The organism is Alkalihalobacillus sp. CinArs1 (assembly GCF_947387515.1).
GTDB lineage: Bacteria > Bacillota > Bacilli > Bacillales > Guptibacillaceae > Guptibacillus.
In genome coordinates this window covers 576,227-632,268 of record NZ_CANDOB010000002.1, presented here as the reverse complement: position 1 = coordinate 632,268, position 56,042 = coordinate 576,227, and the positions used below count along the sequence as shown (strand labels likewise).

Below are 56,042 nucleotides of genomic sequence, written 5' to 3'. Positions count from 1 at the left end.
GTAGACAAGGAAATTTGCTGCGAGCACAAAAACGAGAAGCATCGATAAAACGTAATGTTTTGTATCAAGACGCCATGCCACCATGACTCCACCTCATTTTTCCATATTTAGCTATCTACTCTATGTTATTCTCCTCGAAAGTCCGACAATCCTCTAGCCTTTCTCTATCTAAATTCCTCTCTTCCTTCTATAGAAAGTTGTCTTTCTGTTAAGTTTCGAGATAATTCGACATGATAAGATAGAGATAAAAACTTGTAACGGAGGAATCGTAGAAGAATGGTCTATCCTTTACTCGCCGACTCAATTATCCAATATGCAAAAGCAATTGCTTTACCACTATCCGAAATCACTATTTTTTACAAACAAACGAACGTGTTCACAAAACAATTCGACACAAATGGCGGTGCGACTACCAAGATTGAGAATGACCGCTATACGATCGTGATCAAAGCAGAACAAGAATCCTCTGACCTCACCGATTTCGTCAAAAAGCAAAGCGAGCTCATGTCCACGACCGTAGGAGTTGAACAAAAAGGCAAGGATCTCCTCCTAAACCTTTCAAGAACGCTCGCGCTCTATCAACGGCTCGATGAAATCCTGAGAAGAATCATGGACATGGCGATGGAAGTTCTCCCACTATCCGATTCATGCAGTCTATACATATATGATGCTAAGGAAGATATCCTGATTCCACGGGTGACGCGCGGTTTTAAATGGAAGCATCTGCAGCATATTCGTTTTAAGCCGGGCGAATCGTTAACAGGGTTCACGTTTCAATCGAAGCGCCCGCAGATCTTCCATCACACTGATGAGGTTTATCAAGGGATGGAGTCGATGTCGAAGGAAAACTGGAAGCACTTCGAGGAGTCGACGCCGATCGAAGGCGGCGAAAGGATGAAAGCACAAAGCGCGATGTGTTGTCCTCTTATGATTCAAAACGACTGTATCGGTGTCGTGAGCATCAATTCGTTCCGCCAGACAGGGCATTTCACAGATGAAGACCTCGATCTCCTAAAAGCGATTTGTAACCAGGCAGCGTTCGCTGTTCATCGAGGGTACCTCTTCACTGAACTAGAAAACCAAGCGGATAAATTGATGAAGCTGAATCATGACATCCAGCTAAAAAACCAGACACTCGAACAGACGCAGCACAATCATAATGAATTGATGAAGATCGCGATCGACCAGCAGGGAATGGATCCGATCATCGCTTTCCTCAGCGAGCGGTTAAACGCCTCGGTATTTATGTACGATGAGTTCAGACAGCTCGTGTCATCGTATGAAAAAGACGGTGTTCCGTTCGAAGCTGCGATCCCACCATTTCTAGATACATTGACGCCTGACTTGTTGAAGCCGGTTCATCTAGATACCTACGACGTCGTCGTCATTCCGATTATCACAAGAAGGGAACCTAGAGGTTTCCTCGCAATCTCAAACAAGGAGCTTCCTCTCGACCATCTTGAAAAAATGCTTATCGAAGAAGCGCAGAACATCATTTCCATCGAGCTTTTAAAACAAGAAGCGGTTTACGAAACGAAACAGCGAATTCAGGGAGAGTTTCTAGAGGATATTCAAGGAAAAGTGGACATCAGCGTATTGATCGATCAGGCAAAGCTTCTCGGTTTAAGTGATCGAGAAAACTACCTGTTCTTCGGACTTCATATCGATCAACAGCAAAACGAATGGAGCGTCAAAGAAACGAAGAGTCTTCACCACATCGTTGAGAAGTTTATCGCACACTACTACAACAGCAACATCATCTTCAAACGAAACAACGGCCTCCGAGGCATCATTGGATTTCCACCTGATACAACTGAAGAGTCTGTACGAAGTCAGATGGATACGTTCATCGATCAGCTAGACCTGTATATCCGTAGACATTTCGAGAAAAGAACGTTTTCCTATGCGTTAGGAAGATTAACCTCCCTAGAAGAAATCAGGACGTCCTATAAAGATGTGTGGTACTGCATCGAGATTTTTAACCGGCATAAACGCCCCAATCAGCGGATGACGTATCGAGAAGTCGGCGTTGCGAAGATGATGATGAACAGTTCGGAAGAAGAGCTCTACCAATTTGTCATCGATCAAGTGAAGCCGTTGATGGATTACACAAAACAGAATAAGCGCGAGCTACTCGATACACTCGAACATTACTTATTCAATCATCAGCACCTAAAAGAAGTTGCGGATGCGTTACACCTTCATAGCAATACGCTCAACTATCGACTAAGACGAATCAGCGATATCCTATCGGTCGATATCCGAGATGCCGAGGTCATCTTCCACCTCCGTATGGCGTGGAACATTATAAATTTATTAGGAACAAAAGAAGAGTGGCTCTTCCGTTCTTAACACCTATTTGTTTAAACTTCAGTAAAATTATTATTTTTTTGTTAAAACACACAATAAAAAGAAGGCGCATGTCCGATACAATGGTTTTAAATATTCAAAAAACATTATAAAAATAAGGAGTGCGTGAGATGAAACGATTACTTGTTTTACTATTAACACTAACTGTTTTCCTCGGTGCATGTGGAAGCGGCAGCGATTCTGCTTCTAATTCAGGAGACGGAAGTTTTGAAGAAAGAACGTGGAAAGTTGGCTTTAACACAGTTGAAGGCTCTGTCCGCGATGTCGCTGCTAAGAAGTTTAAAGAAGTTGTAGAAGAAGAAACAGACGGCGCAGTCACAGTTGAAATCTACCCTAACGAAGAGCTCGGCAGCGCGCAAGAAATGATCGAATCGGTACAAGTCGGTGCACTAGACATGCAGATCGCTGGTGCCAACATGATGGCGAACACGATTCCTGAATACGCGACGCTATCGCTTCCTTTCTTAGTTAAAAACTTCGATGAAGCACATGCAGTACTTGAAAGTGAAACTGGCGATAAATTGAAAGAACTCGGTTCTGAGCAAGGATTGAAAGTATTGTCTGATGTTGAACTTGGCTTTGCTCAAATCACGAACAACGATCACCCGATCAATACTCCAGAAGATCTAGAAGGCTTAAAGATGCGTTCACCGAACGACGTAACGTTGATCGAAACATTCAAGACACTAGGAAGCTCTGTTTCAACGATGCCGTTTACTGAAGTTTACCTTGCACTATCCCAAGGAGTAGTCGATGGTCAGTTCAACCCGCTCGATGCGATTTATGAAACCAAGTTCCATGAAGTACAAGATCACCTTGCGATCCTGAACTTCACTTACTACTATTCATACTTCATCATGAACCAGGGCACGTTTGACGGCCTTGAGCCCGAGCTTCAAGAAATCGTACAAAAAGCATCGAATGCAGCACGTGATGCATCTTATGAGTTCACAGCAAGCAAAGATAAAGAAATGTTAGATAAAATGCAAGATTCTTTCGTGGAAATCACTGAACCTGACGTAGAACCATTCCAAAAAGCAGTAGAGCCTGTTTACGGAAAAATGGAAGAAAGAATGTCACCTGAAATCATGAACGAGGTTCAAACATTCCTAGAAGAATACCGCTCTGAACAATAACACATCATTCAGCGAGCAGGTCTTCTGCTCGCTGAATTTTCATTATAGGAGAAAGTTGGTGAACGAAATGCTAGAAAAAATCACATCGAGGTTTGTGAAGGTTACTGAAATCATCGCAAGTATCCTTATGGTTCTGCTTACCCTCGTCGTGTTTGCAGAAGTCCTATCAAGATATGTTTTCGACTATCCTATTTCATCTTCTACTGAGTTGACGCAAATCTTCTTCCCTTGGATGATCTTCCTCGGAACGATCGCCGTTACGAAGAATGAAGATCATTTGAAAATTACCGTTTTACAAGAGAAATTCGGCCGAGGCGTTCAGTGGGTGCTACAGATATTCGCAAAAGTCATCATGCTCCTGTTCTCGGTTTATATGGTTTATGCAAGTTACTTACTAGCAGATGCTGTTCGCATGCAGCCTCTACCGATGCTGCAGATTTCAAAGTCGTGGCTATACATCTCTGTAACCGTATCGTTTGCTTTAGTTGCAATCCTTTTAATTCTTCAAATCAGTTTACTTATTCGAAATAAAAGTACGTGGATGGAAGGAGGAGAAACCCAATGATCGCCATAATGATTATCAGCTTTTTCGTTATGCTCTTACTCGGAGTCCCAATTGCGTTCTCCATGGGTATGTCGGCCGTTCTTTTCTTTATCGTCGACGGTATTCCGATGGAACTAGCAGCTCAGCGTTTCTTTTCAAACACGCAATCATTCGCATTCCTAGCGATTCCATTCTTTATTTTTGCCGGAAACTTAATGATCCATGGTAATATCGCTCAACGAATCATCAAAGTCGCAGATTCGATGGTTCGCCAACTGCCAGGTGGTCTTGGCTGCGTATCCGTCATCACGAGTATGGGAATGGCAGGCGTTTCTGGTTCTTCTGTCGCAGACGCCGCTTCAACAGGTAGTGTGTTGATTCCTTCTATGAAAAAGAAAGGATACTCTTCTTCCTTCTCAGCTGCGATCAACGCATCGAGCTCTGTAGTTGGAATCATCATCCCACCGAGTAGCACGATGATCATCATCGCATGGCTAGCAAACCTTTCTGTTGCAGAAATGTTCCTAGCAGGTGTGATCCCAGGAATTTTAATCGGGTTAACGTATCTCATCACGACAGTCATCATTTCCGTTAAACGTGGTTATCCGCGTGAATCGATGCCTTCTTTTAAGGAGTTTTTCGTAAGTCTTTTCAAAGCTTTCTGGGCACTCGTCCTTCCTATCTTCTTGATCGGAGCCATCGTATTCGGAATCGCAACCGTTACAGAAGCAGCTGCCCTAGCGGCGATCTACGCGTTCCTTATCGGGAAATTCGTCTATCGCTCGCTATCGTTCAAAGGGGTTTATGAATCATTAAAAGAAACCGTTTACGGTACAACGGTCGTGATGCTCATGATCTGTACGTCGATGATCTTCACTTATGCGCTGATCTCAGAAGGCATTCCAAACTTGATTTCAAACTGGATTTTAGGTCTTGGCCTTTCTGATGGACTCGTGATCTTACTGTTGATCGTCATCATGCTTGGTGCTGGAATGGTGATGGAACTTGTTCCAAACTTGTTTATCTTTATTCCGGTATTTTTCCCGATCGCAACTGGTGTCGGAATGGACCCTACCCACTTCTCAATCGTGATGCTTTGTTCATTCGCATTGGGACTATTCACACCACCAGTAGGCTCTACCCTATTCATCTCGTGCCACATCGCTCGAGTTAAAATTGAAAATACAATTAAAGATATATTTCCATTCTTCATCACTGGAATCATCGCAATCCTACTGATCGCATACATTCCAAGTTTGACGCTATGGATTCCAAGTCTATTTGATTAAAGAAAGGACGTTGTTCATGTACGGAAAAATGATCGAACAACTAGAAACAGAATACCCACAAATGGTCGAATGGCGCCGTTACTTCCATGAAAATCCAGAGCTTTCGTTTCAAGAAGTCGAAACACCTAAGAAAATTGCAGGTTTTTTACGAGACATCGGGATCGAAGAAATCGAAGAAGGCGTAGGTGGACGAGGAATCGTCGCGAAGATTCACGGAGGTCTTCCCGGTAAAACGATCGCACTTCGAGCAGATTTCGATGCTCTCCCCATTCAGGATGCTAAAGACGTACCGTATAAATCAAAAGTGGATGGTGTTTCGCATGCCTGCGGACACGACGCTCATACCTCGACGCTGCTTCATACAGCAAAAGTTCTTCACGATAATCGCGAACACCTTAACGGAACGATCGTTCTGATCCATCAGTTCGCTGAAGAACAAACACCAGGCGGTGCAAAGCCTATGATCGAAGCAGGGTGCCTCGAAGGTGTCGATGAAGTGTACGGAACTCACTTATGGTCGATGTTCCCAGTAGGATCTGTTTTCACAAAAAGCGGTCCACTGATGGCATCGTCCGATCGATTCACGATTGAAATCGACGGAAAAGGCGGGCATGGTGCTCTTCCTCACGAAACGATTGATCCGATCGTCTGTGGATCAGCCGTTGTTCAAAATCTCCAGCAGGTTGTTAGTCGAAACGTTAATCCACTAGAGTCAGCGGTGCTTTCACTAGGCGCATTTGAGTCAGGTGGCCCCTTTAACGTCATCCCGTCTCACGCGAGTATTTTAGGAACGGTTCGTACGTTTTCACGAGACGTTCAGGTTTCCGTGAAAAAGCGGATGACTGAAATCGTCGAACATACAGGAAAAGCATACGGCGCTACGTGTTCTCTGAACTATGAAGAAGGCTATCCAGCCCTATTCAACCATGAGAAAGAAACGACGTATGTAAAGCGCGCTGCTGAAGACTTATTTGGAGCTGAACACTCACTGGAGATGGATCCTATGATGGGTGGAGAAGATTTCGCTTATTATTTGTTAGATAAACCAGGTGCGTTCTTCTTTACTGGAGCAGGTCATAAAGACGCTTATCCCCACCACCATCCGAACTTCGATATTGAAGAAACAGCGATGCTACAAGCGAGTAAGATGTTCATCAAATTGATCGAAGTTAGTCATGAGGAGGGTGTTTCAGATGGATAACCGAGTCAGACGATGGAAGGAGGAATATAAGCCTCTGCCTCGTCACACCCACTTACCTATGAATCATTTCATCACCTATTTCGATGCCGTCAATAGTATTGGAGCAACGGAAGCCGGCGGCAATAGCCGCTTCCCCTATACTTCTGAATACAGAGAAGCGATCGAATGGGTTAAGAAATGGATGAGGGAAATCGGAATGTCCGTTCAGGAGGACGCGATCGGCAATGTTTATGGAAAAATTAAAGGCATCCATACACATAAAAGCCTCATGCTAGGCTCTCACATCGATACAGTTCCGAACGGTGGCATGTTCGATGGCCTGTTGGGCGTGCTATCCGCTTTAACAGCAGTTGAATCGTTCATCGAACGAAACGGAATGCCAAAGTGGTCGATCGAAGTCGCTGTTTTTGCCGACGAAGAAGGATCACGCTTCAACCATGGTTTGTTAGGAAGCCGTGCGATGATCGGTGAAATCGACGAAGAAGCGCTCCTCACATACCGTGATGATGAAGATACGACGCTCAGTGAAGCAATGACAGCGGACGGTTTGAATCCTGATGGATTAAAAAGCGCTGAACGAGACATGGACGAGTTTATCGGCTACCTCGAGCTCCACATCGAACAAGGTCTCGTGTTAGAAACAAACAAGCAGCAGATCGGTGTTGTAGAAGGAATCGCGGGTCCTGCCAGAGAAACGTTTACGTTTATCGGAAGCGCAGATCACGCAGGAAATACGCCGATGAACATGAGGCAAGATGCCCTGATCGGCGCAAGTGAACTCATCACGTCGATCGAACAGCTTCCTGCCAAATACAGCGACACCGCCGTTGCAACAGTTGGAAAGATCACCAACTCTCCAAATGGAACGAACGTCATCGCAGGAAAAACAACGGTAACGGTTGATATTCGAGACATCGACCGAGACGCAAGAGAAAACCTGATCGATGCGATTAAAGAGCGTGCATCTTCTATCGCAAAAACAAGAGGACTCCGACTTGAAACGTCAAACAGCATCCGCGTTGAGCCTGTTCATATGAACGATGAGATGACGAATATGATTGAAGAATCAACGAACGAATTAAACTTAACGTATCGTAGAATGCCAAGCGGCGCTGGACATGATGCCATGCTTGTCGGCAAAAAAATTCCTACAGGTATGATTTTTGTTCCGAGTAAGAACGGGAAAAGTCATACCCCTGAAGAATGGACATCGTTAACAGAATGCTTAGACGGCATTCTTGTGATGGAACGAACGATTGGGAAGATTTTATCAGGTTATAAAGAAAGCTAAAGCTCCACAACCATGCGAGCCCATCACTATTGTGGTGGGCTCGCATTTATTTATGATCATCGCTATTCGCTTATCGATCGTATGCATAACAAAAGGTCGATTCAAGTATTGAATCGACCTAACAATATTCCGTAATTAACGATTTCCGTTCTTAACCCACTCCGCTACCGTTGCTGTTCGTTTTGCTTGATGCTTCACAGCCGGTTCGACGTTTTCCTGCATCTTCCCGTCCTGACCAACTGTAACACTCGTACCATAAGGGTTCCCTCCAGCAGCGAAGATCGATTCGTCTGTATATCCTGGACTCGCTACGATCGCTCCCCAGTGGAACATGGTCGTGTAGAGCGATAGGATCGTTTGCTCCTGACCACCGTGTGCATTGCTCGCTGAAGACATCGCACTTACAACCTTATTCGCAAGCTTACCATTAAACCACAGTCCGCCCGTTGTATCGAGGAACTGCTTCACTTGACCAGGCAAGTTACCAAAACGAGTCGGAATACTAAAGATATACGCATCTGCCCACTCCAAATCATCAAGCGTCACTTCAGGCACATCCTTCGTTTCTTCCAAATGCGCTTTCCACGCATCGTTCGATTCGATCGCTTCCTTTGGAGCTAGTTCCGGAACTTTAAGTACCTTTACTTCAGCACCGGTATCTTTCAAGCCCTCCTCTGCCCACTTAGCCATCTTATAATTTGTACCTGTAGAACTGTAATAAATAATTGCGACTTTAACGTTTTCCATTTTATTTTGCTCCTTTTCAGGTGATTTCCCAAAGATTTTTTCTAAAAAGCCCATTCTTGCACCTTACCTTCCCAATGTGAACTGCTACTATTATTTACTCGAAAACTTTTTTTATCAGACGAACGCTACTTTTAAATACATCCGATTTCCAGAAGGATCTTCTGTTCTTACAATCGCACCTTCTTCAACAACCTCTGCTCCGACCTTTCTTAAGTTAAAAACAGTTTCTTGAAGCTTTTCGTTACTTGGATAAATCAGTTCGAACGATTGCAACCCAACACTTTTTTCTGAAGGCTTTGAGCCGCCAAGGCTATTCCACGTATTGAGACCGATATGATGATGGTAGCCTTCTGTTGATAGAAAAAGCGCTTGATTTCCAAACCGATTGACAACTTCAAACCCTAGACCTTCAGTGTAAAATGTTTCAACCTCTCTTAGTTCACTAACTTGCAGGTGGATATGCCCCATTACAGTGTCCTTTGGCAGCTCATTCCACGCTTCCCCTCTTCCTTCTTCTAATACCGCCTTCGTATCGAGCGGATCTACGGACATCTTTACCTGTTCACCTTGCCACGTCCAAGTAGAAGAAGGTTTATCGTAGTAAATCTCAATACCATTTCCATCAGGATCATTTAAATAGATCGCTTCACTAACGAGATGATCTGAAGAACCGATCGGGACCCTCTTTTCTGCAAGATGATGGAGAACTCTTCCTAAATCAGCTCGTTTCGGCAATAAGAGTGCAAAGTGAAACAAACCTGTCGTATGCATTTGCTTAGGCTGTGCTTCTTCAGGTTGGTACAACGTAAGTAATGGTGTTACACCATCCGCCGTAAGCTCTACCGCACCTGAACGATGATTCAAAACTTGAAAACCGATCATTTCTTTATAAAATTGGAGTGATCGGTCAATGTCCATGACGTTCAATGTGACTCCTCCAACATACGTGCTCGGTGCTTTATGAAACATCTGATCGCACTCCTTTATTCGAGAACAGCATGTGATCTAGTGAAAGATCGACCGGTTTTCTCGTAACGAAATAAAATGATAGGACAAGTAATAAAAGATCTAATTCATAGCCCGCCGTTTCACCGCCTAAAAATCCAGCACTTAACTTCACTGTAAAAATTGCTCCGATCATGATGATTGCGAATAACCTTGCAACAATTCTTGTTCCGAGTCCGAGTATGATTGCAATTCCGCCTATTAATTCGATGAGTGCTACGACATACGCTGCAAACCCCGGTAAGCCGACCGATTGGAAAAATCCAACGGTATTCTCAATTCCTCCTTGAAACTTTGCGAACCCATGAATCATAAATGTTGTGCCTAGTACGATCCTTAGTAAGAGCACGCCAATTTTTTCTGAAACCATTCTCTGCAACTCCCCTTTAATTATTTTTATTAACTAAGTTACTTTATGTAACTAAATATAAACAAGTAACTTTATTACGTCAAGTAAATAATTTATTATTAATTATTATGTGTGGTATACTATTATTGGAAAGGAGGAGTTTAAAGTGAATCAATCAGAGATATGTCCGAGGTTTGAAAAAGCCATTACGATTCTTAGTCAACGATGGACAGGACTGATCATCTATCAACTACTGTCCGGTCCCCAGCGAAACTGCACGATTAAAGAATCGATCGGAATAAGCGGCAGACTCCTTTCAGAACGGTTAAAAGACCTTGAAGAAGAAGGCATCGTTAAACGCCACGTCTATCCAGAAACCCCTGTTAGAATCGAGTATGCGCTAACTGATAAAGGGTATGCCCTTGAACCCTTAATGAAAAACATTGAAGACTGGTCTCAGAACTGGTTAGAAAAAGAATAAAAAAAGCATGGATTCCGTATCCATGCTTTTTTACTTTCAATTTTTTTAAAACTCATCCTGTTAACAGGTCCTCATTCGGATAGCGAATGCGAGATCGATCAGGCTGAGCAAGTGAGAACGCAAGGGTAAGGGGTCCAATTTTTCCGAGAAACATGAGAAAAATAATCACGATCCTGCCGACTTGCGAAAGATCACCCGTTAAGCCCATCGATAAACCGACTGTGCCAAACGCAGAAACTGCTTCAAAGATAATCGCATTCACATCTGCGTTTTCTGTCTGAACCAAAATGAAGATGGACAGATAAACCAAGAGGATACTCATAATCGAGATAGTTAAGGATTTCAGAACAACTTCCTTCCGAATGGTGCGACCATACAACACAGGATCGCTTTTTCTCTTAAGGAACGTGAATGCGGCAAGAATGATCACAACCGCTGTCGTTAGTTTAATCCCTCCGCCAGTAGAAGTACTCCCCGCTCCTACAAACATTAAAACAAACATAAGAAAAGCGGTCCCTGTTCCAATCGCACCAATATCCACCGAGTTAAACCCCGCCGTTCTCGTCGTTACGCCTTGAAAATACGAGCTCCACAGCTTTTCTGACATCGTTAAGTCTCCGAGTGTATTCGGGTTATGAAATTCAAGGAAAAGAAAGCCAAACATCGCAACTACATTGATAACGAGCGTCCCTATGAGCATGATCTTCGAGTGAAGCGCGAGCGAACGCAGCCGCTTTGTTCTAACAAGGTCGTCTAATACCGTAAATCCGATCCCTCCCACAATAAAAAGGGCAGAGATAACAATGTTTACGACAGGATCTCCAACATAGCCCATCAAGCTATCAGACCAGATGGAGAACCCCGCATTGTTGAAAGCTGAGATCGAATGAAAGAAGCTCGCGTAAAGGCCATCTTTCACTCCTAATTCTGGTACCCATCTGAATGCGAGAATGATCATGCCGATCGCCTCGACCGTTAAAGAAAAAAGGAAGATTGTCTTTACTAATCGAATGACGCCTCCAGGTGAATTCTGGTTTGTGGCTTGCTGCACAAGAAGCCTCTGCTTCATCCCAATCTTTTTTCCTAACATCATGAACGTGATGACCGCAAACGTCATGATTCCAAGTCCACCGAGTTGAATGAGGGAGGCGATAACAAGTTCTCCAAACAGCGTGAATGCCTGACCGGTGTCTACCACAACGAGTCCCGTCACCGTCATCGCAGAAGTTGAGGTAAACAAAGCATCGATCCAGCCTATTTCTTCCGTTGTTGCGAAAGGAAGCTTCAATAACGCTGCTCCAATTAAAATAAAACAGCCAAACACAAGAATGAGCACCTGTAGAGGTTCTAGCCGTTTAAACCGTTTTGACCGAATCGTCATTTTATTACACTCCATATTAAAAAAATCGAACACAAAAAGACCACAGGTAACTAAACCTGTGGCCGATTGCTAGATCACAAGTTTCACCGTCCTCTCCCATAACGCTTACGGACTTAGCTGTCGGATTCGGGCCATAGAAGTAGCCCTACCTGTTAAACAGGATTCACCCCTAGCAGTAACTTTACTGCATCAATCATTGGGTCGTCCGCTCCGATTGGATTAAGCGATTTCGAATGAGAAACTTTTAAACTAATATCTTAATGAGACATAGTCTACTCCTCGGTGTCACGTTTGTAAACAATTAAAAAACCCCGTATCGATTCAAATTTTGCAATATACGACAAAAACCCCGCAAACATATTGCTTTTTGATTAGCTAGGGCCGCCTCACTCCTGTTTTCACAGCTTCTCTCGTTCCCCTCAGAGGTTAGTACTACTAAGCTAGTCATCTTCAATCCTTTACAGTAGACTAGTAACAAGACTTGATCATGAGGAGTGATGAAATGAATGAGTTCATGATCCAATTAGACCGAGATCGGTCCATCCCACTCTACTTACAACTATACGATGAAGTTAAAAAACAAATCCTAAAAGGCACGTTGCCTAAAGATAGTAAGATGCCTTCTGTTCGACTCCTATCATCGAACCTAGCGATCAGTAGAAATACTGTGGAGACAGCTTATGAGCGCCTACTTTCAGAAGGATACATTTATAGCAAGGCGAGAAGCGGTTATTTTATTCAAGATCTCGCTACAGATGTGATGAGAGAAATCGCAAAAGAAAATCCAACACGTAACAGCGAGATTGAAAACCATCCGTCATCCATTACATACGACTTTAGAGGCAATCGAGTCGATACGACGAATTTCCCCCTATCCACTTGGAGGAAGATTACGAACCAAAGCATGAAAGATCAAGTCGATGAACTGTTTCACTTTGGTCATCCTCAGGGAGAAATCGGCTTACGAAAGGAAATTGCGCATTACTTGCAGCAAGCTCGTGGTGTCACATGTTCTGAAGAACAAATCATCATCGGTCCTCATTCGCAGTACCTTCTCAACCTGTTATGCCAGATGATCGGCTTGAATGGGCAAACCATCGCTTTTGAAAACCCTGGTTATTACGCTGCAAGGGAAGTGTTTCGTCTCCTTGGCTACAAAATTGACTCCATTCCTGTCGATAAGAACGGGATCGACCTTAATCACCTACATAAAAGTTCAGCAGTGATGGCATATGTGACCCCTTCCCATCAAATTCCGTTAGGGTACATCATGCCCGTCCAACAAAGGCTAAAATTGATCGAATGGGCCGTAGAGGGAAATCGTTACATCATCGAAGACGATTTAAACAGCGAGTTTCGGTATAGTGGCGACCCTATCCCAGCTCTACAGCATCTTGATCATCATGGAAGAATCATCTATATGGGAACATTCTTCAAATCGCTCTTGCCAAGTATCCGACTCAACTATATGGTTCTGCCGCCTGGTCTTTTAGAAATCTATCAAAAAGAGCTGATCATCTATCAACAAACCACTTCAAGGGTGTTGCAGAAGACCGTTGAGATATTCATGAAAGAAGGCTACTGGATCCGTCACTTACGCAGGATGAGGAAAATTTACAAAAAGAAATTTGAGTGGACAAAGAAATGCATCCAGCGTTATATGGGAGATCATGTCACGATTCTCGGAGATCATGCGGGGCATCATGTTGTGATCAAATTAAACGAACCTGACAAGGATATCGATTATCACTCCCTCGCTTCTGATAGCGGAATCGCTCTAGACTCTGTTGAACTGTTCCTTGATAAAACTCATCCCGCCAATTTTCACCACATCTATATGCTTTGCTTCACCGCGTTGAGTGAGGAACAGATCGAAGAAGGAATTGAATCACTTCGAAACGTCTGGTTCCACAACTAATCTGTCCCCTATAAAATTTCTAAATCTGCCCCTTTTAAGAGGGACAGATTTTCTTTATGATAATAAAAATTCAGAAAATTAAAACGGAAGGGGACAACACGATGGCGCTACCTAATCCTTCGCCTGAGAAGGGAAACGTAAGTACAAAAAAGAAAACAGTAACTCAAAAGTTTTTAGATCTGATCGAACGAGGAGGCAATAAGTTTCCAGATGTTCTCACGCTTTTTGCCATCATTACAGCCATCATCCTCATTTCGTCTTGGATCGCTTCGACATTAGGAGTCAGTGCGATCAACCCTGCAACGAATGAACGGCTCGATGCTGTTAATCTCCTGAACGGAGATGGCATTCGAAGAATCATGACGGAAATGGTCAATAACTTCGTCTCCTTCCCACCACTCGGTTTAGTGCTCGTCGTCATGCTAGGTGTCGGTCTAGCAGAATCAACAGGACTCGTATCGAGCTTCATGAGAAGAATCGTCTTTGCCGCACCTCAGAAATTGATACTACCTACGATCGTCTTGATCGCGATTCTTGGAAACGCTGCTGCAGACGCTGCGGTAATCGTACTTCCTCCGATCGCAGCCTTGATTTACTACACTCTCGGTAAGAACCCTATCGTAGGACTCGTCGCTGCATACGCGGCAGTTGCTGGAGGGTTCAGTGCTAACTTGATTATCACCTCCCTCGATGTTCTCTTAGCAGGGTTTACTGAATCAAGTGCTCAGATCATCGACCCATCTTATAAAGCGAATCCAGCGATGAACTTCTACTTCGTCTTTGCATCCACGTTCGTTTTATTACCGATTACGGTTTGGATTACAAACAAAGTTGTTGAACCAAGATTAGGAGCACTACCAGTTTCAACCGTCATGGATGACCAGAAAACAGAACTTTCTCGTGCAGAGAAAAAAGGCCTGCGTTTTGCAACGATCACTGTTGCTGTCTTCTCCATACTCATCGCCCTAACGATCATCCCTGAAAACGGGATCTTAAGGAACCAGGAGACTGGTGCCATCATGGACTCTCCTTTCATGAGTTCACTCGTTGCCATCATGTTCTTATTCTTCTTCCTTCCGGCGTTAGCGTATGGAATCGGAGCGAAGACGATCAAGTCAGATAAAGATGTCGCTAGTCACCTTACAAAAGCGATGTCTGGAATGGGATACTACATCGTCCTTACGTTCATCGCCGCGCAAATGATCACATACTTTGCATGGAGTAACCTTGGAGCCATCCTCTCGATCAAAGGCGCTGAGTGGTTACAAAATATTGGACTAGTCGGGTTACCACTTCTGATTGGCTTTATCTTACTTTCAGCATTAATCAATCTACTCGTCGCAAGTTCATCCGCAAAATGGGCAATCCTCGGGCCTGTATTTGTTCCGATGCTCATGATCTTAGGATTCAGCCCAGAATTTACACAGCTCGCTTACCGCATTGGAGACTCGATCACGAACATGATCACGCCGATGCTTGCATACTTTGCGATCATTTTAACCTTTGCGAAAAAATACGATCCGAAGATGGGTGTTGGAACGTTAATTTCAGCGTTACTGCCTTACTCGCTAGCATTCATGGTCTTCTGGATCCTACTTTTCACCGTGTGGTATCTTCTAGGGCTACCAATTGGCCCAGATGCTTATATAAGATTTAACTAATTGAAAAGGAGTTTTGCATGATGAAAATTAAAGCTGTACTCGAAAACCTTTACGACGAAATGGTGGAAGTAAGGCGTCACCTTCATATGAACCCTGAACTATCCTTTGAAGAAGTTGAAACCCCGAAGTTCATTGCAGAATACCACCGGAATCTTGGACATGAAGTCCGAGAACAGGTTGGTGGACGAGGAGTTGTCGCGATTCTTAATGGCGCAAAGCCCGGCAAAACGGTTGGGTTGAGAGCTGACTTCGACGCCCTTCCGATTCAAGAACAAAACGATGTGGATTATAAATCAAAAGTGGACGGAGTCATGCACGCCTGTGGCCACGATGGTCATACCGCAACCCTTTTAGGAGTAGCGAAAGCATTGAATAGCATCAAGGACGAATTAGAAGGTCGCGTCGTATTTATCCACCAGCATGCGGAAGAAATGCAGCCGGGTGGGGCGATCGCTATGATCGAGGATGGCTGTTTGGAGGGTGTCGACGTAATCTATGGTACGCACCTATGGGCTACTGAAAAACTAGGAGAAATTCTATACAAAGAAGGTCCGTTAACGGCTGCAGCAGACCGCTTCGAATTGGTCATTCAAGGAAAAGGAGGTCATGGCGCTCAGCCGCACCTAACGAAGGATTCCATCGTGATCGCCTCTCAAGTTGTCGTCAACCTCCAACAGCTCGTCTCAAGACGCGTGGATCCACTCGATCAAGCTGTCGTATCGATCGGCTCATTCGATGCAACGAATGCCTTCAATGTTATTGCAGATAAAGTCGTTCTGAAAGGAACGGTACGCACGTTCAAGAAGGAAGTTCAGCAAATGATTAAGGAAGAATTGGAGCGCATCATTAAAGGGACGTGTCTTGCAGCGGATGCTGATTATACGCTCAATTATGTCGACGGATACCCTGCAACGATAAATCACGCGAAAGAAACGCTTCAGCTGGCAAACGTCGCGACTCAAGTCGAAGAAGCGACTACGATCAGAGAATATAAAGAACAGATGGGCGGAGAAGATTTCTCCTATTACTTAGAGCACGTCCCTGGCACGTTCTTCTTTACTGGAGCGATGGTGGAAGACGAAGCGAACGCCTACCCTCACCACCATCCGAAGTTTAACTTTGATGAGAGAGCGATGCTGATCGCGGCGAAAACACTTGCACTTGTGACGCTGGATTTTCTTGAGGGCAATAAAACTTCCACTCGCGAGGAGATCGCTCAAGGGAACAGCTAGGGAATGATTAAAGCGGAATGCGTAGTTAAACGAAAAGAGCTTGGGATTCGGCCCCAAGCTCTTTTCTAACGGTTTCGCTGATATAAGCTCATTCCTTCTCAATCAACTTCCATCACACTGAATGTTAAGCAGGAAATCTCCTGATCATCGCTATTAGTCTATAAAAAACAAAAAAAACATCCTATACTCACCGTTAGTATAAGATCAATAGAAGTCGTTATTCGATTCTTACAAGAGAACCCTCCTCTTCTTCCATCATGACATTAAGAAGAGGCTATCTTTGATTGTAATTCTGCAGAGTGGTTTGCAGGAATATTTCCAAATTCTAGAGATTCAAGAATGGATTCTTCCGAGAAACCTGTAATAACAGACAACGTTCCAATCTTGATTTTTTCTGTTGATTCTCGCTGCAAACGGTCAATTGCAGTTCTAGTCTGATAGAAAATCATGCTATATCTACTAACTAGCATCAATCAGTATGCTCCTTTCTTTCCATTTATGTTTGGAGAAGAGGAGCCATTCTCTTGTCATACACCCTAACACGTTCTTCACGGATTTAATACCTATTTGCTAAAATATGTAGGAAAACCGGTAGAACAATCGTACTAAACACAATTTACTAAACTAATATTATCCATAAATTCAAAATCGAACTATTTTATACAGGTAATTACCTATGAGCTTCTAGCATGTATACATTAAGGTTCAAGTGGCGTTATGATAAATATTCCAAAGATGATTAATATTCCAAGCAATAGTAATGATAGAAATAAGCCAATTGCAGCCAGAAGGTTTTTTTCATTTCTTTTAAATAGTGTAATCCCTATAAGAATGAATGCAATGAGCGAACCAATAGGTGTTAGATAGATTGTTACCATTGAACCTTTAGGTATGATGTACACCAGAAGGATTATGATTACTGGAACCGCTAAGGAAAGATAACTAAGCCACGTGTATTGTTTGTTACCTTCTCCACGCCCCCGATACCAAGCAAGAATGACAAGTAACGTTCCAATTATGAAAAGAACAAGAAATAGTTGATTCAAAGGATCCCCCCTTTTCCCTGTTTCTAACTACGAAGAACTAATCTGAGTGAATGAACGGTTCCTGCGCTATTGAGTTAATTTAATTTCTTTTATATAAAAGGATAAATACTCCTACACTTCCTAATGAAATGATAGATAACCCTATGCTTATGAATGTGTCACTAAACAAAAACGAACATAAAACTGTCCAAATGACCGCGCCTACTGCAAAAGAGACTCTTGGATAATACATTCTTATTTCTACTAAATAAAATATCATTAGAAAAATTGCCATGGTTATCCCTATGTAACCCCATAACTCGATGCTTTATATGTCATAGATTAAAAAAGATAGAAAAAGTGGAAACACCGAGATAACGATTAACTTGCTCATTTTATCTTTTGTCATATCTTCCCCCCTAAAACAATTGTTTATCTTTTACCTGCTTGATGGATTCAGCCCAAGGAAGTAACTTCTAATCTCTTCAGGTAACTCTTCAACTGCAAGCACTTTTAATTGTTCTGTACCTGGAGAAGTCATGACTAAAAATGTTCTGTTTTCATATTCCAATAGAGTAACTTGACTAACTCTGTTCATAGTTGGGCCTAGTTTTTGTAATGAAATAAAATCCTCTTCTTTGAAATTGGCTTCATACCCTTTTAAAACAAGACTTTGTACTGCCTCATAATCCTCTGAGAATGAAATGGTCTCGTACAACTCCACTGAGTTTTTAGGAGACATACATACAAAATAATAGAAGAATACACCTGCTAACAACAAGTACAACAGATAGAAATGCAAATCTCTCAGTGAAAATGTTTTATCTTTTCTTTTTAGAAATACCCCCATTTACATTCCTCTTCCCTGTAAAATGTGCTTTCCTATCATTACTTTTTGATAAGACTTTAATGACACGCTCTTACACTCCGTGACTAAGTGTTCCAACAATGTTATATGCAATTGGAAATATGAATAATACGAGATTGAATATGATTCCAATTCGAGACAGATGATCTTTATTCATTCGATAACCCATAACCCCAAATGCAGCTCCGACTGGACATAAGACAATAGGCAGTACGATGGGTAGTCCTTGAATCCTTAGCGCTATCCCATCCAATAAAAAGTTTATGATCAAAACTGACAATACAATTGGAATAATAATCGATATAAGGCTTAAGGTCTTCTTCAATATGAACCTCCTACTAAGTAAACTTTCTATATAGACACTTGTTACCTTTTCTAGCATTCTCTTATATAGTAGGTGTTGAAATTGGAAAATCATATATTGCTACAAATAGTAATAAAGCAGATAATAAAACGCTGACTACATTAAGTCACTTATACTTTACCATATTTTAGTGTATTTAATGATGGAATAGAGACAAGTACTTCCTTTATATTCCTGCTATATCAACAAAAAAGCAGTTCAAATATGGACTATGCGATAAGCTCCATAAACGAACTGCTTCTTCCTCTACTAATTTATAAACCAACCCTAGCTCTGCTTTTTACTTAACAATGTGATGGTGACTAATATGATCACAATCCCAACAACTTGAATACCATTAAGCACTTCACCTAAGATCAGCACACCGAACAAGGAAGCTGTCACAGGTTCCACCATTGCGATCACAGCCGCAAGAGACGCCTTCGTTTTCTTCAATCCTTCTAAGTAAGCGAAGAACGAGATCCCCGCTCCGATGATTCCTAGCGTAATAAACCAAACAAGATCATCTGAACGAAGCACAGATACCGTTTCGTCTAGATCGATGATTGTCAGCATCAATGCGGTAAAGGCCGCGAATGCCACTGTTAATACAAACGGTGGATGGCCATGTTCCGTTGCAAATTTAAAACCAAATATGAAAAGCGCATATGAAAGACCAGATAGTAATCCACTAATGATTCCGATTAGATTTAAGCTTCCGAGTCCTACTTCAAAGACATTCGTTAACAGCATAATTCCAATCATTACGACAAAGATCGAAACCACCTTAAATGTCGTCGCACGCTCAAGGTGCAAGAAAAAGGAAATGATAAAAACAAACAGTGGCGCTGTATACATTAGCGTGGACGCAACCGCCACGCCAGACTGCGAAATACTTAGAAAGTAGAAGCTAAAGTTTCCTGCTACTCCAATTCCCGCTAAAACTGACCAAAGGAAGGTTTTTCTCTTGCTCACCTCGCCCTTAGGCTTTGGTTTGAATAAAAGCCAAATGGAAAGACACAGAAGTCCAACTGCTCCTCGATAAAACGAGATAACAAGAGGATCCCAGTCTTTCTCCATGAGAATTCCTGCAAGACCACCAGAAATTCCCCATAACATCGCTGCTAACACCACGAACCATATACCAAAATAATGCATTTTATTCTCCTTTTATTTGTGTGATTGCTTTCAGTTTCAAAAAGCAATTCCCACACAACATCGGTATAAAACTCGAATTAGGAGAATATTGGAATGTTTTCTTGTTACGTCGGGAAAATTTCTCTGAAAATCATTTCGTCATCGTATTCGCTTTTTTAAAATCATACACGCCGAATATCCCACAGGCGAAAACACCGATGATCAAGATTCCTGTAAGAATCCAATTTGATCTCCTGCTGCTGTGGCATATACAAAAATTACAAGCTAGACCTCTTTTCTAGTTACAAAAACAGCTAACACGACGGCACTCATTCCACCGACCAATTTTCCAACGATCATGGCAAAAGCGATTTCCTTATTCACTCCTGCTACAAACCCTAAATGGCTTCCCAATACGAATGCGCCACTTACAGCGAATGCGACGTTCATGACTTTTCCTCTTGGGTTCATCTCTTTAAGTAACGATAACATCGGGATATTATGTGCCAAGCTTGCGATCATTGCGGCAGTTGATACGTCGTTTATCCCCATCGATTTCCCTATTTTATTCAGTGGTTTTTTTAAGACGAAAGAGATAAATGTGACTAGCGGAAATGCACCCGCAAGAAAAACAGCGATCTTGGCCACAATTTCAACAGCTTCAATCAGTGGCGTCATATTCGGAATCATAACGAAACCCGTAAACGTTTCAACACTGATCGCAGCTAGACCGATGATCGCAACTACCTGAATGCCTTTCGCAAACACAGCGAATCCAGCGATCATCTTATTCGTATATTTAAATAATCCGATTGAAATAAGAACAGACAAAATGATCGTAGGTATCAAGTTCGCCACAATAACGAGAAGATCCAAACCTGCAACGATTCCACCTACTAAGCAGCCAATAGGAACAGTGATTAAGCCTACTAATATCCCTTTAGCGAAATACGGATGATCTTCTTTTGTAATAATGCTTAATGCTACGGGAATCGTAAATGCTAACGTCGGCCCCATCATCGTTCCTAAAAACACCCATGCAAAAAGTTCAGCATCCTTGCTTTTTGCCATCTCTGTTGCTAGCGAGTACCCTCCCATATCAAGAGCTAACAAGGTATTCGCAAATGAAGCAGGGTCTGCTCCAACCAACCCATAGATGGGAGCTACAATTGGGGTCAAGATACTTGCTAGAACAGGAGCCAATGAAATGATTCCCACCATCGCAAGGGTTAACGACCCCATCGTCATAAATCCCTCTGTAAACTTTTCACCAAACCCCCATCGATTTCCCATTACTTTATCGATCGCACCTATACATAAAAAGCCGATAACGATATAGACAATGATGTCATTGATTCCCAACCTTCTATCCCCCATCTGCCAACACAATAAATTCACTTCACCATTCATGAAGTGACAACTGCAATTTATGGTAACACGGAATGATCGGTTTGGTGTGTGTTAACGCGTGATTTTTAACCGGATCATACATATGACGGGTTCCTTTAGAGATAATACAACAGAACGAGCACTACGTTAACGGAGGGAAGAAGATGGATCATCAACCAAATCAAATGAATATGCCGAATGCCCAACAGCCACTATCGAATACAGGGGGCATCAAACATAATCATGGCGGTCACGAGTTGTTCGACGCTCATGAAATCATCTCAGGCATCATCAATTTGCTCGATCAGTATCAGATGTATGAACAGCATATACAAGATCCTGAATTAAAAAGTATCCTCCAGCACCAATCTAAGTTCATTACCACCATGTATAACTCAATCGTACAGTGTTTTCAAACAGGACAAGACCCAGTAAACCCGACAGGAAACTATAAAATGCAGCAGTCGAATGAGGTTGTGTATGGGATCAAGCCTAGTCCTCCCAAGAAACCAAATCAGTCAGTCCGTGACTTGTCTGACCAAGGACTATCCGCTTATATGCTAGGGCAAACGAAGGCGTTAGCCTCTTTATTTACCATGACAGCACTTGAGATGACGAACCCTGTATTACGTCGAGTTGTCAGTGACAGTGTGCCAAACCTCATTGAGTTAAGTTATGAAATCTTTCTTTATCAAAATAAGCACAGCTACTACCAAGTTCCACAACTTTCAGACCAAGATATGAACGTCATGCTTCAAAGCTATACACCTGTCTCTGATCAGGGAACTCTCCAATAATGGCAAAAAGCTGAACTTGCTGAGTTCAGCTTTTATCGATTTACCTATTAGATAAATGCTTTACCTCGGGTGTGCTCTATCAAAGAAAGAATGCTGTATGAGAAAGGAGTAGGTGACATGGATTTCGACTGGATATGGAAGTCAATCTTGATTGTTGTTGGCGGAACATTATTGCTAAGAATAGCCGGTAGAAAATCAATTTCGCAGATGACTCTTGCTCAAACCGTCATTATGATCGGAATCGGTTCATTATTAATCCAGCCGCTCGCCGGAAAGAATATATGGACGACTCTTGGAGTGGGAACAATGTTAGTAGTAACGCTGATCATTATGGAATATGCTCAGGTGAAATCTGATGGAATCGAAAAATTCATTACTGGAAAATCTAAGATACTAATTGAAAATGGTACATTGCACGAGAAAAACCTCAAAAAGTTACGTTTTACCGTGGATCAGCTTGAAATGAAATTAAGACAACAAAATGTATCGTCGATCGATAGTGTTAAATGGGCATCACTAGAACCAAATGGACAAGTAGGATATGAACTTAAACCTGAATCACAACCAGTAACAAGAAAAGAATTCGACCAGCTCCAACAAAGTATTCAACAAGTACTTCAACTATTGAACCAACCCATAGCTCAACATTCTCAAACACAACAGTCTAATAAGCAAGATTTATTCAAAGAGGTAGATACTAACTCTCATACTGTTGAACCACCTAAGCATTTGCAATAAGGACCCGATTGGGACCTTATTGTTATAGGTGGGAGTTAGTATGCTTCAAAACCAACCGATTTTATCTTGTCAAAAACAAATTAAACAATACCCTTGTCCACAAGAAAATTTTTAAACAAACGAGCCCCATGTTCATATGAGAGGTCGTTGTCGGAGATTGAAAAGATGTGCAACCCGTGACCTTTAACAGATACCCAATTCCCCACCTTACTCACAGATCGATACAGCTTTGGATCATACTCCTCTACAAAAACATCCCATACAGCTTCTTTCTCCCTTTTATAAGCGATCACTTCATAATCATAGCCGTCTTCGTAATAGCCTATATGAAGATGCTGGCTAGCGTCATACATGATCCGACCTCCTTCACCTTATCTTAATGACGGATACTCCACTTTTAACTCCTCTATCATCCTTCGAATCTCTTCATTATCATCATGTGTTAGATTGCTTGCAGCTTTCTTAATATGATCAAATGAAGCTTCACTTAACTCATGAACATATTCTTCCATACTCGTTTCAAGCACACTGACCACCGCTTCTCTCACGAGTAAACTCAAATGCTTGCTGAGCTGCGAAAGTTTCGTCACAAACCAATCTAGATCACCTGCATGCTGCATATAAAAGAGGACCTCTTGAATAAGAGATTCGTCCTCACTTAAGAAGATCACTTCAGCTTCTTCTCTTGTCCACGAAAATTCCTCATCACCTTTGGAAAAATCGACACTCAGCTTCGTCAAAAATTCATCAAAGCTAGAAGCCACCTTTATCACTTCATTGCTTTCACCTTCGATGTAGATGATCGTTGGTGTATCTATTGAATAATCAAAGGCAAACCAATCGTTCCCATCTCCACTGAAAAGGATGATATTGTCTTTAAGTCCCCACTCTTTAATGACGTCTAGACTATCGAGTAAACCAGGACGTCCGATACCATAGATATGGTCTATTGCTAGATAGGTATCATCAGCAGTTTTCACTGCATTTTGCTTGATGTATCCACCGTTCTGTTTCAGCACGAGCTCCTTATAACTCTCTGGCAATCCACGGTTTATTTTCTTTTCATACCGATCCATTTTACGTTCAGTTATTGGCTTCAATTTATATATGCTATCTCTTTGGTCATCCCATACGTCCAAAAACGTTCCCCCTCGTTGAAAAAGCTTACTCTATTAGTATACCCTCCTTCCATATCATGGCAATATACTATGGTAGAATAGGAGATGTTGATTACAAGGGAGGAATAGAATTGAAACGTTTTTTACTACTATGTCTTTCAATTCTGGTAGTAGCCTCGTGTCAAGCGGACGATAGCGGCAAACCACAATTTGAAAGTTATGACGGACCACCGTTAACCATCGCCGTTGTTGGAACGAAACCAACGATAAAAGAAGAGCGGTCGATCACATTCGTTCCGATGGATTTCGAAGATTTAAAGGAGATCGACCCATTCGATTTTGACGCGGTATTCATTATGAAAAAGCACTTACAAAAGGCTGCGGAAAGGGAATATGCCGAACTATACAAAACAACGGACCTTCCTTTCTTTTTCATAGGATCAGAAAAAATACCCTACGCTTACTATAATGCGGATTCTACGTACGAAAGTGCTCCAAGTCTAAGCAATTCTGAATATGCGGTTGGTTATTATGCACAAGAAGATGGTCATCTCCATTGGGGTTTCGGTCTCTATAATCAGGAAATGTCTCAAGAAAACATACTAGACGTCTATAATAGAATGTTTACTACAATCTCAGAATTACAACGTAAAAAAGACTCGTCATCGACGAGTCTCTCTCCTACTATTCAAACGCTTAAAGCGCAGATGAAACGGGCTCATGCTTCGAACGATGCTTGTTAAAAAATTCCAACGAAGCAGCATTGAACTCTTTTGGCTTTTCAACGTTACATACGTGGCCACATTCTTCTAATACCAAATGACGGGCGAGTTTGTCACTCTTCGTGTCTTCTAGCAATGGTTCTACAAAAAGGTGGTCTTCTTCTCCTGAAATGTATAACTTCGGGACGTTCTTTCCTTTCTTTTGAACATCCGCATACGTTTCTTTCACGGTAAACGCTAAATTATACCAAGCTAAAAAATCTTGACGATTCATTTTCACAGCTTCTCTAATGAACACTTTTCTTGCTGTTGCATGATTTGCTTTCGGCATCATGATGTAAGCAAACAGCTTGTACAACCACATGTAAGGCACAAACCGTTTTACCGCAGTGCCAGCCAATAAGAGAAAAGTTGCGAGTGGGGTGAACCGTGTAATAGCCCCTCCAAGTACTGCACTTTTCACTTTCTCTGGCGCACGTTGTAGCATGTGATGAGCAACTACAGATCCTAGTGAAATTCCTACCACGTGAGCCTTGTCTATTTTAAGTTCATCTAGAGTATGCAAAAGTTTATCGACAACTAAGTCACTGGTAAATGGTTTATCATAAGTTGAAGTCCCAGGTGATTTTCCATGTCCAGGTAAATTGATCGCTAATACATGAAACTGTTTTTTAAACGTTGCGATCTGTTTACTGAAGATACCATAGTTGCCTCCGAGCCCGTGCAGCAAAACGATCGTTTCATTATTTTTGTCGTTACATTTGTAGTATTTATAATCAAGCATGGTGATACAATCCTCTCTATAAAAAAGGGGTGTTGTGTCCTTCTTCTAAAGAACAAGTATAACCTTAAAAGGGTGAAGAAATAAATAACCAAACGCGACAAATGTGCTCTTTTTGTCGGATTTTGCATTGTTCGTCACACATTTTTAAAAAATTCCACTTTTTTAAGGCAAAAAAAATACCTCTTACTTGCAGTTAGAAGGCTTCTCTTAAATCGTACGAGTTATCATACTCTACCCTTAACGCAATCAAACCTAACGCCGCCTTACCCCTTCGGCAATGCGTTCCTCATCCTGCACATCGACCAATGAAACGTCGTTTGTTGAATCGCATCATGCATCTCCCATAAATCATGGGTGATCCTAAGTTCAACGCCGTACGAAAACAGTTCTTGAAACAAATCATCGATCTTGTGTTTAGCAATCGGTATTTGCGCTTCCTCACTTATGTAGTACCCAGCGTTCTCATCGAAACTTTGAAAAGACGTCGGGGCAAATTCATACAAAACTAACGTCGTGTTCATCATAGCTTCTAGCCATTTTTGTTCGATGACAACGACATGGTGATGCTGCTGTGGTGAAAGGTAAAGCTGTTTATCGTCGTCGGTCGTCTCCCTTCCAACGTGATAACAAACCCTCGGGCAATCTCGCGGTGTTAAGAAATTCGGTAAGCACCTCTCCTCAACCGCCCACACGAGCCCCTTTGTTTGATCTAAATCCTTACGTGTTGGAATTCTTGGTTCAAACACTTCTATGTCAGTTTCTTCGCTAACATGAAATAACCTCACTGAACGATCTCTCCCTCTTTAATTCTTTCTACAAACAAAAACGCGAAGCTACCTTGGATAGAATACCTTAGTCTGTGAATACTAACAGATAGCTTATGTTCGGAGTGATTCTGACATGAAAATAAGACGACATTCAATCAAACAACAAGATTCTTCAAAAGAAAGCAAAAGCATTAAAGAACGAATAATGGACGATTTTCATCATAGCAGTGATCTCCACTGCAAGTCTTTTGAAGTGCCAGATATCGAGATCACAATTTTGTTTATCGCAGATATCACCAATCGAAAAACGATTCAAAAACTAATCATTGCGCCACTTCTATTTCTAGCACAAGAAAATGAACCCATTACCCCATTTTCGCTCACTGGCAAATTACCAGTAGAATCGATGGAGGTTGTAAAGAACTACGATAAGATCAACACATACTTGATGGATGGCTTTACGATCATCATAGCAAAAGGAGAAACAGAAGTCGTCTATGCGATTGAAACGTGTAATTTCGTAAAACGTAAAACGAATGAACCCGTTAATGAACCAACGATTAGTGGACCACGTGATGGGTTTGTTGAATCGATTCAAGATAACAAATCACTGATTCGGATGCACCTTCATTCGAATGATTTAGTTTTTGAACGGTTCGCTGTCGGGACGGAAGTCAAAACGTATGTTGAACTCGCTTATGTAAAAGGGAAAGCCTCGGAAGAGTTAATAACAGAAGCTAGAGAGCGAATTCAATCCGTTAAGGCAGAATACTTAGGAGACGCTGGATTGCTCGAGCAAGCGATTGGGAAAAACAAGTTCTCAGCTTTCCCAGAGTTAACGAATACGCAGTTCCCTCTCAAAGTAACCAATGCTTTGATGGAAGGGAAAATTACCATTTTGACAGATGGTTCGCCTACGGCACTCATTGCACCGACCACACTAAACATGCTGCTTCAAACCCCTGATGACTATTATTTCAAATGGATTCCGGCTTCTCTTACACGAATCCTTACTTATTTTGCTGCAATCATCTCGTTCGTTTTGCCTGCTGTTTATATTTCGCTCATTTCCTTTCATCACGGTCTCATTCCAACTGACCTCGCCATCTCTTTATCAAAAACAAGAGAGGGCGTGCCGTTTCCATCGGTAATCGAAGCGTTTTTAATGGAACTTACGATCGAAATTTTACGAGAAGCTGGTATACGCCTTCCGAAGCCAATCGGCTCGACGGTGAGTATCGTAGGAGCGATCGTTATCGGTGAAACGGCTGTGAGTGCAGGAATCGTAAGTCCCATGATGGTGATGGTGATTTCATTTACAGCGATCTGTTCATTCACTGTACCGAATTATCAGCTGAGTCTTGCACTTCGATCGATTCGGTTTTTCCTGTTGTTTTTTGCTGCGATACTCGGCATCTATGGAATCCTAATCGCGCTGTTTATTCTTTCAACACATCTCGTTTCACTCAGAAGCTTTAACGTTCCATACATGGAACCTTTTGCACCAATTCGATTCAGACAACTCAAAGACTCAGTAATTCGTTTGTTCTTCAGACTAGGTAAAAAGGATGGGAAGCTACATGAATGACAAACAACTGTCCAACTTCCCCATCATTGTGTTCATCATCTCGACGATCATCGGAGTCGGAATCGTAACGTTACCACGTGAAGCTGCTAATGTTATCGATCAACCGAATATGTGGGTCAGTGTTGTACTAGGTGCTGCGATTGCTTTTCTGAATGGGCTTTTGATTTTTTCTGTCATCAAGCGCAACCCTGAACAGACGATCTATGATATTGGACCAAACGTCGTAGGTAGACTTCTCGGGAGTGTATTCAACATCATATTCGTTTTGTACGCGATCTGCATTTCTGCTTTTATTATGAGAATGATGGCTGAAATCGTGAATTATTATCTGCTTGACTTAACACCTAGATTGGTCGTCATTTCCGTTCTAATCGTCGCATGTGTCTACCTTGTTTCAACTGGAATCACAAATATTATGGCTTTTTTGCAACTTTATTTTCCTATCATTTTGCTGATGTTCCTGTTATTGACCATCCTTAGTGTCCGGAACATTGAAGTTACAAACTTACGTCCAGTTTTCGTAAATGACATTGTTCCTCTCATCATAGGTGCAAAAACGACATTCTTCTCTTTTGTTGGATATGAACTGATCATGGTTCTATCGAATCGGAAGTCAATATCGGGGTGGAAATCGATGTCGACTATCATGTTAATAAGCCTTGGTACTGTATGTACGATCTACGTTCTCTTTTTTATTTTGAATATTGGGATTCTGAGCCTCGAGGAACTGAAGGTGACCACGTTTCCAACCATCGAGATGGCAAAGTCGATCGAATTTCAAGGGTTCTTTTTTGAACGCTTCGAGCTATTGTTTCTGTTCGGATGGATCATCACCATCTTCACGACTGTCGTTGCCTACTACTACGCTGCTTTATTAGGTTTATGTAAAACGTTACGTTGCAATAAGAATATTTACCTAAACATCCTGATCGGTTCTATTATCATTGTTCTGTCTATATTCCCAGACGGAATAACCGAACTGTTTTCGTATGGAACATACATCAACTATTTGTCTTATGCGTCACTTATTGGAATTCCTTTCATCCTCTTACTCATTTCATCCATTAGGAGGTCTTTACGATGATAAGAAAGATGGTGTTTACCATTTGTTGTTTACTCTTTCTTTCAGCCTGCTGGGATAGTAATGAAATCGAAGATGTTGGCTTGATCATTGGAGTTGGACTTGATTTTGGTGAGGATGAAAAATTTTCAATGACACACCAGTATGTCGTACCGAATAACATACAAAGATCCCAAGGCAGTCAGGCAGCTGGAAAACCCTTTCAAAATCTTACACTTGAAGGAGAATCGTTTTTTGAAATTATAAGAGAAAATTCTCTTGAAACCGATCGTCCACCAAACTTTACACATTTAAAATCACTTGTTCTTTCAGAGAAACTTATTGAAGAAGAATCTGTTCGGAAACTGATCAGCTTCTTTTTACGAGATCATGAATTCCGAAGAACAGTCGCCGTATTTGTTACGAAAGAAAAAGTGGAAGATATCATGAGCGTTGAGCCGACGAAGGAAATTTTCCCTGCGGTCCAAATTAAGGAGCTTACACAAAATAATGATAAAAGTTTGGAGATTTTAGAGAACACCAAGTTCAGCGAACTTTCAAGTAATATTTCAGAAGATGTGAGCTTCGTTATCCCTGAAATTGAAATCAACCAGAACCGTATTCGATTATCAGGAGCTGCCATCATTTCAGATCAAGATTTCAAACTTGCAGGTTGGCTAAACCGTGAGCAAGTGCAGGGACTCAAGTGGCTTACTAACACCGTAAAAGGTGGCTTAGTGTCCTTAACGGGTCAAGAAGAAAAGCATTCTGAAGACCATGTTGTTCTCGAAATTATTACAGCAGGTACAGAGATCCATCCTAAGATAGAAAGCGGTAAGTTAAAAGTAGAAGTCTCAGTTAATACGACTGTCCGTCTTGGAGAAGATTGGAACATTGAAAGAGATGTGTTCAAACAAGGTTGGGATGAAAAGATAACAAAGGATGCGGAGAACCACATTAAGAAGTCCATACAACAAGTCATTGAACCGGCTCAAAACGAATATGAGTTAGATTTTCTTGGTTTATCTAAATGGGTGAGGATCAAAGAACCTGCCTTCTACGAGTCTCATAAAAAGAACTGGAACGAGACGTTTAAAGACGTCCCCATTTCTGTAGACGTTAAGGTTGATGTCGATGGATATGGAACGCAGGATCTACAATAAGTTCCTCTCACCATTATAAGAGGAGCTTTTTTCTAGCGCATCGTATCTGATAAAAGCTTTAATATAGAAGGAGAAACCGCATGAAGGTACATCTTCCTTTCTAAGACGCCGCTTTTTATAGGTACGAACGTAACGCCTTTATGTTCGATCGCATCCGCCATCATCTTTGGAAGATAAGCGATTCCGATCCCGATCGATACAAGTCCAACCATGCCGAGGTAGTGGGTTTCAAGCACGTCTACTCCAATACCCTTTTCCTGCATTATGTTCGTTACTTGTTCTGAAAGGCTCCCTTCTGGGGGAAGGATCTGCTTATAAGCAAAACATTCCTCCATCGTCACCTCTTTTCTTGAAGACAGTGCGTAAGAAACCGGAATCGCTGCCACAAAAGGTTCTTGAAATAATAACGTTGAATATATCCCTTCGATCGAGGGCGTATCTTGAACGATTGCAGCGTCGATGTCGTGCGCTTTTAATAATGGAACGAGATCACGGCTGTCATTCTGAACAACAGTTACGTGCAGGTTCGTATATTGTAGCTTTTCATAATAACTCGGTAAAAAGTACGAACTTAACAGTGGCGTAGAACCAAACCGGATATGATCAAACTGCTTATAGTGATGGACAGTTTGATCGATTTTTGAAAACAATGGAGAGAGATCTTCATAGAGCGACCTACCTTTTCTCGTTAGCTCCACCCCTCTGATCGAACGATTGAACAGTGCAAAACCTAGCTCCTCCTCAAGGAATTTCATCTGTTTACTAAGCGCCGGCTGCGAAACAAAACACGCTTCGGCCGCCTTTGTAAAACTTCTTTTATCTGCAATTTCAATAAAATACTTCAGTTTATGCAGTAGCATGTCCCCACGGCCTCCATAACTTCACATTATTAAAATGTAACAACCACTTCTTAAAATCACTATACTTTCCACTTTATCATAACCTCAAGTTATCATTTAATGCATTTTATGTATTACCACACTTCTACTCACACCCGTTATTCTAGAAGTATAAAACCAGCGCATTCCAAAGGAGACTTCATTATGAAACATTTCGTTCTACTCATTGTCGCGATTCTGTTTGAAGTGATCGGCGCAACGTTTATGAAATTTGCAGACGGGTTTACGAACGCAGGCTATAGCGTCATCGTTTTTCTGAGCTATGCCTTAGCACTCACCTTCTATATCATTCTAACAAGAGACCACGACCTCGGTATCACCAATGCACTCTGGTCAGGTGGTGGGACGGTTACGATCGCCGTCATCGGAATCGCACTCTTCGACGAAGCAACGACCACTACAAAACTAATCGGCATCACACTCATCGTGATCGGTATCGTTGGGTTGAACACACCAAGGAAACATGCTGAAAGAGGAGGACAACCGTCATGATGTTTTTAACCATCTCACTTATCTGCTCGGTGTTAGGAAGTATCAGTGTCAAACTGTCGAAAGGATTTAAAAAGCACATCCCAAGCGTGATGTCGTTCCTCTTGTTTGGCTTTTGTATCTATTTTCTCACACTCGCTGTTCAAACGATCGATGTCGGAATCGCCTACGCCGTTTGGTCCGGTGTATCCATCGCTGGTACTACACTTGCTGGCATCCTGCTTTTTAATGAAAAAGCAAACAAAAGAAAGTTTCTATCGATCGCCGTCATCATCGCTGGCGTCGTTATTCTATAAAAAAAGCCGATCGTGGCATGCACGATCGGCTTCCTTACATTTACGTTAATTTCTTTAAGGCTTCTTTATCGAATGGAAGTAGATCATCCGCTCTTCCATCACGAACTTTCTTCACCCACTCAGGGTCCATCAATAGAGAACGTCCGATTGCGACAAGGTCGAATTCACCTTGATCTAATCGGTCTACAAGGCCATCAAGGCTCGTCGTGTTTGCACCTTCAAAGCTCGTGAACTCACCGTCAAGTCCAACAGAACCAACGGAAATAACAGGCTTACCTGTTAGCTTCTTCGTCCATCCAGCAAGGTTCAGATCAGACCCTTTGAACTCTGGCTCCCAGAAACGACGCGTTGAGCAGTGGAAGATATCTACGCCAGCTTCAACGAGCGGCTGTAAGAAACGCTCTAGTTCTTCTGGTGTTTCCGCTAACTTCGCATCAAAGTTGAACATCTTCCATTGTGAGAAACGGAATATGATCGGGAAGTCCGGTCCAACTGCACGTCGACACGCTTCGATGATCTCAGCTGCGAATCGCGTTCTACCAACAAGGTCACCGCCATAACGGTCAGTACGCTTGTTTGTTCTTTCCCAGAAGAATTGGTCGATCAAGTAACCATGTGCGCCGTGAAGTTCGATGCCGTCAAAGCCAATTCGTTTCGCGTCAGCTGCGGCTTGCGCATACGCTTCTACTAGTTCTTCTACTTCTTTTTCAGTCAGTGGTTCGTTCACCTTTTCTCCTGACAGATCAAGACCAGATGGGCCAACTGGCTGTGCTTCCTCATTTGGAAGGTCGCCGGCTTTACGTGTCATACCAACATGCCAAAGCTGTGGCACGATTTTTCCACCTGCTTCGTGAACTTCTTTCACAACATTTTTCCAACCGCTCAGTGCCTTTTCCCCGTGAAAGACAGGGATACTCGCGCCAGAAACAGATGCAGGATGATTGATTCCAGTTCCTTCTGTCACGATAAGACCAACACCGTTTTCCGCACGTCTACGATAATACGCTGCAACATCCTCTCCAGGTACGTTACCAGGAGAAAAGCCGCGCGTCATCGGTGCCATCACCGTGCGGTTTTCTAAATTTAAGTTTTCACTTGTAAATGATTCGAATAGTGGTTTTAATGAACTCGTTGTTTTACTCAATGGTTTCCTCTCCTTCCATTAATGCAATTTTTATTATTACAGATTCATTATTGGAAAGAAAGTAATCTGTTTGTAGGTAGAGGTTAGCCGGTTGCCTTCACCTCTCCTCTTTCTGAGAAAGCAGCTGATCGACCTTCTGCTCTAAGCGATCGAGACGAGACCTCCTACCCTTTAACATAAAAAGTAGCACGATCATAAGAGTAGGAATGGATAACAACATGACAAATGCAAAAAGTTGAAAAAGAATATCTCCAATATGTACGTTCATGCACGAACTCCTTCTTTCTTACCCACCGAAAAAACCCTTTTCACAGGGTTTTTTGTCTACCGTTTATTTTGCGTTCTCATCCGGTTGATGAACACCGAAAATATTCCCTTCCGTATCCATGTAATAGGCCTGCCAAGCCATGCCTGGGAGCGCGTATTTTGCTAGAGCGACCTTTCCGCCATTCGCTAGAATGATCTTTTCCGTCGCATCGATGTCTTCTGATCCCATCGTACATGCATACCCGTTCATCGCGCTGTTCACTTCTGGAGGAGGCGTTTGTCGCTGCATCAACGCGCCGTTGATTCCAAGCTCATTCGAATCGCCCGTGACGACTCCAAAGTAAGGCATCCCAGCGTATTCGCTCCAGTCTTCAAACGTCCACCCAAACACTTCTCCATAAAACTTTTTTGCACGTTCCATGTCGTCAACATGAACTTCGAAATGAATGACTCTACCCATAAAAACCTCCCGAATCGTTAATGTTTGCCGTAGTGTACAACTAACTATATTCGCTTACTCGGTACATTCTCCTTCTTCAGTTTTACGGTTCATCCGTTATGTAAAGTTGAGCAACAATCGCGTACTCTGCATCTTTCACTGAATCAGGAAGGGTTTTATAATCATCAAGCCCTCCTATATCCATGTGGTTCTGACTCGACCCCTTTACGTAAGCGAGATAAACGGTTTCTCCACTTTTTAGCGTGACTTCTCCTTCGAGCTGTTCAAACCCATAACCTTGAAGATCTTCAGGCATTTCGGTCGAACCTTTACTGTAGCCAGTCGGTGATCCCATCGTGTAATAAGCGGTGCCATCTTCCATGTGAAGTTGAAAGGAATGCAGCGCTTTTTTAAACGTTTGATCGTCGCCATACGTTTGGAACTGTTCCTTCCCACCGTCACCATTTTGAAAAACGACGATTGAACTAACTAAATGCTCATTATCCGCTAACTCACCATCAACGGTAAAAAACGTTTTGTAGTCGATGCCGATTTGATCGATGATCCTTTGCTCACGCTCAGTTAGTGATGCTGACTTAATTGTCAACGTTGAATCGCTTTTTGCTAAAACCTTCTCCTCTGTTCCGGTCGTCTCTTCATTCGTGCATGCTACTAAAACGAGCACCACGAGCAGCGTCAATAGTTGCTTCATCCCGTTCTCTCCTTACTGAATCTCCCTCCAAAAATGCTTCTAATAGTGGTCACCACCAACATCAGGATTCCATTTAGAAGTAGGCCAATCGCGCAATAAGCCGTGACGAATGCCGCTCCTTGGCTGTGCATCATCCCTGATACAAGTAAACCAACAATATGGAAGATGACTGCTGAAGCCATCGCTACGAAACTGAGAAGATAGTGATTCATACTCTTCTTAACGTAAAGAGTCCAACTTCCAATTAATAAGCCGATCGTGACAATATAAAACCCCAATATCCTTCCTCCTTACCTACGCAACGTAACCTCACACTTCAAGGTTATTACGCTTTTTCTGAGCTCTTAACGTTTGAATCAAACAAGGCACACCGGCCATCATACTGACAATAAAGCTCCACATCACATACCGCCATTCACTTGTAAAGGATGCCACGATAATGAAGAACACAAGCTGCCCAACCAATGCAAACCAAGTTGCAATCCACGCAAGTGTTAAATTTTCTTTCATTCCTTTACCTCCCACTTACTAAGATTCATCTCTACCAATTATTTCAAATTTACTTTAAAAGAACAATCTCCTTTATTAAAAAGAGGTATAACTTTAGGAGTATGCATATAAAATCTTACACCTTGACAGTAAACCGACCGGTATGGTTACATACTTGTAGTAAGTATACCGATCGGTTTATTTTTTGATAAGATAAAGGAGTGGTAAGATGCTTTCGAAACGGCTAAGCATTATAGCAGCAGTAGGCTTTGTCATCATGTGGAGCTCGGGGTTTGTTGGCGCACGATTAGGGACAGCGGAAGCGAGTTCGATGACGATCTTGATGTGGCGATTTATCGTCGCATCAGGTATTCTTGCGATTTGGTGGTTATGGAAACAACGGAAGAAGCTTTCTGTGAAGAGCGTTGCAACGCAGGCACTCATCGGACTTTTTGCTCAAAGCGGCTACCTTTACTGTGTGTTTCTCTCAGTTGAAAATGGGGTTTCTGCGGGGACATCAAACTTAATCACGACACTTCAGCCAATCGTTGCCGCTGCACTCGCAGGTCCCATTCTTAACGAGTCGACTTCAAAGAAGCAATGGGGTGGATTAGTTCTCGGGATCCTCGGTGTGTTATTCGTCGTTTACGGAGATCTTGGAAGTTCTACTTCCGTTCCTTTATGGGCATATGCGCTATCATTCATGGCGATGATCAGCCTCGTTTTTGCGACGCTTTATGAAAAGACGCTGAAGAGTTCCATCTCCATTACAGATGCACTGCCGATTCAAACGTTGATCAGCGCACTATTCTTTACGATCATCGCCGTGAACACTGGCCAAGCGACACCGCCAGCAACAACTAGTTTCTGGATCGCAGTCGCGTGGGTCGCTGGCTTATCTACGATCGGAGGATATGGATTTTACTGGTTGAACCTTAAGCTAGGAAGCATCACGAGAGTCAGCAGTCTCTTGTATCTGACGCCACCCGTGACGATGGTGTGGTCGTACGTGATGTTCGGGGATAGAATTGGTTTCTTAACGATTGTCGGAATGGTAGTATGTTCACTAGGAGTATGGGTGATCAGTAGAGATCGTTCATCGAATTTGAAAAAACGTGAATTTAAGAAAGAGGTTGTGTAATCGATGGATGAAAACATCAAAATGACGCCTGCAGCGCTTCGCATTCTAGAAACAGCATCAGATTTGTTTTACTGGAAAGGGATCCATATGATAGGGGTCGAAACGATTGCGAGTGAAGCAGGCGTTACGAAAAAGACATTGTACGACCGCTTCGGTTCAAAAGATCAGCTGATCGTAGCTTATTTGAAAAATAGGGACGAACTGTATAAAGCGCACCTGACTTCCTATTTAGACCGTGTTTCAGATGACGAGCCTTATGAAAAAATCCAAAGCATCTTTGACGCACTAGAAAACTGGTTAGAAACGCACAACAAAAGAGGCTGCGCGTTCGTAAACGCATTAGCCGAACTTCCAGAAGAGTCTCACCCTGGAAGGGAAGTCATCATCGAAGAAAAAAGATGGCTGAAACAGCTTTTCACAACGTACCTCGAAGAGCTAGAAATCAAGAACGCTGAACAGCTCGGTGAACGTCTTCTCGTACTGCACGAAGGGGTAACCGTAACGTTTTCCATGAACCTTTATGAAGACGGCATTTCTTCAGTCAAAGAGACAGCAGCACTGCTCATTAATGCGAATCGATAAAAAAGAAGGGCCGCAGCCCTTCTTTTTAGTGCTTTTTAAACGATAATCCATTGTTCGCAAGAACTTCCTTTAGCTTTGGAATCGAGGAAGGTCCCAGCCCATGAAACGTTAGCAGCTCTTTCTCGCTATAAGTCGAGAGCGTTTCTAACGATGTGATTCCATTATTTTCGAGAGCTCTTCTCGCTGGTGCTGAAAGTAATGAAAGAAACCCGCTTTCAGGCTTTCGTTCCTGTTCGCAGATCGGGCAAGTTGGACAGTCACTGCTTTTGAAATAAGAGTGTCCCTTTTCACAAATCCGTTTCGTTTTTGAAGACATGAGCAGCTCCTTTCAAGCACCGTTCAGCTATTGATCCTCTTTGCTTGAGCAACGATCGACATAATGATTTTAGACGCTGATTCTTGGCGGCTTAATCGAGGGCTTTGCCCTGACCAGAGAGACATAAATTCGGGATTATGTTGTTTTGCGGCTTCTTTTCGAATACCTTTTGTTAACGCGTTTTGTAAGGGATAAGCCAACAGCTCGTGTTCATGACCTTCCATTCTATCGATAAAGGTGTTTCGAATGCCTCTCGCTGGCTTCCCGCTAAAGGAAGAAGTTAGTACGGTTTCTGTTTCTTTCGTATGTACGATCGCTTCTTTATGATGTGGGTTCGCTCCACTTTCATCACAAGTGACAAACGCGGTCCCGAGCTGCGCGCCATCTGCCCCTAGAACCATGGAAGCACAAACCCCTCTTCCGTCCATGATGCCACCCGCTGCGATGACAGGAATCTTCACTGCATCTGCGACTTGAGGGATGAGTGACATCGTCCCAACGCCTTCGTTCGTCGCTAAAAACGTTCCACGATGACCGCCAGCTTCACTACCCTGTGCGACGACCGCATCCATACCAGATTTCTCATTCACGATTGCTTCTTCCACGGAAGTCGCTGTGCCAATCAAGATGATTCCTTCACCCTTAAGGTCTTGAATGACCTCTTGATCCGGTAGTCCAAATGTAAAACTTACAATAGGAACGTTCAGCTCCTTGATCACCTCAATTTGGTTTTCAAAAAGTGATTTATCTATCTCTGGAGAGGGTTCTTCCGCTAGTCCTAGTTCGTCTCGAAAAGGGTTCAAAAGCTCGTTTGCATGCTTCATTTCTCGCTCTGTAGCCTTAGGGTATTCAGGGACAAACACATTCACAGCAAACGGCCTGTTGGTTAACGTCTGGATCTCTTCGATCGCCTCTTTCATCGCCTCTGGTGTCATATACCCAGCCCCTAGCGTACCGAGTGCTCCTGCATTAGAAACGGTAGCAACGAGCGCTGGCGTCGTAACGCCTCCAGCCATTCCTGCTTGTATGATCGGATGTTCAAGTTTCAGAAGTTCAAGTAACCGGCTATGCTTCCACATGCAATCTTCTCCTTCCGTAACCTTTTTTACAGTTTACCACGATTACGGAGCATACTGACGTAGGAAAAGAAAGCTAGTACCTTTCTCTATTAAAAAAACGTCTCTATTTGGAACTTATTCAAATAGCGCTTCATATCTTCCACGTCCTCACCCACAAAGCCGATATAACCGTCTGGACGAACGAGATATAGCGCACTTTCCTGCAACCCCGCAGCTTCCACAGAAGAGTCCCATTCATATGCATGCACAGGTATCGAGACAGAAGATAGTTCGTCTCTCACCTGTTGTTTTACCGTTCCATAAACATGAATCTGCCAATCAAACGATTGCAACGCTTCATAATTATTGTGGTTTTGTACCCATGGCAGCCGATCGCCTCCTCGACGTTTTCCGGCTGTGCCTACACTCAGCATACTTTCATGATAATGAATGCGCGTTTGCGAGATCGTCTTGAATACGCCTTTACGTGTTGATGGGAATCGCAATAGAAATGGTAGAACATAAGGAAAGAAAACGGTTCGTAACACTTTCCCTCTTCGATGCTGACCGATGATGTTAGTAAATGCACGATCCGTCGTTGAAACGAGACTGTTCGCAAACGCACGGCGTTCCTGTTCATACGTCTCTAATAGATCACGTGACGCTTTTCCTTTTACCACGCTCGCTAGTTTCCAAGCTAGATTAACTGCATCTCCGATCCCCGTATTCATCCCTTGCCCTCCTGCTGGGCTATGAATATGAGCCGCATCACCTGCAAGGAACACCCTTCCTTCTCTAAATTTCTCACTTACTCGATGATGGACTTTATAAGTAGAAAACCAGTTTACTTGAGATACAGTAAGATCAAGCTTTTTCTGAACTGTCGGGTAAATCTCCCAGAAGTCGATCGCACGAACGTCCTCCGGTACGATTCCGATCAGACGGATGATCCCCTTTTTTCTCACCGGCATAAAAACAAAAAAGCCGTTCGCTTCCATGTTCATATACATGTCACCTAGTACGAGAGAGTCACTCTCTGCTTCAACATCTGCGACAAAAAACTGCTGGTCATACGTTCCACCAGGAAAATCGGTTTCCATTCCGTGGCGAACCGTACTATGTGCGCCGTCACAGCCACAAATATAATCGAACTGACACTCCTCATGACCATCTTGTTTAAGAATAACTTTGACTCCGTCCTCCTGATTTGTGAACGAAACGAGCTCTGTATTCCACTCGATCTCAACTCCCGCATTCTCCAACTCTTTCACTAGCAATCTTTCATAAACATCTTGAGGCAGACTCAGCACATAGGGGAACGGGCTTAACGCGCCCCCTATGTCCTTCAGTCTCAGTTCCGCTTTATCTTCCCCTCCATTTCTAATGTGAACAGCAGTAAGTGGAATCCCTTCTTTCACGAATTTATCAGAAACACCTAGCTGCTGGTAATGTTCGAGGATACGAGCTTGGGTTACTAAAGCACGCGATGTTTCACCTGGCCCCTTATTTTTCTCAATGATGCGAAACGGTACGCCAAGCTTGGTAAGGGTTAACGCCATCGCTAGACCAGTTGGCCCCGCTCCTACGATCAATACGTTTGCTTTCATCCTCCCAACTCCTCTTTAAAAAAGTTCCTCCTACACCAATTCTTGTTTTTGTACGGAAGCCCCTTCTTTCATCTCGACAGATGACCGTTTAAAACGTGAAGAAAAAAGGACAACGAGACTTCCAACAGCGATCCAAACGAGCGCAGACGTAGGTTCATTCCATCCCAATGCTTTATCAAAGTAAAACAAATCTCTCAAACCTTCTGTCATGAAGCGCATCGGCATCCAAGGATAAATCCAATCATGATAAAAAGAAGTCATAAATTCGGTTGGAATCGTTAAGAGTGGCGCTCCAAAGAATAGTAACAGCGCGAAGATTCCTATTCCTTTTAAACCAATCCACGATAACACTGCAGAGATCATCACGAAGAAGCTGAAGTAGACGAGCGATAAGAACAAAGCCGTATCTACAAAGTTCGGAAGCGTTAAACCGACCATCACATCAGCTAACCAGGTTAAGCCAAAACCTGCCGTTAGTGCGAGAACAAGACCTAGCACTAGCTGAATCCCTCTTGCTTTTAAATCTTGCTTACGCGAACGTTTCTGAAGAAAGAAGAACGTTAGCGCAGCACCCGCCATACAGGCCATCCAAAGAGGTTGAAACAGTGAAACAGGCGCATTACCGTTCGCACTATTTTCACCAACCTCATTTACCTGAATGTCTTGTTTTGTAATCGGTGTTGCGAGCTGTTCAGCCTGACTTGGTGAAAGGGTCATCCCTTGCTGTTCAAAACCAGTGATCACTTGCTTCCGGACGTTTTCGTTCAGGTTGGTAACCACTTGATCCAACATCGATTGTGCGACCATCGTCGCCATTCTGTTCATTCCTTCATTGGTATACACGTCTAACTGAGGTGAAGTAGGATTTGGTGACCGTAATGAACCTTGATTCATGCTAAACGTTTCTGGAATAACCAATCCAGCATAGTAGTTCTGGTCATCGAACCCTTTCATCATTTCCTCTACACTACTGAGTTCCACCAACTGAACTGGCGGTTCCTCCGCTGATGCTGCCATCTTTTGCATCGATTCTACGATGGTATTCCCTACATTTAGTTTCCCCTGCTCGGGAATCTCGGCTCCCTCATCCAAATTTACGACGGCTACCGGTATGTTTTTCGGTGTCTGGTTAACAGCTGGAATAAGTGTCAGCGAAAAAATAGCTAGAATAAGCAATACGATTACAGGTAAAACCACCCACATTTTGCGATTTGTCATAATCCTTCCTCCTTATCTATTTAATAAACACTGTGTTGATTAACGTTCACACTGTATATTATAATTTGTTTACAAGTGATTACAATGCACAATACTAGTCGAGATGAACAGTACTTAACACAACTGTAGAAAGTGTTGATTAAAAAGGAAGCGAGGAAGAACCGATGGACAGAGATACGACCGATCGACGAATTTTACGTACAAAGCGGATGCTGCGTCAGGCTTTAACTGAGCTTATGGAAGAAAAGGGATTTGAAGCATTAACGGTAAGCAGTTTAACGGAAAGAGCGGACATCAATCGTGGTACTTTCTATATTCACTATCAAGATAAATATGACCTGTTGGATAAATGCGAGGATGAAATCCTGAAAGAGTTCGAACGAATTGTACGTGAAGGTTTCCCAACTCAGCAGAATGACTATAGAAAGCTCGTTCAGACAGACCCCCTTCCACACATCCTCAAACTAGTAGAATACCTTAGTGATAACTCTGCCTTCTTAAAGACCATCTTAGGCCCAAAAGGTGATCCATCTTTTCAGGAGAAGTTGAAAGATCTCATGAAGAAGAACCTCACCGTGCTCATCGAACAACGGTTAAGCGACTCTCCTATTCCTACTGATTATTTGATCGCATATGTGAGTTCCGCCAATTTAGGCGTGATTCAGCACTGGCTGAAATCTGGGATGAACGAGTCGCCACGAGAAATTGCCCTCATCCTATCTCGACTCACCATTCTAGGACCAGGGATTGAGGCTGGATTGAACTAGCCTATTCCATGCAAAACCCGCCACTCTTTTAAAGAATGGCGGGTTTCTGCCGTTATAGAAATTTCCCCATCAAAATATCATCAACATACTCGTTTGGACCGAGCTTCCCTTGCCTTACTCGTCTACCTTCTACAGTAAACCCAAACTTAGAGTATAAGTGAAAGGCTCTCGGATTGTTTGAAAATACTTCGAGAGATACTTTTTCTACTTCGTTTTCTTTCGCCCAGTCCAATAGTTCCGTTAGTAATGAACTGCCGATGCCGTTATCCGAAAATTGTTCTTGTACACTCATTCCGAACATTCCTTGATGACAGAACTTTTTCCTAGTGGAACGACGAAAGTTAAGCATGCCAACGATTTCACTATTTACTTCTGCAACTAACACTAAACCGTTTGAATCGTGAGCGTTGATCCATTCTTCTTCTTCCTCAACCGTTGTCGAAAACTCTTCTAACGTAGAACTTAAAAAGTGAGCGTTCTCGCTCAACACCTTTTTTGTATGCTCGATCAGTTGAACTGCATCACTTTTGTGAGCTTTTCTGATTGTCACCAAATTTTTCATCGGGATCCACCTCACATTCATTTAAGAACAGCAAATCCATTACGCGCTTAAGAAACCCTTCTTGAACATCTCATACCATTCATGAAGCGCGTCTCCTTCTAACACGCCTAACGTTCGTAAAATATCTCTTGAAAATTCGACTGCGCCACTTCCATTAGCGGTGATCAAACCTCCGTCACTAACCGACTGTTTCTCTATGTAGTTCTCTTCACCTTTGTAGTGAGGTGCACTTTCTTTTAAATAAGGTAATGAATTGCCTGTATGCTTATGGTGATCGAGAAAGCCATGAATGCCGAGGAACGTAGTCGCATCACAGATTGCTGCAACAGGAATGTCGTTCTTAAAGCACTCTGCAACGAGCTCTTTTACCACTTGATTCTTTTCTTCTCTCCACCCTGTTCCACCAGGAATGATCACCATCGCTAAATCTGATGCAACCGAGTAGTCTTGTAAACTATAATCAGGTAGAACAGTGAACCCGCCCATCGATGTTTTAGGATCTTTGTCGATCGCAATGGTTTGAACATAGTAGCCCGTACCTGACTTATTCAATTCTGGCGTGACGTAACTTGCTTCCCAATCAGCAAAACCATCCGTGAGCACAACTAATACTTTTTTCATTTCAAAACGCTCCCTTTTCCAAAAAATAGTGTAACACGCTACCCTTTGTAGCTCGTATCCCCTGTCTCAACTAATTCTTTTAGTCCTCTAAACATTAAATCCCATCCATGTTCGGTTGCGTCATGGTACTCAGATAGCGCTTTTCCATATCAGCGTCTGTCCAACTTTCTTCTCGCTCAACGTGAATAAGCTGAGTAAACGTCATCTGTGCTCCGCTAGCATTCTCAATAATCTCAACCTTGATCTTATCTTCTAACTCACTAAACTGCGGCATTTTGAATGTGAAGACCAATTGGTTTGGAGCGTTGAGTTCGAGGTACTCCCCTACCGCTCGGTAATCAACGCCCTCTCGATGGTCGATGATTTCCCAGCTGCCTCCGACCTTCGGATCATTTTGTACGAGCTTATTCGTTCCTTCTAACGTGAATAACCACTTTCTCATCATGTCTGGATTCACCCATGCTTCATAAACGCTTTCAGGCTTTTCATTGAACGTTCTCTCCATGGTTAATGGTACCGTTGAGACATTATCCATCGTGTCATCTCCTTTATTGTTCTTTTATTCTTATCAGCGAACCCAGCGATCCAGTCATAGAGATTCTTCCTTTTCTTATTCGTAAAAGGAAGAAGTAAACTTGAAGAGTCTTAGTCTATACCTTTATTCAGCAGCCTTGTCTTTCTCTTTTCTTTTATTTTTCTCTATCGAATAAGTTACGTAAATGAGAAAAACAAATCCTATTCCGCTCATGATTAACGCGATAATATGATGTGCAGAACCTTCAAATGGAAAGAACATCGTAATAAAACTAATTCCGACGATCGCTAGTAATATCCAGTGTAAGTACTTACTGATGAGTTGCCTCATGATTGCCTCCTCTATATGAAGTTACCAATGCTCTGTTCATTCCTTATCATCAAAATGTAACAGTGCTAAACAGATCATTCCGATCGATAAGAACGTAATCGGACTGCTTGCTTTGATAGCCCCTTGCATCACTAAGCTAATCGTTGCGATCCCAATTCCTAACGGCGTGGTTCTTAATATCATTTTAATCCATTTCTTTAGCATTTCTGCCTCCAAACGTTGTAAAGAGTTTACCGAGAATTATCGTTAAGTGAGCTGAGGACCTTATTAACATCAGCATAAAAAAGATGGAGGGACTGAAAAAAGGAAGATTGCTGGTTCACCTTGCCCTACTTTTGCAACATAATAATCACGAATGAGATTGTCATCCTTTAACTCTATGAAACGATGCTCCTTCTATTTAATTCCATATTCATCAATTCAAACCTCTCTCTACTAACCAGAAAGGTCTTCCCCAATGAGGAAAGACCTTTCTTTGTTTTAACTCGTGACATATCGTTCTACAATTTCCTTCAATCGCTCATGATTCTCAGTCGCAACATTTTCGGACAACCTCGCCCCAGCGATAATCGGCGCCCACTGAAACACCTCGTCCAAGGAGAAGCCGCTACGATCACATGCTAGTTTTACATACCGCTCAGCCCACTCCATAGAAACCCCCGCATACAACAAGTATGTTCGATACACATCCGCACGAGGATCACCTGCACTCGAATCCACCCAGTCGATGACGGTCACATCGTTATCCGATTGGATTAAATTAAATAAGTGGTAATCACCGTGACAAAGCTTATTCTCTACGTTCATCCGATCAAGTTTTCTAAGAAGAGCAAGCTTTTGTCGATCTTCTAACAACGAAGCTGACTGAATCTGTCGTTTCAATTTCTCATTCATAGGTTCAAGCGAATCCGTCGTAATGTCATGGATCCCGCACTGGATATCGATTGATAGCTTCATGTAGTCTTCCGCTTTCTCCATATTTTCAAGAGCAAGGTCACCAAGCGTTTTGCCTTTGATGTACGCCATGACGATCGCCTGTTTTCCATTGACCTTCGTTACGTCGTAAATTTTCGGGACAGGTAGACCACAAGCATGTGCGTGCTTTTGTTTATCTGCTTCAGTGACAGCTTCAGAACTTGGTAAATGCTCCTTAAACACTTTGATCACGCGATCATTCTGCAAGTAGATGGTCGCAGTATTTCCTTCTGCGATCTGAACAGCTTCCTTCACTCACGCCACTCCTTTAACGCACGGGAACTACTCTTCCATTCGCCGTGCCAATATGTAAGAAATTTGAATCTACTACTACTATAGCAATCTTTTAAGAAAGGACTGAGTAGTATGAGCTTATTCGAGCAACAGCCTTGCGGAATACCTTCACACAAGAAATGTACGAGCAGCATCTGTAAGAGGTTAAGCAGGCTCCAACCAGGTACATCTGTCGCACTAAGAGTGTCTGGCGTCAGAGTACCTGGAAGTGGCACGTTGATTTTACAAAGCTTCGACCATACCGACTGCTGTGCAACATTTGATGCCGGTGGCGGCGCGAGTCCCTTTGTTATCGACTGTCACCGTATCGATGGGTTTACGATCAATGCCTAATCACCCTCAAGTAGAGGGTGTTTTTTCACTTAGATCTCTAAAAGAAAAAATTGCCAGCACTAAGTATCGCAGCAAAAATGGCTAAGCTCATCGCAACCTTATAAATCGTCTTCTCCCTTTCTTCCTTCTTCTTATCAAAAGATATGTTGGCCATTGAGAATGCGATTGTAATACTTAATAAAAGTGGAAAAAGTTCTGACTGTCTCGTGAACCCAGCCCAAACCATCGCACTCATGGACACTAAGGTTAAAATGATTAACGTTACTCTTAATTTCATTGTGTATACTCCTTATGTAATTGTGTTGTACGCACTCCTACCAATTATTTCAAAATGAGCAGACGAACTCAATACTTTATTCCATCAAAAAAGGAGCCTACTAAAAGTAAGCTCCTTTGCTCATTATTGCATTTTCCTAGTAAGCACCTTCTGAATACGTTAGCTCATAGCTATGTGTATAGATCTCAAAAATGTTACCGAATGGATCTTCTACATACACCATTTTAAATGGTTTTTCACCAGGGTAGTATTCACGGATCGGCATGCGCTGTTTACCACCGTGTGCTTTGATCTTCTCAACCATTCCTTCAATATCAGGATCCTGGATACAGAAATGGAAGATACCTGTTTTCCAATACTCGAAGTTGTTTTCAGGCTGTTCGTTCTCTGGGAATTCAAATAGTTCAATACCGATTTTATCACCAGTTGAAAGGTGAGCGATTCGGAATTTCTCCCAGTCGTTACCGAACACATCACGGCACATTTGGCCGATCGGTGTATCGTCATTTTCTACATCTGAAGGCTCCATAATGACGTACCAACCGAATACTTCTGTATAAAATTTAACCGCGTCTTCAACGTTTGGAACAGATAGTCCAATATGAGAAAAGTTTCTTGGATATGTTACCATAGTAGTAATTCCTCCTTAGAAATTGTAATTTATTTGATTACAGAACACATTATATAATGAGTTTTTATACATGAGAAGAACGCACTTTTATGTGAGACACTAACCTAAAAGTAAGTAAAGGACTGAAAAAAATGGACGCACCGATCAATCAAGATGGAAAACTAAACTGTTCGATCGAATACACATTGAAGAAAATCGGCGGGAAATGGAAAACGGTCATTCTTTGGCACCTCGGAGTCGATGGGAATTTTAGATATAACGAGTTACGCAGGTTATTACCAGGCGTTACGCATAAAGTCCTCAGTGAGCAGTTAAAAGAATTAGAAGATGACGGGTTCATCGACCGGAAACAGTACAACACAATCCCGCCAAAAGTGGAATACTCGATGACGGAAAAAGGAAAAACGATTTTGCCCATTCTCGAACAAATGCACAAATGGGGAACCGAACAGATGGACAATCAATAGATTTTCCTAAACAAACGGTTTTATGCGAAAAAGAGCGCCATTCTCGATCGAGAATGGCGCTCTTTTGACTTTACTGAACTTCTTTCAACAACTCGTACGCTTCTTCATCAGATTTCACTTCAAGCAGCTTCTCTCGATACTCATCATCCATAAGTTTCCTTGAAAGCATCTGAAGAATCTTTAAGTGTGCGTCTCCTTCGCTCTCTTTCGGTACCGCGATCATGAAGATCAGTCTCGCTTCTGTACCGTCAAGGCTGTTCCAATCGATGCCATCGCGCTTGATTCCAAACACAACGCGAGGTTCGCGTACAGCCGTCGACTTCCCATGAGGAATGGCGATGTTCATGCCGATTCCTGTTGAGCTTTCATTTTCTCTCGCAATGATCGCTTCCTTAAAGCTCTCTTTTGAATCGAGCACATCTTCCATTTCAAGCATGTCGATCATTTCATCGATCACGTCGTCTCTCTTAGATCCTTTTAACGCAATGTTCACCAATCGTTCGTTCGTAATGTCTGTTAGTTTCGTTACCTCTGTAACCCTTGATACCGTCTGTTCCTCTGCTGTTGCCGCTTCGACCTGTACATCAGTGCCTGCGACTTCCATCGCAGTTACGTCTTTTTTCAATGTGTTAACAAGAAGCGCAGTCACGAGTGCACCTGCAATCACTGCCACGAAGAACATGAGCACATTATCCACAGCACCTAGCACTGCTACGATCGGTCCACCGTGTGCGACTCGGTCTCCGACGTTCCCCATCATCGCGATGACAGAACCTGTGATCGAGCCGACCATGATACTCGGGATAACGCGAAGTGGATCTTGCGCTGCGAACGGAATTGCACCTTCCGTGATTCCGAAAAGCCCCATCGTAAACGACGCTTTTCCAGTTTCAATCTCAGCTTCTTGATACTTCCGTTTCTTAAGAAATGTTGCTAGGCCCATTCCGATCGGTGGAATACAGATCGCGGCTGCGATCGGTCCCATGATTTCATAGTTTCCTTCTCCGATCATGGCAGCTCCGAATAAGAACGCAACCTTGTTTACTGGGCCGCCCATATCGAAGGAAATCATTGCCCCAAGAATGACCGCAAGAAGGATTGAACTCGTTCCCTGCATGCCTGCAAGCCAGTTCGTTAACGTTTCAAATACCTGTGCGACGGGCGCACCGATGATAAAGACAAATGCGAGTCCAACGATCAGTGATGCAAGAACCGGGATGATGATGATCGGCATGATCGGCTGAACAGATTTTGGAACCTTGATTTTCTTAATCGCAAGTGCAACGTAACCTGCCAAGAAACCAGCGATAATCCCGCCGATGAACCCAGCTCCTGCTTCACTTCCATAAAAGCTGCCGTTTGCTGCGATGAACCCTCCGATCACACCAGGTGCGAGTCCAGGACGATCCGCGATGCTGTAGGCAATGAATCCTGCAAGAATCGGGATCATGAACGTGAACGACGCTCCGCCTAGCTGTTCGATCGTCTTCCAGAAGGAACCTTCTGGGATCACTAGACCGTTCTCTGTTGGCTCTCCACCGATCGTTAGTGCAATCGCAATCAATAGCCCTCCGACAACAATAAACGGAATCATATACGAAACGCCGTTCATAAGGTGTTTGTAGATCGGATTTTCTTTTCCTTTCTTATCATCCTTCGCCGTTTCTGCCCCACTGCTGCGAAACTCAGGTACGTCACCGTTTTGATGCTTTTTTATCAACCCTTCAGGATTACGAATTCCTTCTTGAACACCAACGCTAAGTACCTTTTTACCATGAAAGCGATCTTTCACTACCGTTTTATCGGCTGCAATGATGATGCCATCGGCTTCTTGAATGTCCTTCTCTGTAAACTCATTCTCAACGCCGATGGACCCTTGCGTTTCTACCTTTAGCTCGACGCCTAATTTCTCTGCAGCTTTTTGTAGATTCTCAGCTGCCATATACGTATGAGCGATCCCGTTCGGACAGGATGTAATCGCTAACAACTTCATGTGCTTCCCCCTCTTTCTTTGATATCGCTTACACATATCGTATCTTATAAAGAGTAGGGAAAAAGAAAGAAAGTTTACCGGAACTTCCGGAAATATGACTATTTATTGTGATGAACGGTTTCCACCAAGAATGTCGATTACGGATTCAGGGTCACTCTTACTCACAATTTCCCTAAGCAAATGCGGGTTTTCACTCAGAGAGGAGATCTCCCTAAACAGTGCTCTCGTAGCCTCACTATTATCGTTATTTACCGCTAATAGAAAGACGAGGCTCACGTTTTCTTTCTCCCATTCGATAGGTTCTTTCATGATTCCTACCGCAATCGCTGACTTATGAATAAGCTTAGGATCACCATGTGGGATCGCAATACCAGACCCGATGCTTGTGGATGAAGCTCGCTCTCTTTCAAGCGCACGCGTCGTATACTCCTTCGTGACATACCCGCTCCGAGAGAGTGCGTTCGACAGTTCTTCAATGACGTCGAATCGATGAACAGGTTCTTCATAAATAAACACAAATTCAGGCTTTACATAGTCTGTAACTATCGCGCTGCTTCGATCGATCTCCTGAATAAATGCCTCTAGTTTACTTTCTTCTTCTATGTTCAGTAACGGCGAGATCACGATCGATGGAACAGCCTGCACGGTCTTAAGCTCGACCGTTGAGATAACGAGATCGACTTCTTCTTTTTTCAAAAATGAAGGAAGTTCTACCTGGGAAATACAGTCCAGAATCGTAAGCGATGCGAACTTCCGCTCAAGCTTTGTTCGTAGAAGCTGGGACATTCCTACACCGAGATGACACACGATGACGGCTCTTTTTTGCTTTCCTCTATTTGAATGAAGCCGTTCAACAGCCGCTTCAAAATGCAGCGTTAAATAGGCGACTTCATCTTCTGGAATCATAACCCCATGCTTTTCACTAAATTCTGTAGAAAGTCCGATGAGAAGATCGAATAAATACGGATACATCTGCTTAATTTCTTGAAGCATCGGATTTGTGACAGACAGGCCGTATGTAATCCGGTTAAGAGCAGCATACAAATGAACGCGCAGTCCTTCTAGCAAATCATCGTCATCATGAAAAGAAAGAGATGTCAATTCCGACATCCTACGAACAAGGTCTGTTGCGATGGGATCGATTTCTAGCTCATCTTCCTTCATACCTCTTCGTTTGGCACCGATAAAATGAAGCGCGAGATAGGCGATTTCTTCTTGTGGAAAATGCACGACAAACACAAACTCAAGCTTCTTTAACAGGCTTTTCGCCCACTGATACTCCGCAGTTGACGTCACTCTCTCAACATCTTCTTCACGAAGTGTAACCACGTGTCTTTGTTTCACCCGTTTGATCGTAAACAACGTATGCATGAGAAGATTTTCATACGCTTCATCTGTATACGAAATATCATGCTCGGCTTGATGCGTGCGTAATTCAGTTTCGACGAGACTGATTTCATAAGGTGAAAACTGCTTTTTAAAGAAGGATTGTACAAGAGTGTCATCATGTACAAACTCCCGTAAACGAGCGAGTGCCCTCCTTTTTGCCATCTCCTCCCCATCTACCAACACACCAACTTTTTGCTTAAAATGAAGGGCAAGTTCAAACTCTTCTAACCAGGTGCGGATATCCTCAAGGTCTTTTCGGATAACGAGTCGATTCACGTAATAGCGCTCTGAAAGACCCTGAATTGAAACTGGATCCTTCGTCATCAGCAGCTCATAGACGATTTCAACTTTTCGCTGCCGTTCGATGACTTCTTCTTTCTTCGTATCTACTGAGCTGAACGTTTGATAAAGCCTCGAACGTTCATATTCATCCACCTGTATGTAAACCCCTAGCCCCGGCTTCTTAACAAGCTCACCGTTCGTTTCGTTCTCAACGTATTCTTTTATCGTCCCAAGGTCGTTCCGGACAGTCTTCTCAGAACAAGAAAGATGATCCGCAAGTTTGCTCACTCGTTCTGTTTCTTTGCTTTCTAGTAACATAAGCAACAGTTTCTGTTGTCTACGATTCATCCTATCCACCTACTTCATTGCTTTCCTAAATATAGGTAGTATATCAAAAGTATTAGGATAAAAGGAATACTTCCTCTATTGCAAGCATTCTTCATAAGAAAAAAAGCAGTCACCCATAAAGAATGACTACTTCACCTTTAATCAACTCTCATAAACACTCAACAGCTCTTTCGTATACGTATTCCGATTTGGACGAAACAGCTCTGTTTTCTTAAAGGAATCGACAAGACTTCCATTTTTCATTACCATGATTCGATCGCTCATAAATGCTACCGCTGATAGATCATGCGATATAAACAAGTAGGAATATCCGTGTTTTTCTTGAAGATCTTTCAACAGATTTAAAATCGATGCTTGAACCGAAACGTCTAAGCTTGAAGTGGGTTCATCGAGTAGAAGAAGAGACGGATTCGTACTGATCGCACGGGCGATCGTGACGCGCTGCCTCATGCCTCCGCTTAGTTGATGCGGATAGGCATCGAGAACGGATGGTGGTAGCTTCACCATCCGTAGCAACTCGATCGCTTTCTCCCTTCTCTCCTTACGATGAAAAAGTTTTCTTCTCATAACGTCATAGGGCTCCATAAGCGAGTCCAGAATTTTCAATTTAGGGTTCAACGCTTCTGAAGCGTCTTGAAAAACAACCTGTATGTTTTGCCTCGCCCGGCGTAATGCGCTGCCTTTTAATCTGTGTAGATCATTCGATTGAAACTGTACGTCCCCACTGTCTTGCTGCATCTGAAGTAAACAGCGAACGATGGTGCTTTTCCCACTTCCACTTTCTCCTACTAACCCAAGACACTCCCCTTTTCCAATCGAAAAGGTTACATTTTCGATGACTGGATGTCCAGGATGATAGCTCTTTGATAGATTCGAAACGCTTAGGAGAGGTTCAGTCATAAGGCATCATACTCACTCGTAATCAATCTCGTTGTCTCACTCTTCAAATCAGGAATCGACCTCAACAACATGTTCGTGTAAGGATGTTTTGGGTTCGTAAACACCTCTTTCTTCGTACCTGTCTCCACTAAGGTTCCCTCCTTCAAAACGCCGACTCGTGTTGCGTGTTTTTTGACATGCCTTAGATCGTGAGTGATGAATAGCACCGCACACCCTGCTTCAGACGCTAATTCATGAATAAGAGTAAGAACATGTTGTGCTGTTAAAGCATCGAGTGCTGTCGTTGGTTCATCAGCTATGAGTAAGGAAGGTTTGAGCATCATCGCAGACGCAATCGCAGCTCGCTGCAGCTGTCCTCCACTCAGTTGAAGAGGGTACTTTTCATACACAGTTTCAGGGAGCTTTACCTTTCGTAGCGCCTCCTCCACTGCTACTCGCCTTTCTGATCGTGACCAGCTCGTATGTGCTTTAAGCACTTCGTCTAACTGCGCACCTATTTTTAGAAAGGGGGTAAATGCACCGCTGTAATCCTGAAAGATATAGGTGATGGTGTTTCCAAGAAAGCGCTGACGTATTTTCATGTTCACAGTATCTTGATTACATACTCTGATCGAGCCACTTTTGATAGAAAGATTACTAGGAAGCAACCCTCCGATCGCTGAAGCAGTCAGGCTCTTCCCGCTTCCACTTTCTCCTACTAGCGCAAACCACTCGCCTGAATCGATCGACATCGTTAGGTTCTTTACGAGCGTTTCCTTTTTCGAGGTGATCGATAAATTCTCTATTTCTAGCATCATGATCCTCCCGTTTTCACATCATAATAATCTCGTAAACGGTCGCCAAGTAGGTTTGTTGCTAACACAACGAGGACGATCGCAAGACCTGGCACCACCATGAGATGTGGTGCTAGTTGAAAGTACGCTCGCCCTTCATTCAACATCGCTCCCCATTCAGGTGCCGGCGGCTGTGCACCTAAGCCGATATAAGATAACGAAGCGATCATCAAGATGACTTTTCCAATGTCGAGTGTACCAAGCACAAGCACATTTCCGATCACATGTGGAAAAAGGTGTTTAAATAGAATAACCAATGGCGGTACACCGTTTAACTCCGCTATTAAAATATAATTCTTTCCTTTTTCTTCGATGACGGTACTTCGTACGAGTCGAGCGTAACTCGTCCATTTCACAAGGATGATCGCCATCATTAAGTTAACCATTCCAGGACCAAGCAGCCCGCTTAAGACGATGGCAACGATAAAATCAGGGAACGCCATGAACGCATCCGTGATTCTCATAAACACTCGGTCTACTACACCACCGATTCCCCCTGCGATAATTCCAATCGGAACACCGATACTAAGAACGATGAGGATCACGAGTATGCTCGTTCCTACCGTAGTTTTTGCACCGTGGAGAATTCGTGACAGGACATCGCGGCCGAGGTGATCGGTCCCAAACATGTGCTCAAGAGTTACTGGTTGCAAGCGATTCGTTGGATCGATCGAAAGCGGATCGTGAGGTGCAAGATATGTAGCCGCGATAAACCCCAACACCAAACACAACCAAATGACAACGATGCTTTTTCTTCGTAACCTACGTCGCTTCATCTCTGCTTCACCTCTCTAATGCGAAGCTCTGGATGTACGAGATGATAGGAAGCATCAACAGCTAAGTTAATAAGCATGATGAGGATCCCCATGAGAAAAATATAACCTTGGATGATTGGATAATCTCGTTTCATAATCGCATCGACCACTAACTTACCGATCCCCGGATAAGCGAAAAGTACTTCGATGATGACCGTCCCACCTAGTAGACTTCCAAGACTAACGCCGAAGATCGTTATAACAGGAAGCAAGCTATGGCGAAATGCATGGTGAAAGAAAACGCGGGGGCGAGATAACCCCCTTGCCTTGGCAGCTCGTATAAATTCTTGTCCGAAGCTATTCAATAAACTTGATCGAAGAATGCGCACGTAGACAGCTGCCATCGCAAGCCCGAGCGTCAGTGATGGGAGAAACAGGTGCTCCCATGACCCCATCCCCATCGAAGGAAACAGGTTTAACTCTACTGCAAAGAGATGAATGAAAATCAGCCCTAGCCAAAAGCTAGGGACTGACGCTCCAAGAAGTGCAAACAGACGACTCGCTTCATCGAGTAATGTGTTTCGATAGATCGCTGCGAGACTACCGAGCGGAAAAGCAACGACCACCATGATGAAGAGGGAGGCAATCGTCAGCTCAAGGGTAGCTGGTAATCTCTCTAACAGTTCCTCTCCCACAGGTTGTTTCGTCATATACGAGTTGCCGAAATCGAAGCGAAAGAACCCTTGCATCCACTTCCAGTATTGAACATAGATCGGCTCATTGAATCCTAGCTCTTCCCGAAGCTGATTCAGCTGTTCATCTGTAACCGCTACTTCATCTGTTTTCATCATCGACATAGCCGGATCACCAGGAGCCATCTTAATAAAACTGAAGCTTACGAATGATAGAAACATGAGAAAAATGATTAGCTCAAGGATGCGTCTTATTACATGCTTCATTTTGTCTCTACATCTAGGTCTTTTGTTAACACATAAAATTCACTCTTACTCGTCACCCAATTTTTCACACTGTCTTTGTAAGCTACGACATTACTCGGATGCACGATAAATGAGTGAAGCGCATGTTCATTGATGTGTTGACTTGCTTCGATGGCTAGCTTTTGTCGTTCTTCTCGCTCAACAGTGGCATTGAGCTGATCTGCCACCTTCGTGATTTCTGGGTCATTCAGTCCCGTTGCTTCATACAAATAACCGCCTGGTCGATAGGCCGCATTCATGAAGAAGCTCGCATCTCCTCTAGGGGCTGTTAATAAGCTGTAAGTTGCAAGGTCCCAATCATCTTGGGTAGCCATTGCTTCATCGATGTTTTCCGCTTGTTCAATCTTGATGTCGATTCCAAGCTCTTTTGCATTCGACTGAAGAATTTGTGCCATCAATGGTAATTCAGGTCGGTACGAATACGTCAACACCTTTAACGAAAGCTGCTCTCCATCTTTGATCGCCTTTCCATCTTTCATTTCGACTCCTGCTTCTTCGAGGTATTTCTTCGCTTGTTCGAGATCAAACGCTTTTTCTTCGTTAGATGCAAACGGGAGCTCTGTGGAGAACGGACCACCGGCCGCTGTTGCATAACCAGCGAGTGTACTTTCTGCAACGACTTCTCGATCGATCATAAGATCAAATGCTTTTCGCATGTTTTCATCCTTGAAGACACTGCCGAAATGATAGAGAAACAGCTGGGATCGAATGCCTGGCACCACGTCTGCTTTGATGGATCCTTCTTCTTTTAATACATCAAGACTTTCAAAGGCAGGACGATAGACGATGTCAGCGTCACCCGACTGAAGTGCAAGTCCTCTTGCATTCGCGTCTTCATTAAAAGTGAACGTTGCACGATCGAGGTTAGGCTCTCCGTCCCAATAGTCAGCATTTCCTTTCAACTCAACTTTACTGCTTGGTGAGAATGATGCGACTGCAAACGGTCCAGTTCCAACCGGGTTCTGTTCGATATCGTCCTCCTCACTATCAACAATTGCGGTATTAGGATGCACGAGCTCTGAAGGGAGCTCAGGAACCTGGGCTTGTAATGTGACGGTAAGCGTCTGGCCCTCCGCTTCAACCGAATCAAGTTTCAATGCGGATTTCATCGATTCGCTTACTTCAACACTTCGTTCGAGTGATTTTTTCACAGCTTTTGCATCTAACGTCTTACCATTTTGGAATGTAACGTCCTCTCGAATCGTGAACGTCCAAGTTTTTCCGTTATCGTTACTCTTCCAGCCTGTCGCAAGCCATGGCTCTAGTTCAAGGTCTTCATTGATCTTAACGAGCGTTTCATTGATTCCTGCTCGTACTGGCGTATAGCTTAAATGTGGATCAAGCGTATCGCTTGGAAAATTCGATAAAAACGTAATCTCTTTATCTCCTTCTGCCTCGCTCGTGTTAGAAGCGGACGAACAAGCAGAAAGAAGCGTGATTAAACATAATACAACGATATAAAATCCTTTTTTTCTAGTCATCAATTGTTGCTCCTTTTTATCATGTCATTGCCTTCTCAATACAGGTCGTAAGGACACCTTCGTCCTCACCTGTTTCTTTTTTCTCGATAGTAAAATACACGCGGAGACGATGAGAATCCCTCCAGAAATCGTAAGTAGATCTGGCACTTCTGCCCAGAACAGAAAGCCCCAGAGGATGTTGAAGACAATCCCTATGTAGCGCGCGATTTCAACGACGACCACACTTTCATGAGTAAAGGCCTTCGTTAAAAACACTTGTCCGAGTAAGGAGACAACCCCAATTCCCACAAGAATCGTTAAGTCTTCGGCAGTTGGAAGCACAAAATCATTCCACATCAACGGAATGGAGACGAGTGTCCCAGTTGCCAGAAAATAAAAGACGATTTCAAACGAGTGATGTGTTTTACTTAAGAATCGGATACTCGTTGCCGCCGCACCCGCAAATAGTGCACTCACGACTCCTACGAGCGCATAGAGTGAGTATGATGAATACGCACCAGGCTTCGCTAA

64 protein-coding genes, 1 pseudogene and 1 riboswitch (2 of these 66 running past the window's edge) are annotated in these 56,042 nt (G+C 43.0%); of the genes and pseudogenes, 23 read left to right on the top strand and 42 right to left on the bottom strand.

Features of this window, described 5'->3' with window-relative positions; genetic code table 11:
- On the bottom strand, nt 1-84 hold the 5' end (the start) of the coding sequence (locus PFZ69_RS11805; RefSeq protein WP_270181282.1) for a beta-carotene 15,15'-monooxygenase. 963 nt of this gene lie to the left of the window's left edge; the window shows 84 of its 1,047 coding nt (coding positions 1-84); the start codon lies at nt 82-84; its stop codon lies off the left edge, out of view.
- 192 nt (nt 85-276) lie between these two features.
- Between PFZ69_RS11805 and PFZ69_RS11800 the strand changes: the two genes are divergently transcribed.
- The 6 genes from PFZ69_RS11800 to PFZ69_RS11775 all read left to right on the top strand — a co-directional run bounded on the left by PFZ69_RS11800 (nt 277) and on the right by PFZ69_RS11775 (nt 7,831).
- On the top strand, nt 277-2,352 hold the full coding sequence (locus PFZ69_RS11800) for a helix-turn-helix domain-containing protein (protein ID WP_270181281.1): 2,076 nt from the start codon (nt 277-279) through the stop codon (nt 2,350-2,352).
- A gap of 128 nt (nt 2,353-2,480) precedes the next feature.
- Nucleotides 2,481-3,506, top strand: coding sequence for a TRAP transporter substrate-binding protein (locus PFZ69_RS11795; RefSeq protein WP_270181280.1), 1,026 nt, complete (start codon nt 2,481-2,483; stop codon nt 3,504-3,506).
- Between the two features lie 67 nt (nt 3,507-3,573).
- The gene (locus PFZ69_RS11790; RefSeq protein WP_270182024.1) at nt 3,574-4,071 is read left to right on the top strand and encodes a TRAP transporter small permease; all 498 of its coding nucleotides are present in this window, start codon (nt 3,574-3,576) and stop codon (nt 4,069-4,071) included.
- Nucleotides 4,068-5,339 (top strand): TRAP transporter large permease, encoded by a 1,272-nt coding sequence (locus tag PFZ69_RS11785; RefSeq protein ID WP_270181279.1) that lies wholly within the window; start codon nt 4,068-4,070, stop codon nt 5,337-5,339. Before PFZ69_RS11790 ends, PFZ69_RS11785 begins: the two co-directional genes overlap by 4 nt.
- A 16-nt stretch (nt 5,340-5,355) precedes the next feature.
- On the top strand, nt 5,356-6,540 hold the full coding sequence (locus PFZ69_RS11780) for an amidohydrolase (protein WP_270181278.1): 1,185 nt from the start codon (nt 5,356-5,358) through the stop codon (nt 6,538-6,540).
- Nucleotides 6,533-7,831: a Zn-dependent hydrolase gene (locus PFZ69_RS11775; RefSeq protein WP_270181277.1), complete on the top strand. Its 1,299-nt coding sequence runs from the start codon at nt 6,533-6,535 to the stop codon at nt 7,829-7,831. The genes PFZ69_RS11780 and PFZ69_RS11775 overlap by 8 nt, the downstream gene beginning before the upstream one ends.
- A 135-nt stretch (nt 7,832-7,966) precedes the next feature.
- On the opposite strand, the gene wrbA is transcribed toward PFZ69_RS11775, so the two are convergent.
- Genes wrbA through PFZ69_RS11760 form a run of 3 tightly spaced genes read right to left on the bottom strand, consistent with a single transcriptional unit; the run spans nt 7,967 to nt 9,953 of the window.
- Nucleotides 7,967-8,632 (bottom strand): NAD(P)H:quinone oxidoreductase, encoded by a 666-nt coding sequence (wrbA, locus tag PFZ69_RS11770; protein ID WP_270181276.1) that lies wholly within the window; start codon nt 8,630-8,632, stop codon nt 7,967-7,969.
- A 60-nt stretch (nt 8,633-8,692) separates the two neighbouring features.
- Complete coding sequence (locus PFZ69_RS11765; protein WP_270181275.1) at nt 8,693-9,547, bottom strand: VOC family protein; 855 nt, start codon at nt 9,545-9,547, stop codon at nt 8,693-8,695.
- Nucleotides 9,537-9,953, bottom strand: coding sequence for a DoxX family protein (locus PFZ69_RS11760; protein ID WP_270181274.1), 417 nt, complete (start codon nt 9,951-9,953; stop codon nt 9,537-9,539). Before PFZ69_RS11760 ends, PFZ69_RS11765 begins: the two co-directional genes overlap by 11 nt.
- A gap of 145 nt (nt 9,954-10,098) precedes the next feature.
- Between PFZ69_RS11760 and PFZ69_RS11755 the strand changes: the two genes are divergently transcribed.
- Complete coding sequence (locus PFZ69_RS11755; protein ID WP_270181273.1) at nt 10,099-10,413, top strand: winged helix-turn-helix transcriptional regulator; 315 nt, start codon at nt 10,099-10,101, stop codon at nt 10,411-10,413.
- 52 nt (nt 10,414-10,465) lie between these two features.
- Here the strand turns inward: PFZ69_RS11755 and PFZ69_RS11750 are convergent, their stop codons facing one another.
- Entirely contained in the window at nt 10,466-11,794 is a 1,329-nt protein-coding gene (locus PFZ69_RS11750; RefSeq protein ID WP_270181272.1) for a TrkH family potassium uptake protein, read from the bottom strand.
- 86 nt (nt 11,795-11,880) lie between these two features.
- Nucleotides 11,881-12,030, bottom strand: a riboswitch (cyclic di-AMP (ydaO/yuaA leader).
- 266 nt (nt 12,031-12,296) lie between these two features.
- On the opposite strand from PFZ69_RS11750, the gene pdxR reads away from it, so the two are divergent.
- The 3 genes from pdxR to PFZ69_RS11735 all read left to right on the top strand — a co-directional run bounded on the left by pdxR (nt 12,297) and on the right by PFZ69_RS11735 (nt 16,605).
- Nucleotides 12,297-13,712, top strand: a complete 1,416-nt coding sequence (gene pdxR / locus PFZ69_RS11745) for a MocR-like pyridoxine biosynthesis transcription factor PdxR (protein ID WP_270181271.1) — start codon at nt 12,297-12,299, stop codon at nt 13,710-13,712.
- Nucleotides 13,713-13,813: 101 nt separating this feature from the next.
- A complete protein-coding gene (locus tag PFZ69_RS11740; protein ID WP_270181270.1) occupies nt 13,814-15,373 on the top strand; it encodes an AbgT family transporter in 1,560 nt (519 codons plus the stop codon).
- Nucleotides 15,374-15,390: 17 nt separating this feature from the next.
- Entirely contained in the window at nt 15,391-16,605 is a 1,215-nt protein-coding gene (locus tag PFZ69_RS11735) for a M20 metallopeptidase family protein (RefSeq protein ID WP_270181269.1), read from the top strand.
- A gap of 263 nt (nt 16,606-16,868) precedes the next feature.
- On the opposite strand, the gene PFZ69_RS11730 is transcribed toward PFZ69_RS11735, so the two are convergent.
- The 6 genes from PFZ69_RS11730 to eutH all read right to left on the bottom strand — a co-directional run bounded on the left by PFZ69_RS11730 (nt 16,869) and on the right by eutH (nt 21,340).
- Nucleotides 16,869-17,075 (bottom strand): hypothetical protein, encoded by a 207-nt coding sequence (locus PFZ69_RS11730; RefSeq protein WP_270181268.1) that lies wholly within the window; start codon nt 17,073-17,075, stop codon nt 16,869-16,871.
- Nucleotides 17,076-17,303: 228 nt separating this feature from the next.
- The gene (locus PFZ69_RS11725) at nt 17,304-17,651 is read right to left on the bottom strand and encodes a hypothetical protein (protein ID WP_270181267.1); all 348 of its coding nucleotides are present in this window, start codon (nt 17,649-17,651) and stop codon (nt 17,304-17,306) included.
- 418 nt (nt 17,652-18,069) lie between these two features.
- Nucleotides 18,070-18,480 (bottom strand): hypothetical protein, encoded by a 411-nt coding sequence (locus PFZ69_RS11720; protein ID WP_270181266.1) that lies wholly within the window; start codon nt 18,478-18,480, stop codon nt 18,070-18,072.
- 70 nt (nt 18,481-18,550) lie between these two features.
- Entirely contained in the window at nt 18,551-18,823 is a 273-nt protein-coding gene (locus PFZ69_RS11715) for a hypothetical protein (RefSeq protein ID WP_270181265.1), read from the bottom strand.
- 306 nt (nt 18,824-19,129) lie between these two features.
- Nucleotides 19,130-19,999 carry a DMT family transporter gene (locus PFZ69_RS11710; RefSeq protein WP_270181264.1) on the bottom strand — a complete coding sequence of 290 codons (870 nt, stop codon included), beginning with the start codon at nt 19,997-19,999 and terminating at the stop codon, nt 19,130-19,132.
- A gap of 264 nt (nt 20,000-20,263) precedes the next feature.
- On the bottom strand, nt 20,264-21,340 hold the full coding sequence (eutH, locus tag PFZ69_RS11705; protein ID WP_270181263.1) for an ethanolamine utilization protein EutH: 1,077 nt from the start codon (nt 21,338-21,340) through the stop codon (nt 20,264-20,266).
- Nucleotides 21,341-21,531: 191 nt separating this feature from the next.
- On the opposite strand from eutH, the gene PFZ69_RS11700 reads away from it, so the two are divergent.
- Both PFZ69_RS11700 and PFZ69_RS11695 read left to right on the top strand, forming a co-directional pair.
- The gene (locus tag PFZ69_RS11700) at nt 21,532-22,164 is read left to right on the top strand and encodes a spore coat protein (protein WP_442865153.1); all 633 of its coding nucleotides are present in this window, start codon (nt 21,532-21,534) and stop codon (nt 22,162-22,164) included.
- 117 nt (nt 22,165-22,281) lie between these two features.
- On the top strand, nt 22,282-22,902 hold the full coding sequence (locus PFZ69_RS11695) for a DUF421 domain-containing protein (protein ID WP_270182022.1): 621 nt from the start codon (nt 22,282-22,284) through the stop codon (nt 22,900-22,902).
- A gap of 80 nt (nt 22,903-22,982) precedes the next feature.
- Here the strand turns inward: PFZ69_RS11695 and PFZ69_RS11690 are convergent, their stop codons facing one another.
- Together PFZ69_RS11690 and PFZ69_RS11685 are read right to left on the bottom strand one after the other, a co-directional pair.
- A complete protein-coding gene (locus tag PFZ69_RS11690; RefSeq protein ID WP_270181262.1) occupies nt 22,983-23,255 on the bottom strand; it encodes a DUF3986 family protein in 273 nt (90 codons plus the stop codon).
- Between the two features lie 18 nt (nt 23,256-23,273).
- Nucleotides 23,274-24,041 carry an SMI1/KNR4 family protein gene (locus PFZ69_RS11685; RefSeq protein ID WP_270181261.1) on the bottom strand — a complete coding sequence of 256 codons (768 nt, stop codon included), beginning with the start codon at nt 24,039-24,041 and terminating at the stop codon, nt 23,274-23,276.
- A 110-nt stretch (nt 24,042-24,151) separates the two neighbouring features.
- Between PFZ69_RS11685 and PFZ69_RS11680 the strand changes: the two genes are divergently transcribed.
- A complete protein-coding gene (locus tag PFZ69_RS11680; protein ID WP_270181260.1) occupies nt 24,152-24,763 on the top strand; it encodes a hypothetical protein in 612 nt (203 codons plus the stop codon).
- Here PFZ69_RS11680 and PFZ69_RS11675 read toward each other — a convergent pair.
- Together PFZ69_RS11675 and PFZ69_RS11670 are read right to left on the bottom strand one after the other, a co-directional pair.
- Nucleotides 24,717-25,526 carry an alpha/beta fold hydrolase gene (locus tag PFZ69_RS11675; protein ID WP_270181259.1) on the bottom strand — a complete coding sequence of 270 codons (810 nt, stop codon included), beginning with the start codon at nt 25,524-25,526 and terminating at the stop codon, nt 24,717-24,719. The two genes, PFZ69_RS11680 and PFZ69_RS11675, sit on opposite strands and share 47 nt — an antisense overlap.
- A gap of 263 nt (nt 25,527-25,789) precedes the next feature.
- A complete protein-coding gene (locus tag PFZ69_RS11670) occupies nt 25,790-26,311 on the bottom strand; it encodes a DUF6886 family protein (RefSeq protein WP_270181258.1) in 522 nt (173 codons plus the stop codon).
- A gap of 115 nt (nt 26,312-26,426) precedes the next feature.
- Here PFZ69_RS11670 and PFZ69_RS11665 point away from each other — a divergent pair, with 115 nt between their 5' ends.
- The 3 genes from PFZ69_RS11665 to PFZ69_RS11655 are packed head-to-tail and all read left to right on the top strand — an operon-like array spanning nt 26,427 to nt 30,104.
- Entirely contained in the window at nt 26,427-27,881 is a 1,455-nt protein-coding gene (locus tag PFZ69_RS11665) for a spore germination protein (protein ID WP_270181257.1), read from the top strand.
- On the top strand, nt 27,874-28,965 hold the full coding sequence (locus PFZ69_RS11660; RefSeq protein WP_270181256.1) for a GerAB/ArcD/ProY family transporter: 1,092 nt from the start codon (nt 27,874-27,876) through the stop codon (nt 28,963-28,965). The genes PFZ69_RS11665 and PFZ69_RS11660 overlap by 8 nt, the downstream gene beginning before the upstream one ends.
- Nucleotides 28,962-30,104 carry a Ger(x)C family spore germination protein gene (locus PFZ69_RS11655; RefSeq protein WP_270181255.1) on the top strand — a complete coding sequence of 381 codons (1,143 nt, stop codon included), beginning with the start codon at nt 28,962-28,964 and terminating at the stop codon, nt 30,102-30,104. Before PFZ69_RS11660 ends, PFZ69_RS11655 begins: the two co-directional genes overlap by 4 nt.
- A 32-nt stretch (nt 30,105-30,136) precedes the next feature.
- On the opposite strand, the gene PFZ69_RS11650 is transcribed toward PFZ69_RS11655, so the two are convergent.
- Entirely contained in the window at nt 30,137-30,964 is an 828-nt protein-coding gene (locus PFZ69_RS11650) for a LysR family transcriptional regulator (RefSeq protein ID WP_270181254.1), read from the bottom strand.
- Between the two features lie 183 nt (nt 30,965-31,147).
- Here PFZ69_RS11650 and PFZ69_RS11645 point away from each other — a divergent pair, with 183 nt between their 5' ends.
- Nucleotides 31,148-31,495 carry a DMT family transporter gene (locus PFZ69_RS11645; RefSeq protein WP_270181253.1) on the top strand — a complete coding sequence of 116 codons (348 nt, stop codon included), beginning with the start codon at nt 31,148-31,150 and terminating at the stop codon, nt 31,493-31,495.
- Nucleotides 31,492-31,788, top strand: a complete 297-nt coding sequence (locus PFZ69_RS11640) for a DMT family transporter (protein WP_270181252.1) — start codon at nt 31,492-31,494, stop codon at nt 31,786-31,788. The genes PFZ69_RS11645 and PFZ69_RS11640 overlap by 4 nt, the downstream gene beginning before the upstream one ends.
- Nucleotides 31,789-31,828: 40 nt before the next feature.
- On the opposite strand, the gene PFZ69_RS11635 is transcribed toward PFZ69_RS11640, so the two are convergent.
- From PFZ69_RS11635 to PFZ69_RS11610, 6 genes are all read right to left on the bottom strand, one after another.
- Nucleotides 31,829-32,932: an NADH:flavin oxidoreductase gene (locus PFZ69_RS11635; RefSeq protein WP_270181251.1), complete on the bottom strand. Its 1,104-nt coding sequence runs from the start codon at nt 32,930-32,932 to the stop codon at nt 31,829-31,831.
- A 97-nt stretch (nt 32,933-33,029) separates the two neighbouring features.
- Entirely contained in the window at nt 33,030-33,200 is a 171-nt protein-coding gene (locus tag PFZ69_RS11630; protein ID WP_270181250.1) for a hypothetical protein, read from the bottom strand.
- A gap of 63 nt (nt 33,201-33,263) precedes the next feature.
- Nucleotides 33,264-33,659, bottom strand: coding sequence for a VOC family protein (locus PFZ69_RS11625; RefSeq protein WP_270181249.1), 396 nt, complete (start codon nt 33,657-33,659; stop codon nt 33,264-33,266).
- 82 nt (nt 33,660-33,741) lie between these two features.
- Nucleotides 33,742-34,350 (bottom strand): hypothetical protein, encoded by a 609-nt coding sequence (locus PFZ69_RS11620; RefSeq protein WP_270181248.1) that lies wholly within the window; start codon nt 34,348-34,350, stop codon nt 33,742-33,744.
- A complete protein-coding gene (locus tag PFZ69_RS11615; protein ID WP_270181247.1) occupies nt 34,347-34,628 on the bottom strand; it encodes a hypothetical protein in 282 nt (93 codons plus the stop codon). The genes PFZ69_RS11620 and PFZ69_RS11615 overlap by 4 nt, the downstream gene beginning before the upstream one ends.
- Nucleotides 34,629-34,659: 31 nt before the next feature.
- Nucleotides 34,660-34,860 carry a hypothetical protein gene (locus PFZ69_RS11610; RefSeq protein ID WP_270181246.1) on the bottom strand — a complete coding sequence of 67 codons (201 nt, stop codon included), beginning with the start codon at nt 34,858-34,860 and terminating at the stop codon, nt 34,660-34,662.
- A gap of 208 nt (nt 34,861-35,068) precedes the next feature.
- On the opposite strand from PFZ69_RS11610, the gene PFZ69_RS11605 reads away from it, so the two are divergent.
- Both PFZ69_RS11605 and PFZ69_RS11600 read left to right on the top strand, forming a co-directional pair.
- On the top strand, nt 35,069-35,980 hold the full coding sequence (locus tag PFZ69_RS11605; protein ID WP_270181245.1) for a DMT family transporter: 912 nt from the start codon (nt 35,069-35,071) through the stop codon (nt 35,978-35,980).
- A 3-nt stretch (nt 35,981-35,983) separates the two neighbouring features.
- On the top strand, nt 35,984-36,562 hold the full coding sequence (locus PFZ69_RS11600) for a TetR/AcrR family transcriptional regulator (RefSeq protein WP_270181244.1): 579 nt from the start codon (nt 35,984-35,986) through the stop codon (nt 36,560-36,562).
- A 25-nt stretch (nt 36,563-36,587) separates the two neighbouring features.
- Here PFZ69_RS11600 and PFZ69_RS11595 read toward each other — a convergent pair whose 3' ends face one another.
- The 4 genes from PFZ69_RS11595 to PFZ69_RS11580 form a co-directional block, all read right to left on the bottom strand.
- Nucleotides 36,588-36,878, bottom strand: coding sequence for an RNA polymerase alpha subunit C-terminal domain-containing protein (locus tag PFZ69_RS11595; RefSeq protein ID WP_270181243.1), 291 nt, complete (start codon nt 36,876-36,878; stop codon nt 36,588-36,590).
- A gap of 23 nt (nt 36,879-36,901) precedes the next feature.
- On the bottom strand, nt 36,902-37,957 hold the full coding sequence (locus PFZ69_RS11590; protein WP_270181242.1) for an NAD(P)H-dependent flavin oxidoreductase: 1,056 nt from the start codon (nt 37,955-37,957) through the stop codon (nt 36,902-36,904).
- Between the two features lie 89 nt (nt 37,958-38,046).
- Nucleotides 38,047-39,543: an FAD-dependent monooxygenase gene (locus tag PFZ69_RS11585; protein WP_270181241.1), complete on the bottom strand. Its 1,497-nt coding sequence runs from the start codon at nt 39,541-39,543 to the stop codon at nt 38,047-38,049.
- A 30-nt stretch (nt 39,544-39,573) separates the two neighbouring features.
- Nucleotides 39,574-40,761, bottom strand: coding sequence for a YhgE/Pip domain-containing protein (locus tag PFZ69_RS11580; RefSeq protein WP_270181240.1), 1,188 nt, complete (start codon nt 40,759-40,761; stop codon nt 39,574-39,576).
- A 164-nt stretch (nt 40,762-40,925) separates the two neighbouring features.
- Here PFZ69_RS11580 and PFZ69_RS11575 point away from each other — a divergent pair, with 164 nt between their 5' ends.
- Entirely contained in the window at nt 40,926-41,528 is a 603-nt protein-coding gene (locus PFZ69_RS11575; protein ID WP_270181239.1) for a TetR/AcrR family transcriptional regulator, read from the top strand.
- A 52-nt stretch (nt 41,529-41,580) separates the two neighbouring features.
- On the opposite strand, the gene PFZ69_RS11570 is transcribed toward PFZ69_RS11575, so the two are convergent.
- The 6 genes and pseudogenes from PFZ69_RS11570 to PFZ69_RS11545 form a co-directional block, all read right to left on the bottom strand.
- Complete coding sequence (locus PFZ69_RS11570) at nt 41,581-42,090, bottom strand: GNAT family N-acetyltransferase (protein WP_270181238.1); 510 nt, start codon at nt 42,088-42,090, stop codon at nt 41,581-41,583.
- A gap of 39 nt (nt 42,091-42,129) precedes the next feature.
- Nucleotides 42,130-42,711, bottom strand: coding sequence for a type 1 glutamine amidotransferase family protein (locus PFZ69_RS11565; protein ID WP_270181237.1), 582 nt, complete (start codon nt 42,709-42,711; stop codon nt 42,130-42,132).
- A 38-nt stretch (nt 42,712-42,749) separates the two neighbouring features.
- A pseudogene (locus PFZ69_RS11560) lies at nt 42,750-43,246 on the bottom strand (SRPBCC family protein).
- Between the two features lie 123 nt (nt 43,247-43,369).
- Nucleotides 43,370-43,576 carry a hypothetical protein gene (locus PFZ69_RS11555; protein ID WP_270181236.1) on the bottom strand — a complete coding sequence of 69 codons (207 nt, stop codon included), beginning with the start codon at nt 43,574-43,576 and terminating at the stop codon, nt 43,370-43,372.
- Nucleotides 43,577-43,612: 36 nt separating this feature from the next.
- On the bottom strand, nt 43,613-43,780 hold the full coding sequence (locus PFZ69_RS11550) for a hypothetical protein (RefSeq protein ID WP_270181235.1): 168 nt from the start codon (nt 43,778-43,780) through the stop codon (nt 43,613-43,615).
- Between the two features lie 276 nt (nt 43,781-44,056).
- Nucleotides 44,057-44,806 carry a phosphotransferase family protein gene (locus PFZ69_RS11545; RefSeq protein WP_270181234.1) on the bottom strand — a complete coding sequence of 250 codons (750 nt, stop codon included), beginning with the start codon at nt 44,804-44,806 and terminating at the stop codon, nt 44,057-44,059.
- A 111-nt stretch (nt 44,807-44,917) separates the two neighbouring features.
- On the opposite strand from PFZ69_RS11545, the gene PFZ69_RS11540 reads away from it, so the two are divergent.
- Complete coding sequence (locus PFZ69_RS11540; RefSeq protein WP_270181233.1) at nt 44,918-45,178, top strand: hypothetical protein; 261 nt, start codon at nt 44,918-44,920, stop codon at nt 45,176-45,178.
- Nucleotides 45,179-45,215: 37 nt separating this feature from the next.
- On the opposite strand, the gene PFZ69_RS11535 is transcribed toward PFZ69_RS11540, so the two are convergent.
- Together PFZ69_RS11535 and PFZ69_RS11530 are read right to left on the bottom strand one after the other, a co-directional pair.
- Nucleotides 45,216-45,455, bottom strand: coding sequence for a hypothetical protein (locus PFZ69_RS11535; RefSeq protein WP_270181232.1), 240 nt, complete (start codon nt 45,453-45,455; stop codon nt 45,216-45,218).
- A 136-nt stretch (nt 45,456-45,591) separates the two neighbouring features.
- Nucleotides 45,592-46,086 carry a lactoylglutathione lyase family protein gene (locus tag PFZ69_RS11530; RefSeq protein WP_270181231.1) on the bottom strand — a complete coding sequence of 165 codons (495 nt, stop codon included), beginning with the start codon at nt 46,084-46,086 and terminating at the stop codon, nt 45,592-45,594.
- Nucleotides 46,087-46,217: 131 nt separating this feature from the next.
- On the opposite strand from PFZ69_RS11530, the gene PFZ69_RS11525 reads away from it, so the two are divergent.
- Complete coding sequence (locus PFZ69_RS11525; protein WP_270181230.1) at nt 46,218-46,553, top strand: winged helix-turn-helix transcriptional regulator; 336 nt, start codon at nt 46,218-46,220, stop codon at nt 46,551-46,553.
- A gap of 70 nt (nt 46,554-46,623) precedes the next feature.
- Here the strand turns inward: PFZ69_RS11525 and PFZ69_RS11520 are convergent, their stop codons facing one another.
- The 8 genes from PFZ69_RS11520 to PFZ69_RS11485 form a co-directional block, all read right to left on the bottom strand.
- On the bottom strand, nt 46,624-48,546 hold the full coding sequence (locus tag PFZ69_RS11520) for a fructose-specific PTS transporter subunit EIIC (RefSeq protein WP_270181229.1): 1,923 nt from the start codon (nt 48,544-48,546) through the stop codon (nt 46,624-46,626).
- Between the two features lie 102 nt (nt 48,547-48,648).
- Entirely contained in the window at nt 48,649-50,565 is a 1,917-nt protein-coding gene (locus PFZ69_RS11515) for a BglG family transcription antiterminator (protein WP_270181228.1), read from the bottom strand.
- Nucleotides 50,566-50,706: 141 nt separating this feature from the next.
- Nucleotides 50,707-51,465, bottom strand: coding sequence for an ABC transporter ATP-binding protein (locus PFZ69_RS11510; protein WP_270181227.1), 759 nt, complete (start codon nt 51,463-51,465; stop codon nt 50,707-50,709).
- Complete coding sequence (locus tag PFZ69_RS11505; protein ID WP_270181226.1) at nt 51,462-52,262, bottom strand: ABC transporter ATP-binding protein; 801 nt, start codon at nt 52,260-52,262, stop codon at nt 51,462-51,464. Before PFZ69_RS11505 ends, PFZ69_RS11510 begins: the two co-directional genes overlap by 4 nt.
- A complete protein-coding gene (nikC, locus tag PFZ69_RS11500) occupies nt 52,259-53,074 on the bottom strand; it encodes a nickel transporter permease (protein ID WP_270181225.1) in 816 nt (271 codons plus the stop codon). The genes PFZ69_RS11505 and nikC overlap by 4 nt, the downstream gene beginning before the upstream one ends.
- Nucleotides 53,071-54,012, bottom strand: coding sequence for a nickel ABC transporter permease (gene nikB, locus PFZ69_RS11495; protein WP_270181224.1), 942 nt, complete (start codon nt 54,010-54,012; stop codon nt 53,071-53,073). The genes nikC and nikB overlap by 4 nt, the downstream gene beginning before the upstream one ends.
- Nucleotides 54,009-55,532, bottom strand: coding sequence for a nickel ABC transporter substrate-binding protein (gene nikA, locus PFZ69_RS11490; RefSeq protein WP_270181223.1), 1,524 nt, complete (start codon nt 55,530-55,532; stop codon nt 54,009-54,011). The genes nikB and nikA overlap by 4 nt, the downstream gene beginning before the upstream one ends.
- Nucleotides 55,533-55,556: 24 nt before the next feature.
- Nucleotides 55,557-56,042: the 3' portion of a DMT family transporter gene (locus PFZ69_RS11485; RefSeq protein ID WP_270181222.1), read on the bottom strand. It continues 393 nt past the right edge of the window; the window shows 486 of its 879 coding nt (coding positions 394-879); its start codon lies off the right edge, out of view; it ends in the stop codon at nt 55,557-55,559.

Bases quoted from the DNA above. Each gene is read 5' to 3' on its own strand.
- wrbA (WP_270181276.1), bottom strand. From the start codon at position 8,632: ATGGGCTTTTTAGAAAAAATCTTTGGGAAATCACCTGAAAAGGAGCAA.
- PFZ69_RS11550 (WP_270181235.1), bottom strand. From the start codon at position 43,780: ATGCTAAAGAAATGGATTAAAATGATATTAAGAACCACGCCGTTAGGA.
- PFZ69_RS11580 (WP_270181240.1), bottom strand. From the start codon at position 40,761: ATGACAAATCGCAAAATGTGGGTGGTTTTACCTGTAATCGTATTGCTT.
- PFZ69_RS11590 (WP_270181242.1), bottom strand. From the start codon at position 37,957: ATGTGGAAGCATAGCCGGTTACTTGAACTTCTGAAACTTGAACATCCG.
- PFZ69_RS11510 (WP_270181227.1), bottom strand. From the start codon at position 51,465: ATGACTGAACCTCTCCTAAGCGTTTCGAATCTATCAAAGAGCTATCAT.
- PFZ69_RS11730 (WP_270181268.1), bottom strand. From the start codon at position 17,075: ATGCTAGTTAGTAGATATAGCATGATTTTCTATCAGACTAGAACTGCA.
- PFZ69_RS11720 (WP_270181266.1), bottom strand. From the start codon at position 18,480: ATGGGGGTATTTCTAAAAAGAAAAGATAAAACATTTTCACTGAGAGAT.
- PFZ69_RS11735 (WP_270181269.1), top strand. From the start codon at position 15,391: ATGATGAAAATTAAAGCTGTACTCGAAAACCTTTACGACGAAATGGTG.
- PFZ69_RS11515 (WP_270181228.1), bottom strand. From the start codon at position 50,565: ATGAATCGTAGACAACAGAAACTGTTGCTTATGTTACTAGAAAGCAAA.
- PFZ69_RS11790 (WP_270182024.1), top strand. From the start codon at position 3,574: ATGCTAGAAAAAATCACATCGAGGTTTGTGAAGGTTACTGAAATCATC.
- PFZ69_RS11690 (WP_270181262.1), bottom strand. From the start codon at position 23,255: ATGTATGACGCTAGCCAGCATCTTCATATAGGCTATTACGAAGACGGC.
- PFZ69_RS11650 (WP_270181254.1), bottom strand. From the start codon at position 30,964: ATGCTACTGCATAAACTGAAGTATTTTATTGAAATTGCAGATAAAAGA.
- PFZ69_RS11785 (WP_270181279.1), top strand. From the start codon at position 4,068: ATGATCGCCATAATGATTATCAGCTTTTTCGTTATGCTCTTACTCGGA.
- nikA (WP_270181223.1), bottom strand. From the start codon at position 55,532: ATGACTAGAAAAAAAGGATTTTATATCGTTGTATTATGTTTAATCACG.
- PFZ69_RS11585 (WP_270181241.1), bottom strand. From the start codon at position 39,543: ATGAAAGCAAACGTATTGATCGTAGGAGCGGGGCCAACTGGTCTAGCG.
- PFZ69_RS11570 (WP_270181238.1), bottom strand. From the start codon at position 42,090: ATGAAAAATTTGGTGACAATCAGAAAAGCTCACAAAAGTGATGCAGTT.
- PFZ69_RS11605 (WP_270181245.1), top strand. From the start codon at position 35,069: ATGCTTTCGAAACGGCTAAGCATTATAGCAGCAGTAGGCTTTGTCATC.
- PFZ69_RS11620 (WP_270181248.1), bottom strand. From the start codon at position 34,350: ATGAAGCAACTATTGACGCTGCTCGTGGTGCTCGTTTTAGTAGCATGC.
- PFZ69_RS11760 (WP_270181274.1), bottom strand. From the start codon at position 9,953: ATGGTTTCAGAAAAAATTGGCGTGCTCTTACTAAGGATCGTACTAGGC.
- PFZ69_RS11530 (WP_270181231.1), bottom strand. From the start codon at position 46,086: ATGGTAACATATCCAAGAAACTTTTCTCATATTGGACTATCTGTTCCA.
- PFZ69_RS11660 (WP_270181256.1), top strand. From the start codon at position 27,874: ATGAATGACAAACAACTGTCCAACTTCCCCATCATTGTGTTCATCATC.
- PFZ69_RS11675 (WP_270181259.1), bottom strand. From the start codon at position 25,526: ATGCTTGATTATAAATACTACAAATGTAACGACAAAAATAATGAAACG.
- PFZ69_RS11630 (WP_270181250.1), bottom strand. From the start codon at position 33,200: ATGAACGTACATATTGGAGATATTCTTTTTCAACTTTTTGCATTTGTC.
- PFZ69_RS11710 (WP_270181264.1), bottom strand. From the start codon at position 19,999: ATGCATTATTTTGGTATATGGTTCGTGGTGTTAGCAGCGATGTTATGG.
- PFZ69_RS11610 (WP_270181246.1), bottom strand. From the start codon at position 34,860: ATGAAAGAAAATTTAACACTTGCGTGGATTGCAACTTGGTTTGCATTG.
- PFZ69_RS11765 (WP_270181275.1), bottom strand. From the start codon at position 9,547: ATGTTTCATAAAGCACCGAGCACGTATGTTGGAGGAGTCACATTGAAC.
- PFZ69_RS11665 (WP_270181257.1), top strand. From the start codon at position 26,427: ATGAAAATAAGACGACATTCAATCAAACAACAAGATTCTTCAAAAGAA.
- nikC (WP_270181225.1), bottom strand. From the start codon at position 53,074: ATGAAGCGACGTAGGTTACGAAGAAAAAGCATCGTTGTCATTTGGTTG.
- PFZ69_RS11525 (WP_270181230.1), top strand. From the start codon at position 46,218: ATGGACGCACCGATCAATCAAGATGGAAAACTAAACTGTTCGATCGAA.
- PFZ69_RS11575 (WP_270181239.1), top strand. From the start codon at position 40,926: ATGGACAGAGATACGACCGATCGACGAATTTTACGTACAAAGCGGATG.
- PFZ69_RS11655 (WP_270181255.1), top strand. From the start codon at position 28,962: ATGATAAGAAAGATGGTGTTTACCATTTGTTGTTTACTCTTTCTTTCA.
- PFZ69_RS11625 (WP_270181249.1), bottom strand. From the start codon at position 33,659: ATGGGTAGAGTCATTCATTTCGAAGTTCATGTTGACGACATGGAACGT.
- PFZ69_RS11750 (WP_270181272.1), bottom strand. From the start codon at position 11,794: ATGACGATTCGGTCAAAACGGTTTAAACGGCTAGAACCTCTACAGGTG.
- PFZ69_RS11800 (WP_270181281.1), top strand. From the start codon at position 277: ATGGTCTATCCTTTACTCGCCGACTCAATTATCCAATATGCAAAAGCA.
- PFZ69_RS11640 (WP_270181252.1), top strand. From the start codon at position 31,492: ATGATGTTTTTAACCATCTCACTTATCTGCTCGGTGTTAGGAAGTATC.
- PFZ69_RS11505 (WP_270181226.1), bottom strand. From the start codon at position 52,262: ATGATGCTAGAAATAGAGAATTTATCGATCACCTCGAAAAAGGAAACG.
- pdxR (WP_270181271.1), top strand. From the start codon at position 12,297: ATGAATGAGTTCATGATCCAATTAGACCGAGATCGGTCCATCCCACTC.
- PFZ69_RS11775 (WP_270181277.1), top strand. From the start codon at position 6,533: ATGGATAACCGAGTCAGACGATGGAAGGAGGAATATAAGCCTCTGCCT.
- PFZ69_RS11555 (WP_270181236.1), bottom strand. From the start codon at position 43,576: ATGAGGCAACTCATCAGTAAGTACTTACACTGGATATTACTAGCGATC.
- PFZ69_RS11645 (WP_270181253.1), top strand. From the start codon at position 31,148: ATGAAACATTTCGTTCTACTCATTGTCGCGATTCTGTTTGAAGTGATC.
- PFZ69_RS11540 (WP_270181233.1), top strand. From the start codon at position 44,918: ATGAGCTTATTCGAGCAACAGCCTTGCGGAATACCTTCACACAAGAAA.
- PFZ69_RS11700 (WP_442865153.1), top strand. From the start codon at position 21,532: ATGGATCATCAACCAAATCAAATGAATATGCCGAATGCCCAACAGCCA.
- nikB (WP_270181224.1), bottom strand. From the start codon at position 54,012: ATGAAGCATGTAATAAGACGCATCCTTGAGCTAATCATTTTTCTCATG.
- PFZ69_RS11535 (WP_270181232.1), bottom strand. From the start codon at position 45,455: ATGAAATTAAGAGTAACGTTAATCATTTTAACCTTAGTGTCCATGAGT.
- PFZ69_RS11595 (WP_270181243.1), bottom strand. From the start codon at position 36,878: ATGTCTTCAAAAACGAAACGGATTTGTGAAAAGGGACACTCTTATTTC.
- PFZ69_RS11795 (WP_270181280.1), top strand. From the start codon at position 2,481: ATGAAACGATTACTTGTTTTACTATTAACACTAACTGTTTTCCTCGGT.
- PFZ69_RS11520 (WP_270181229.1), bottom strand. From the start codon at position 48,546: ATGAAGTTGTTAGCGATTACATCCTGTCCGAACGGGATCGCTCATACG.
- PFZ69_RS11565 (WP_270181237.1), bottom strand. From the start codon at position 42,711: ATGAAAAAAGTATTAGTTGTGCTCACGGATGGTTTTGCTGATTGGGAA.
- PFZ69_RS11600 (WP_270181244.1), top strand. From the start codon at position 35,984: ATGGATGAAAACATCAAAATGACGCCTGCAGCGCTTCGCATTCTAGAA.
- PFZ69_RS11695 (WP_270182022.1), top strand. From the start codon at position 22,282: ATGGATTTCGACTGGATATGGAAGTCAATCTTGATTGTTGTTGGCGGA.
- PFZ69_RS11740 (WP_270181270.1), top strand. From the start codon at position 13,814: ATGGCGCTACCTAATCCTTCGCCTGAGAAGGGAAACGTAAGTACAAAA.
- PFZ69_RS11780 (WP_270181278.1), top strand. From the start codon at position 5,356: ATGTACGGAAAAATGATCGAACAACTAGAAACAGAATACCCACAAATG.